The following is a 56438-nucleotide window of genomic DNA, read 5'->3' on the forward strand; positions in this document are numbered from 1 at the left end:
TATTTTAGAGAGATGGTGCTAGAGGTTCAATCCTGGGGCCTGAAGCCGTCGTGGGTGACCGGAGACAGTTGGTATTCGAGCCTAGAGAATCTGAAGTTTCTCAGAAACGAGAAAGTGGGTTTTCTATTTGGGGTAGCGAATAATCGGCTGGTCTCGGTAGAGCGTGGAACGTCAGTGCAGATAGGGACTCTAGAGATTACAGCTGATGGCTTGATGGTCTATCTCAAGGCATTTGGCTGGGTCAAAGTGTTTTGTGCGCCGTTCAAAAACGAGCAGCGATATTACATCTTGTATCGACCAGACTTAGAGGCTTTGAAACAGCTCTCACGAGAGACCTTTAAGCAAGTTCATAGTGAGCATTGGCAGATTGAATGTTTTCATAGAGTGATTAAACAGGTGTGTAATATCGAGCGCTTTTATGTGCGAGATGAACAGGCTATTCGTAATCACGTTTTTTGTGCACTACGTGCTTTTTGCAAGCTACAGACGATGTGCATCAAAGGGATCATCAACAACTGCTATGAGATATCGCGTCAGCTATTTGTGCCGGTCATTCGCCAGTTTATTCTAGAAAACGTGGAGGAAACTGCTTTCGCCTAGCATTGTCACACTGTATTTGTCAATGCGTAACTCCTATAATCGTGGCAAAAGCAGAGAGCGATCGCCGTCAGCTATACGTGGCGATGACCAAGGCGCAGGATAAGCTGCACTTGTTTGCTGGGGTGCAGACACGGATTGTAAAAGAGCTGCGCGAAAGTAAAACTTTCTCTCGCTAGAGGGTTCTCAATAGAGCGTAGACAGGCTTACTTGAGTGTTGCACTCTCGTGAGAGAAAAATCATTACATAGCATGTGAAGTGGACGGCAAGAACGGTTCAAGGCTTTCGCCAGGTGAGGTCACGATGCAACTTCCCATAGTCGCTCCAGCTCCGGTAGTCAGTGAACATGCTCAGGCTTTTCGACATCTGTTCAACGATGAACGGGCCTACCAGCACTTTCAGCATTATCTGACCGGATTAATCGTCCTGGAGAATAAAAGCCTGACGAACATCAGCCGCTGTACGATAGAAAGTGCAGATAAGAGTAACCTATCGCGCTTTCTATCGTCAGCGCCGTGGCACCCGCCGGAGGTGAACGACGGGCGGAATCAAATACATGCAGGAGCAAACGCCCCTGCATCGACTGACCGCAGCCGGGTCGAGCCTGATTTTGGATGACACGCTCTGTGAGCACGTCGGGAGTCTGTTTGAGTACGTTGACCGGCACTATAACCATGGTAACCACACCTATCTGTTAGCGCATAACCTGGTGACCAGTCACTACTTAAGCGGAGCCGTGCGCTTTCCAGTAGACTTCGAGGTCTATCGGCGCTATGAGGAAGTCCCGGAATGGGAAACGTGTGTGGCCAAACACTTTCCTGACGAGACCATCCCTAAAAAGGACAAAGCTCGCAGCGCGTTTCACAAGCGGGTCGCCCCTTTCCTGTTGCAAGACCCAGAATTTGTCAAGCAGCACAAGCTATTTTGCACCAAGATAGAGATTGCTCAACTACTCATCGACCAAGCAATTGAGCGGGGGCTAGGGTTCAGCACCGTCTTGGTGGATGGCGATCGCACTGACGGCAAAACTCAGCCATCCCCATCCACTTCATTGCATATCGCCTCCCCATCTCTGCCGACAAAGTAAAAGCCCAAATGCAAAGCCTGGTTGCGATCATCAATGACTTCGTTGAGCAGGCAGATCCCCGCCCCGGACTCCAGCTCAACGAGGTAGAACTCTCAGTAGAGATCAATGCTGAAGGCAAAGTCAGCCTGATCGGCAGCGGCGGAAAATTTGGCAGTAAAGGCGGCATTACGCTGAAATTTGTCCGCCCACCCGAATAGAGCTTACAGACATCTACCCAGACATATGGGTGCTAATATGTCACCATGCGAACAACGATTAGACTCAATGACGAGCTGCTTCAGACGGCAAAACAGCACGCGCTAGCCACACAGAGGACGCTAACGCAGCTAATTCAGGATGCGTTGGTATCGCTGCTAGAAAAAGAGCGGAGCGCGGCCTCACCTCGTACAGTAGAGCTGCCAACCTTTAAAGGTGATGGCACCTACCCAGGCATCGATATCAACAGCAACGCGAGCTTACGAGACTGTATGGAACTGTCTGAATGATGGGCGCTGATGCAGCTTTGTGATGTCAACATCTATGTCAATGCTCACCGCCAAGAAAACGCGGGGCATGACTTTTATCGTCAGTGGCTGAAGGCACAGCTAGAGGGCACCGAAACCTTTCTCTATTGCGACTGGATACTGAGCGCCTTTGTGCGAATTGTCACCCACCCGAAAATATACAAAACGCCAACGCCTCTAGCTCAAGCCTTGGTCTTTGCAGAGAGCGTGAGAAGCCAGCCCAATGCACTCGGCGTTATGCCTGGTGCAGGTCATTGGCAAATATTCATGCAACTCTGTACGGATAGTAAAGCTGCTGGCAACGCAGTCCCAGATGCTTATTTTGCGGCTCTGGCTATAGAGGCAAGTGCGGTGTGGATTACTGCTGATCAAGGCTTCAGAGTGTTTGAGCCAACCTTACAGTGGCAATGGCTGCGGCCTGCCTAAAATGACGAGTTTGTCCCGAGATTTGCTCTATTAGCCCGAATAGCTTACTCATGCGCTTGCTCTTTTTCTTGCATCCCGTCAAAATCGAAGTGTTCTGCTAGGCTGACTCTTGAACCGTGGCTAGAAACTGGGCAATTACGATTGGTATAAATGAATATCCGTATTTGTGATCGCTCCAGTACGCCACCTGCGACGCCGATGCCATGCGTCAACTTTTCTTGCAGGAACTCAGCTTCCAAAAGGTCTATCACTTCACCGATACCAGCCCGCCCATTCCGCAAGACTATGGCCCCGACCAAAATTCTCGGCCTACGTATACGACGCTGAGACGCTTTTTGAATAAGCGATTTGAGACGCCTTTTTTGGGCGATGGCGATAATCTATGGTTCTTTTTTGCAGGGCATGGCATTCGGCATGAGCAGACTGATTATTTGATGCCTGCGGATGGCGATCGCACTGACCGGCAAAACTCAGCCATCCCCATCCACTTCATTGCATATCGCCTCCCCATCTCTGCCGACAAAGTAAAAGCTCAAATGCAAAGCCTGGTTGCGATCGTCAATGACTTATTCGAGCAGGCACCCCCCCGCCCCGGCCTCCAGCTCGACGAGGTAGAACTCTCAGTAGAGATCAATGCTGAAGGCAAAGTCAGCTTGATCAGCAGCGGCGGAAAATTTGGCAGCAAAGGCGGCATTACGCTGAAATTTGTGCGTCCTTCTTGATTTTTTGCCTTCACCCTTGCCCTTTGCCTACTACCTCACCTGAAATGACTCAATAGACAAACCACGGCTGCTCTGGATAGCTCCAGACGTTCCCCTCCTAGGAACTTTGGCGATACCTTGCAACGTTTTCCCACTCTCTAGCGTTCCAGAGACAGCGTCAAAATCTCTTCTCGCCTAACCGCGTGCCATCGGCCCGAACAACAACATAGCGATAGTTGCGATCAGCTACCGGCCAGTATCGCTGCAACCGACCGTAGTCAAAATTGACAGGCACATTGACCTCAAAATATCCCCGTTCCGGCACCCAAGCGATCCACCAGTCGGTGTTCTGGTACCCCACCGACTGCCAAAATCTAAGGCGCACCGATTTCTCAGCCGCCGTCTCTATCGGAAAATTGACCTGTCGCCAGCTCGGCTGACCAGCATTGCGTAGCTCACTAGCAGGTAAGTTCTGAGGCAGATAGCGGCCCTGATTGTTGTAGTACCAGCTAAACCGAGACTGCTCAGTCAGCAGGGTATCTCGGGTGCAGCCGTCATAGGGAGCCGATAGGAGCCTGCCATCATGCCCAATCACCTGGTAAGGCGATGGGCCATCGACAGTGGCCAGTTGTTCCTCTGTAACCTCGGCCTCAAAGTCAATCTCGATCAGGTCTTTAAGCGCCTGATTTTTCTGAGGCCCGCTCAGCGTCTCAAAAGCCTCTGTCAGGAGAATGCGATCGCCTTCCATCCGATCCAAAATCTGCGCACTGCCCCAAGAATGTGTGGGCTGACTTTGCAGCCGCTGCAAGTGCTCGCTCATCACCGGCTCATACCAGGCCACACTTCCCGGTTGGCCAGCGCAGTTAGCCCAGGCGGGCGTGACCACTACCCAGCTCATCAGCCCTATGCCCCATAGCCATTGAGGCGATCGCTTACCCACTAATTTAATCCATTCGTTGAGATTGATAGCAGCTATTCTAAATTTTTCAGTTTGAATAAACCTGGGCCTGTGCCAGTTTGAGCGGGCATAAGCAGATCGCGGTGAGCATGATGAGCCTATCGAGTTTCGTCATCATCGAGCATGGGCAGGGCTGGCATATCAAATAGGGAAGCGATCGCCTCTCTTGACTGATCCAAATCATAACTGGAGAGCCGCCCGGTCTCGGCGTCGTTTACCACAAATGAATTTTGCTGCCCTTTGCCCTTTTCAGTCGCCGTCACCGTCAAAATGCCATTGAGATCAAAGTCAAAATGCACCTCAATTTGCAGCTCCCCGGCTGCTTTTGGCGGCAGCTCCTCTATTTTAAATGAGCCTAAAGGTACATTCTCGCGAGCGACCATATTTTCTCCCTGATACACCTCAATTTCCACCGCCTCCTGCTGATCGTAAGAGGTGTGGTAAACCTGCGATCGCGAGGTCGGAATCACACTATTGCGCGGAATAATCGTGCTAAACATATCAGGCGTCAGGCCAAACGCTGTCTCCATCACCGCCGCAATCCCTAGCGAATGCGGAATCACATCCACCAAAATAGAATCTACCGATTCGCCTGCCAAAACGCCTGCTTGCAGCGCGGCCCCTAACCCCACACACAGATCGGGGTTGAAACTGTTGACGGGCGTATCAGTCAGATGATTTTCGACCAGGCTCTGAATCAGCGGTATCCGGGTAGACCCCCCGACTAAAATTACCCGATCAATGTCGTCAGCATCCATTTCGGCATCGCTCAGCGCCCGATCAATGGCCTCTAACGTGCCAGTCAGCAGGGGTTTGATCAGGTGTTCAAAGTCTTCCCGGGCAATTTCAGTCTCTAAGTGAAGCGCTGTTTCTCCCTTGCTGGCCAAAAAGGGTTCGCGCACCTGGGCAAACGCATTTTCGCTCAGTGCAATTTTGGCCTGCTCAGCCGCTCGCAGCAGTCTCGCCTGAGTCACGGCATCGCCTGGCAGCTCCATATCATTTGCCTGAGCGAACTTGCTGGCCAGGTATCGCTGTAGCTGCTGGTCAAAATCATCGCCGCCTAAGCGGTTGTTACCGTGGCTCGCCAATACCTCAGTGACATCGCCTGTCATCTCTACAATTGAGACATCAAAGGTACCGCCGCCTAAGTCATAGACCAGCACGTTCTCAGTATCTTCAGAGCGATCGTCAAATACCAGAGCAGCCGCAGTCGGCTCGTTAAGAATTTGCAGCACCTCAAATCCGGCAATCTCTCCGGCTTCTTTAGTCGCCTGTCGCTGGGCATCGGTGAAGTAGGCAGGGACGGTGATGACCGCCTGAGTAATCTCTTCTTCTAGGGCTTCTTCTGCTCGCTGCTTGAGCGATCGCAACACAATTGCTGAAATCTCCTGCGGGCGATAGTCGCGTTCTCCTAGCGTCACCGAATAGTCTGTTCCCATCTGCCGCTTGATTGACTTAACGGTACGCTCAGGTGCAGCCGCATACTGTCTGAGGGCGGCCTGACCGACCAATAGCTCTCCGGTACCGCTGAGGCCAACATAAGAGGGCAACAACATCTCTCCCTCTTCATCAGGAATTACCCAGGGTTGCCCTTCATCTAGCGTGGCAATCAGTGAGTTGGTCGTACCCAGGTCAATTCCAACAACTTTGCTCATGAGTCAATCTCCTCTGCTTCTACAGTGTTTGCCGCCACAATGACCTGCGCTTCTCTCAGCATGCGATCTTTCCAGCGGTAGCCGCGTACCACTTCTTGGACAACGGTATTAGGTGGCACACTCGTCTCGGTTGTCTGTCCTAGCGCGTGCATCTGATTAGGGTCAAAGAGTTCTCCTTTAGCAGGCAGGGGTATCACCTGATGCTGGCTCAACACGCTCAGCATAGACTCACGAATCATCTCAATGCCTGCTCGGGCGCTGGAGACCACTTCGGGAAGAGACTCCGTTGCTGACGCTGTTTTTGTCGGAGCCAACCCAAACCACGATCTCAATCGTTGCCAGCCAGTGAGCGGTTCCATGTCTGGCTGAGCTTGTTGTTCGGCCTGCTGCCAATGGTCGGTAGCTCGATCTAGCGCATCGACGACGGTGAGTAAGTCGCTCAAAAGCTTTTCTTGTTGCTTGCGGATTTGGATTTTTTGGGCGGCCAGTTCTCTCGCTGAGGGTTTAGCTGAGGGTTTAGTAGGATGGTCGGAGGGTGGGCCGGGCGATCGCGCCGTATCACCAGAAATAAATTGCGTCATGTACTCTCAAATCACAACTAAAAGGTCAGCAATATCAGATCTTTTAAGGATACATCCAGTGCAGCTACAGCCTGCTGCTTGAGTTCAGCTAGCAGCGCATTATCAAGCTCGGCCTCCACCGGCTTCAATTCAAAAAAGTCGTCAGCAGCTTGAGCGGGGGGTTTACGCAGGGTTTCGTAGGCAGCTCGAATTGCCTTGAAGTCCTGCGGATGGCTGTGGGCCGGAAACACTTTGAGCTGGGTATGGTAGGCAGTTTTAATTTCAGCGGGCGTCGCGCCGGGGGCAATGCCTAGTCGATCATAGTGTTCTTGCATGAGATGACTGAGAGGATGGGTGAATAGAGAGAGAGATGAGAAAGACGGGTATTAGAAGAAACCACGCCGCTTAGAAGATTTTCGACTTCGCCGGGGCAGTGGGGGCGGTAAAAAGAAGGGGTCAAACGTATCGTCCTCCTCTTCTTCAAATCCACCGTCCATCTGAGCCATTAATTCTGGCAGCATTTGAGCCAGCACTTCAGGCGGCACCTCACCTCCAAACGCTTCACGAGCCAGTCGCTTGAGCATGTCAATCATATCGATCTGACTGGGGTCGCCCATCAGATTGATGTCAGAGCCAACCACCCGGCGAGTCATTGCCTGCGCTGCAAACCACTCTTCTTCGCGGAATGCCTGTAAGGCTTCGGCATCTTGCAAGCGACGAGCGAGTTCAAACCCGCGCTGACGTAACTTGTCGTACTGTCCAGATTTTCTAGAATAGAGCGTGGCACTGGCCAATATCAGCAGCGGATTTTGAGAGTCTTTTTTGAGCCAGGTTTCGATGAACGGTTTGAGCCCCGTGCTCTGTTCAAATCGGCGTAGCTCAAGCTGGGCGATCGCGAGCGTATGTCCGGGCTGGCTCGCACGACTCAAAATAGAGTCAACGGCTGTTTTTAGCTGAGTAGGCTGGGGCGATCGCACCGCCAAAATCATCAGCTGCGCAATATCGGCCCCCGCGACCTGCCGTTCTGCCAGCTCAATAATTTTGCTGTAATAGCTGCCCTGAAGCGCTGTCATCCCCTTTTTGTTGCGCTTAGCATGCTGCTGAACCATCAGGTAAATGGCTTTAATCATCTCAACCTGCTGAGCAGGCGTGTGAGATGCTAGCAGTTTTTCCCACTGTGGCACCGCTTTCTCTTGGTCGAGCGTAACCTTTTGACCGCTGCTAGGCTGGTCCGTCGCCGAATCTAGGAAAATTTGGCAGGCTTTTAGCGGGGGCGAGGGCTTAGTCCGGTCGCGCACAAACTGCGCCATCATCACATAGTTTTGAAAAGTCAGCGCCTCTACCCACGCCGGGATTTCAACTTCGGCATCGACCCCCACATCGCCAAAATGCTTGCCAAACTTGCGCCGGATCGCTTTAACGGTGTCCGGATCGTCTTCTAGCTCCAGTAGCGTCCGATAAACTTCTGGAAACTGACAGCCTGCTTCGAGCGCCTGCAGCAGCAGCGGCACCGCTTCCTTGGGCCTATGTCTGGCATAGGCATTCAGCCCCTTGCGGCCAATGACATCCGGGTGATTAGGGGCAAGCTGCTCGGCTATTTTTACACTGCGTAGCGCATCGCGGGAATGGCCCATCGACATTTGGCAGTCAGCAGCCCAGCAGTGCAGCTTAGCCAGTGCCGGATTTAGCCGCTCTTTTGGCCAGTCCTGAGGATTTTTCTGAGCAGTTTGCCTTAGCCAGCTCACTAGCTGAGCGACTAATCGTCCGGCTTTGCCATGCTGCCTTGTGACAGCCAGCGCCTTGTAGAGATTGAGGGCTAAATGCGAATCAAAGTCAGCTTTTTCGAGCGCCAAATCCCAGAAGGTCGCTGTGCAGCCAACCTCATCTTGCCGGAGCGCCTGAGTCCCGGCGAGCAGCATCACCGGGCGATACAGCCTGTTGAGCAGCGGGTATTCTGCCAGCATCTCACCGGTACTGTCTAAAAGCAGATGGGCTGCTTCGTGAAAATCCTCTTCGCGGATAAGGTGCAACAGCTCCAGGGCTGAAACGGCACTGACGTTTGAGACATCGGGCTCCTCTAAATCGACAAAATCGGATGGAGGGCGATCGCTATGAGCCGCTTGAGCCAGCGTCAACTGCTGCGCAGCGGGATGCTGATCGCGCCGATACCGGATCATCGTCCCGCCAAAAAAGCTGTGTTTGGTCTCGGCTGGGCCAATGCTGGGCATTTCTTTTTGTGCCGCTGCCCAGTTTCCGGCCTGCTGATAGGCGTAGGCTGGCCAAACCAAGGGGCGATCTTCTGGGCTAGCGGGCCGACCGATTTTCTTGAAGTGCGCCGCAGCGGCTTTGGGGTTGCCTGAGGTAAGCGCGATCGCCCCCCTGGCCCAGTGCAGATGAGGCGCATAAAAGCGCTTAGCCTGAGCTTTGATCAGCCCCTCAACTTCGTCAGCCTTGTCATTGAGAAACAGCAGCTTCAGGTAGCAGCCGCCCAAGTCTTTAGGCAAGGTTTTATCATCAAAAGCCGCCTGAAAGAGGTCTAGCGCGGCGATCGCCTCTTGCTGGGCCAAAAGACTTTTGGCTAACCAATAATAAGTATCGTCATAGAGATTAAAGCTCAGTGCTTGTCGCAGTGCTTTCTCCGCCTGAGGATACTGGGCACGCTCGAACTCGTACTTACCCTGTAGCAGCCAAATATCGGCTTCAGTCACCGTCGTAGACTGGTCAGGGTTACGCTTTAGACCTTGCTGTAGCTTACGCAGCGCAGTCGTATACTTCTTCTGCTCGATCAGCGCTTGAACCTGCTGCTCAAGTGCCTGACCAGAGGCCGTCATCGTCGATAGTTGTTGCCGAAGACCTTTGCGCTTAGCCAAATTCTTTCTCCCCGTGGCCTATCGTTTTGTAGGAACTTACTCCAAGAACCCATCGTCTTAGAGTAGTTGATTCTACCTAAAGTTTCGAGCCTTGTAACAACTCCTTTAAAGCAATTAGAAACCACGGCGAGATATCACCTAGCAAGCTGACGATTTTCCTTCCCGGCAGCTCGCTCCTTACTGATGATTGACCTCGATATCGCGAACCACATTCATCGCTTGCTCAACTTCACCTTGAGAGCCGCTGACAACCACACGAAAGGTGCGAGGAATGGAAGGATCTGACTTTTGCTTTTGTTCTCCAGGCTGCGCGGCATAGACCTGCTTGCCGTAGATTAAGCCTGCGATCGCACCCACAGCAGTCAGACCCACTATCAAAAGCCGGTTGAAACTGCTGTTGGCAGCCAAGCCATCGACAACGGTTGACCCAATAACAATGGCAATGACGCCCAGCGTGCCCCCATAAAAAGCACCCATCAAGAAGCCCGCTTCGCCGCCGGCAGTTGTTCCCAATGCCTCTAGCTCTGCGCCAGGGGCGACATGGTCGTCAATCGAAACTTTTTGAGTCGAGATACCTGCTGATTCAATCGCCTGCTGCATCTCTTTAGCTGACTTTCGATCATCATAAATGCCGATGACCTGACCGTTGGGGACTATTGTTTGACTGGTCATAAATAACTTCTCCTTAGCTTGAGACAGGCGAGCTAACCCGTAGTGTTTGTAATAAATAGCGTTTGTAAAGCTCTACGGATCATCGTTACTAAATTACAGCTGCTTTTTATCTATAGCTTGGTGGATTTGAGCGTCTGCCAAACGAGAGTAAGCTGACCACAAGAAACCCCCAGAAGGGTTATGGCCTTCTGGGGGTTTGTCACTTGAGAAGTTGGTTGCTAGTGCAAGGGGCTAGACAGCAGCAGCCGTCTTAACTTTGGCATCGAGCTTGCCTGCAGCGTACATATCTGCAAACACTTCTACGCCGACCTGCTTAATCTTAGAAGCATTGCCCGCTGCGCCAAACGCTTCGTAGCGATCCGTACAAACCTGCTTCATGTACTTGATAGAAGGCTTAAGGAAGTGACGGGGGTCAAAGTTCTTAGGATCGGCAGTTGCGGCTTCGCGAATGGCAGCAGTAATCGCCAAGCGGTTGTCGGTGTCGATATTCACTTTACGAACGCCGCTCTTGATCCCTTTTTGAATCTCTTCAACCGGGACGCCATAAGTCTCAGGAATCGCACCGCCGTTCGCGTTGATGATGTCGAGCCACTTCTGAGGGACAGAAGAAGATCCGTGCATCACCAGGTGAGTGTTGGGCAGGCGCTTATGAATTTCTTCAATGCGGCTAATCGCCAAAATCTCGCCAGTGGGCTTACGAGTAAACTTGTATGCGCCGTGGCTGGTGCCGATCGCTACTGCAAGCGCGTCTACTTGAGTCGCTTCGACAAACTGCACCGCCTCTTCGGGGTCAGTCAGCAGCTGGTCTTTGTCGAGCTTACCTTCAAAGCCATGGCCGTCTTCTGCCTCGCCCTGGCCAGTTTCGAGTGAGCCTAAGCAGCCGAGTTCGCCTTCTACACTGGCACCGATCGCGTGAGCTACCTTCACCACTTGACGGGTAACATCGACGTTGTATTCAAAGCTTGCGGGCGTTTTGGCATCGTCTTCTAGCGAGCCGTCCATCATCACGCTGGTAAAACCGTTGCGAATGGCTGAGTAGCAAGTAGCGGGGCTATTGCCGTGATCCTGGTGCATCACAACGGGGATGTGAGGATAGGTTTCAACTGCTGCCATCACTAAGTGACGCAGAAAGTTTTCACCTGCATATTTCCGCGCGCCGCGTGAAGCTTGTAAAATAACGGGGCTATCGGTTTCGTCCGCAGCCTGCATAATTGCCAGGATCTGCTCCAGGTTGTTTACGTTGAACGCGGGAATCCCGTAACCGACTTCAGCAGCATGATCGAGCATCAGCCGCATAGGTACAAGCGCCATTCCATATCCTCCTAATAATTTCTGCCAGATGGCAAACCTAAAAGCCGCTCTATACTTCCGAGCGTTAGGTTCTTATCCCTCAATAGTAGGTCAAAACATTGACCTACGATTAAAAACTTAAAAAATGGGTCGCCTGGGATTCGAACCCAGGACCAGTCGGTTAAAAGCCGAATGCTCTACCACTGAGCTAGCGACCCGCTGAGGGATGTGGTTATAAGCGGTGGGTTCACCGCACAGTTACTAAATGTAGCATACCGACTGAGCGCACATCCCAATATTTTTTTGAAGCGCAATATTTTTTCAGCCTGAACGAAAAAATCTACGCTTCTACAGCCTTCAGGTACTCGGCGTCGATCAAAAAGTTTCCCCGACTGAAGCGTACGCCCAGGTAGCCGCCGGGTTTGCGCGAGAGGACAACGCCCTCCTCCCCCAATTCGACGAGATCGGGGGGGCGCAGCATCGGCATGGTCTCAGCCGTTTTGAGATAGGGGGGGAGGGCGCAGATTTGGACGCGATCGCCCACTTGGAACGGAGAGTCAGGCATGGGGAAACGGGAATGGGGGTTAGGGAACTTGCCAGATGCGCTGGTGGTACTTTTCGGGGTCGGCGTAGGGGTCGGGCGCGGCTGCGTGCGCATGATCGTGGCCGTGGGCGTGTTCGTGGCCGTGGGCGTGTTCGTGACCGTGGGCATGACCGTGACCGTGCGCATGACCATGACCATGACCTTCGCCTGCTGTCGCGACTATCCGAAACTTGCACATTTCGCAGTTCATGGCGACCTGGCCTAGCTGGGTTTCGATTTCGCGATCGCGCAAAACCTTGAGCAGCTGCGGGTGAATGCCCATCTCTGGCAGGGTGACCACCTCTATATCTGGGTAGAGAGACTGCTGAGCAGCGGCGATCGCCTCGATTTTTTCCATCAGCACGCCGGTAAACATAAAGTAGGGCAGCGCGATGATGCGTTTGGGCTGGTAGAGACGCGACCGCCGGAAACCTTCTTCTAAGCGCGGATGGGTGATGCCGATAAAGCAGGTCTCTACCGTGTGATAGCCGCTGCCCTCCCAGATCATGCGAGCAAGCTTGCATAAATCGCCATTGGCATCGGGGTCGCTAGAGCCTCGGCCAATAAACAGCAGCGCCGTATCCTCACGAGCGATGCCCTGAGGATTGTGAGCGGGCTGATCGAGCAGCGCTAGACGGGCCTGCCACAGCTCAAAAATGGCTGGCGTAATGCCAAAGTGACGACCGTAGTGAAAGGTAACCTGCGGGTGGCGACGCTTAGCCCGGTCTAGCTCATTGGTCACGTCAAACTTATTGTGGCGAGCGGCAAAGAGCAAAATCGGCAGAACGGAAATATCCGTATAGCCTTGCGCTACGCACTGGTCGACGCCGTCTTGAATGCTAGGAGCGGTGAGTTCTAAAAAGCAGGGGATGACGGGGCGTGAGGGGTCTAGCTGCTTGTAGAGGCTGGCAAAATCGATCAGGTCCTGGCGGCCTTTGGGATTGCGGGTACCGTGGCCGACCATGAGTAGAGGTCTGGTGAGGGGGAGTGGTGGGAGGGTGAGTTCGTTATGAGGGGGAGTCGGGGAGGGGGAAAGGGGGAAAGGGGAAGGGGAATTGGTAGCTAGGGTGTCAGATGTTTGGATCAAAGTCATAGAGAGTACTCCTGGCCCGTGCGACGCGGGATGAGAAATGAAAAGATAGCAAAGCAGGCATTCTGACTTTTACAGCTGCGGCACAGTGCCGGATTTGCACCGGACTTTCCCTGGGTTTGCTTTCGTTTACAAGGGGGACTTTGCTATCTTATCGGGTCTGCTGCGGTTGGTTGGCGCATCTTAAAGATAATCTGGTGATTTGGGCCAGTCGCCCAAACTAAATGGCTGACTAAAATGGCTGACTGAATGGCTTTAAGAGAGCAGGTGCGGCAGGCGTTTAATACGAGTGACACCGGGCTGAGCCGGGGGGTGAATGGGGCGATCGCGCTCCTCATTCTCTTGTCGGCGACGCTTTTTGCCATACAGACCTATCCGCTGCCCGAGACTGTTTGCTTCTGGCTGCATATTGCCGATCAGGTGATTTTGGCGCTGTTCGCCGTCGAATATTTCATGCGGCTATGGTCTGCCAAGAGCCCCCTGAGATTTGTTTTCAGCCTCTATGGACTGATTGATCTGGTAGCCATTCTGCCGTTTTTTCTAGGGTTCTTAGACACGCGATTTCTCCGGCTAATCCGCTGGCTGCGAATCTTGCGGCTGGCGCGCTTCTTTGAGCAAAAAACCTGGTTTGGACGTTTGAGCGGCTACGAAGGGCTCATTTTTGGCCGGATCTTATTTACGCTGTTCTCAATTATTTTCATCTACTCTGGAGCCATCTATCAGGTAGAGCATGAGGCCAACGGTGAAAACTTTGGCACCTTGCTAGATGCGGTGTATTTTGCGGTCGTGACCATGACGACTGTCGGCTATGGCGACATCACCCCCGTATCAGAAGCCGGGCGCGGCCTGACCATCATGATGATATTGACCGGGATTGCCCTGATCCCGACGCAGGTGGGTAACTTTATCCAGCAGTTTACAAAAGTACAAAATTCTTTGCGGGTTGCCTGTACTGGCTGTGGTTTGCTCGGTCACGAGACTGACGCGCAGTTCTGCCGTCGCTGCGGTGCGGCTCTTACTGAACTCGCAGAGACTGAACCTGCAGAGGCTGAACCTGCAGATGCCGCTGTCGATTCGAAGCCACTATCATGACGGTGCGGCTCCGGGTCGCTGTTCCGTAAGTTACAATTAGTAAAGCTTTTTGTCAGGGGTGTATCGTCATATTTCCCTGTCTTTCAGTTTGCATTGCTCACTAACGCGGTGCGCCCTATTTTGTCGGCACTGACGCCACCCTTCGAGACCCCATGAGCCTTCCTATCCGCAACGTCGCTATCATCGCCCACGTAGACCACGGCAAAACTACCCTGGTTGACTCGCTACTAGAGCAATCCGGTATTTTCCGTGACAACGAAGCCGTCCCCACCTGCGTGATGGACTCTAACGACTTAGAGCGGGAGCGAGGCATTACCATTCTTTCAAAAAATACAGCGGTTCACTACAAAGACACGCTGGTCAATATTGTCGATACGCCTGGCCACGCTGACTTTGGCGGCGAAGTCGAGCGCGTACTTGGCATGGTTGATGGCTGCTTGCTAATCGTCGATGCTAACGAAGGCCCGATGCCGCAAACTCGCTTCGTACTGAAAAAGGCGTTAGAAAAAGGGCTGCGTCCCATCGTCGTCGTCAACAAAATCGACCGCCCTCGCGCCGACCCCCATGTGGCTGTAGACAAGGTGCTTGACCTCTTTATTGAGTTAGGCGCAGACGATGACCAATGCGACTTTCCCTATCTCTTTGCCTCCGGCCTGGCTGGATTTGCCAAAGAGAAGATGGAAGACGAAGACAAAGACATGCAGCCGCTGTTTGAGGCAGTTTTGCACCATGTCTCTCCGCCCATTGGTGACCCCGATAAGCCTTTGCAGCTGCAGGTGACTACGCTCGACTACTCAGACTATCTGGGCCGAATTGTCATCGGCAAAATTCACAACGGCACCATTCGTCAGGGCGAGCAGGCTGCGCTGGTCAAGGAAGACGGCTCCATCGTTAAGGGCAGAATTACCAAACTGCTCGGCTTTGAAGGGCTACAGCGGGTGGAGATCGCCGAAGCAACGGCGGGCAACCTGGTAGCTGTGGCGGGCTTTGCCGATGCCAATATTGGTGAAACTATTACCAGTGCGAGCGATCCGCAGGCACTGCCGCTAATCAAAGTCGATGAACCGACGCTGCAGATGACCTTTGCTGTGAACGATTCGCCCTTTGCCGGGCAGGAGGGCGATTTTGTCACCTCACGGCAACTGCGCGATCGCCTCATGCGCGAACTCGAAACCAACGTGGCGCTGCGCGTTGAAGAAACCGATTCGCCAGATCGCTTTGCTGTCTCTGGACGCGGCGAACTGCACTTGGGCATTTTAATCGAAACCATGCGCCGTGAAGGCTATGAGTTTCAGGTCTCTCAGCCGCAAGTGATCTACCGCGAAGTCAACAGCAAACCCTGCGAACCCTTTGAGCAGCTTGTGCTCGACGTGCCCGAAGATGCCGTCGGTGGCTGCATGGAGCGGCTAGGTCAGCGCAAAGCCGAACTGCAAGACATGATGGTCTCTGGCGACGGCAGAGCGCAGCTAGAATTTGTGGTGCCTGCTCGCGGCCTGATTGGCTTTCGCGGTGAATTCATGCGGGCCACTCGCGGCGCAGGGATTATGAACCACAGCTTTTTGGAGTATCGACCGATGTCTGGCGATATTGATACCCGGCGAAACGGGGTGCTGATTTCCTTTGAAGAAGGCGTGGCTACTTTCTACGCGCTGAAAAACGCTGAAGATCGCGGCACCTTCTTCATTGAGCCGGGTACTAAGGTATACAAGGGCATGGTCGTCGGGGAGAACAATCGCCCTCAAGACCTGGAGCTAAATATCTGTAAGGCGAAGCAGCTTACAAACCACCGTGCCGCTTCTGGTGATGAGCTAGTTCAGCTCCAGTCGCCCATGGAGATGGGATTAGAGCGGGCGCTTGAGTACATCGGCCCCGACGAGATGGTCGAGGTGACGCCTGAGTCTATCCGGCTGCGCAAGGTGGGCAAAAAAAAGCTCGCTAAGCGGTAGACGCGGTGTGATCCACAGATAAGCCTCCAAAATAAGCCCTCAGGATAAAAAAAGGATCTAGCGCAGATGTCTCTGCGCTAGATCCTTTTACCTATTTACCCAAAGTGTTGAATCCCTGATGCTTTACCCCAGGGATTCATCCTAAGGCTTCACTAAGTACTGAGAGTCTATCGGCTCCACAGCACCTGCTTGGACCAGTGCCTGATAGACCAGGGCGGATAACTCCGCTCGGGTAGTGGGCTGGTTCGGATTGAGTCGGTCGATGTTGGGATAGTTGATGACCAGATTGCCCGCAGTCGCTGCCGCCATTTTTTCGTTGGCCCAGTTTGGAATGCTATTAGCATCCGCATAGCGATCTAATGATGCCTGGACGTTAGCAGGCGCTTCTAGTCCTAGCCCGGAAACTAGCGTGGTCAGTGCCTGAGCGCGGGTGACTGGTGCATCCGGGGCAAAGGTATTGTCTGGGAATCCGGTCATGAATCCGCCTTTGACCACCTCTTCAATGGGTCCTCTCGCCCAGTAGTCGTTACCCACGTCAGAAAACGCGAGTGTTTCTTTGTTTTCGACTAAGTCAAATGCCTTAGCAACGATATTGGCTATCTGAGCGCGGGTAACGGGCTGATCGGGTCTGAACAGACCGTCCTCAAAGCCAGCAGTCAGCCCGCGGCTGCTCAGAGCATCGATGTGGGGCTTAGCCCAATAGTTGTCGGGCACATCGTTGAAATTGATAGGATTCTGTAGGCCACCAGTAACGGCGGCTGAAGGGGTCACACCGGTCGCAGTGGCGGCTGTTTGCGGTTCTTTTGCATTAGGAATGACTTCGTCAGCAGCTAAGCCCTCTGTAGCCGCTGCGCCCGTGACACCAGCAGCAGTGCCAGCCGCCGCAGTGCCAAAGATACCGCGATCGCGCCTCCTAGCGAGTGTTTCTCTCCGGGCAGTGGCGCGGGCGGCTAGCCTACGGCGGGCTGAGCGAGGAAGTTCGTCAACTTCGTTTGCTGCATTGGCTATGCCGTCAGCAGCAGCGATTTCTTCGTCGATCTCTTCCGCTGACTCAGGTGAGAGCTGAGCGCGTGGGGCAATTAGGGGAGTATCTGAACCAACCAGCGACTGACCCAACTCTATGCCACCTCGGGTCAGTCCCCAAAACAGCACACTCCCGATAGAGAGAAAAGCGATCCCGACAGCAACCATCTCATCAAAACTGAGAGGACGGTTAGGGCCAGTCGAGGGGGGCGTAGAACCTTGAGGATCGTTAGGGGGCTCAATAGGAGATTGGGTCACGGGAATGGTTGCCTCTATTAATTTAAGGATGGACGCTTTCTAAAGCTAGCGTCATACCTAGCAAACGCTTTAAATGTGTTAACTAAGCGTGTTAGTTTCCAAAAATAGAGCATTTTGGTCAAAAGATCAGCCGTCTTATGGCAGGCACTTTACCAATGTTCACCAATGCTGTCTAAAAATCTGACCTGTTAGACTGCAAGCAATTGTTTGATTGCCCTCTTAATAAACTCATGACCAATCAGTTAGCCGATAGCAGCAGCCTGTATCTGAGAAAACATGCTGAAAACCCGGTGGACTGGTGGCCCTGGTGCGACGAGGCGCTAGAGAAAGCCGTTCAAGAAGACAAACCGATTTTTCTCTCGATTGGCTACTCTAGCTGCCACTGGTGCACGGTGATGGAAGGAGAGGCTTTTTCGGATGAGGCGATTGCCACCTACCTCAACGCCAATTTTCTGCCTATCAAAGTAGATCGCGAAGAGCGCCCCGACATTGACAGCATTTACATGCAGGCGCTGCAGATGATTGCAGGACAGGGCGGCTGGCCGCTGAATATCTTTTTAACCCCATCTGACAGGGTGCCTTTTTACGGCGGCACTTATTTTCCGGTAGAAGCTCGCTACGGTCGTCCGGGCTTTTTACAGGTGCTACAAGCCCTGCGCCAGCTCTACGATACCGACACCGATAAGGTTGAGTCTGTGAAGTCGCAGATTTTAGGCGGGCTAGAACAGTCGGCGCAGCTACAGGTCGGCGCACTAGACCAAACGCTGCTGCCAGAGGGAATCATCGCCTGCGCGAGAACGCTGATGCCCTTTGATACGGGCACGCGCTTTCCGATGATTCCCTACGCTAGGCTGGTGCTCCAGGGCGTTGGCAAAGCCTCTCCTGTGGAGAATCGCTTTCTATCAGCCGCAGACTCCGACACTCCGATTGATGGGCTGCATCTGGTTCGCCAGCGGGCTTTTAACCTGGTGACCGGCGGCATTTTTGACCCTGTCGCGGGCGGCTTTCACCGCTATACCGTAGACCCTACCTGGACAGTGCCTCACTTTGAGAAAATGCTCTACGACAACGGCCAAATTGTAGAGTTTTTGGCTGAGGTATGGCAGAGCGGCGAGCAGTCTCCAGCGATCGCCCGCGCAATCGACCAGACGGTCGTTTGGCTGCAGCGAGAAATGCAAGCAGACGATGGATTCTTCTACGCCGCGCAAGATGCCGATAACTTTACTAGCGCTGAGGCCAGCGAACCTGAAGAAGGTGACTTTTACGTTTGGTCAATGGCTGAGCTGACAACGCTGCTCACTGCCGATGAACTCTCTGAACTCACTGCAGAATTTACAGTCACCGAAGCGGGCAACTTTGAGGGGCGCAATGTCTTACAGCGCAAGTCTAGCGGACAGCTCAGTCAAACGGTGGAGCAGGCGCTAGAAAAGCTGTTTCAGGTTCGCTATGGCGCGCTACCTGCTGACACACCCACGTTTAAACCCGCTGTTGATGCGCAGGCGGCTAAAACTGTCAATTGGCCCGGTCGCATTCCGCCCGTGACAGACACCAAGATGATCGTGGCCTGGAATGCGCTGATGATTTCAGGCTTAGCAAAGGCCGCCGCTGTGTTTGATCGAGCTGACTATCTGGCGATCGCCCTTCAAGCAACCCAGTACATCCAGCAGCACCAGCAGAGTGAAGGCACGTTTTACCGGCTGAACTACGACGGGCAAGCCGCCGTCCCCGCCCAGGCAGAAGACTATGCGCTGTATATCAAAGCGCTGCTCGATATACAGCAGGCTTGCCTGAGATTTGATGAATATCGGGCTCAGGCAGCAGATTGGCTGACGGCGGCGATCGCGCTTCAAACCCAGTTTGATCAGCAGCTCGGCAGCCAGCAAGGTGGCTACTTCAATGCAACCGGCAACGAGCTGATTGTGCAAGAGCGAGCCTATCAAGACAGTGCCATTCCGTCGGCTAATGGGGTAGCGATCGCCTCTCTCATGCGCCTGTTTCTCCTGACCGAAAATCAGGACTACCTCAGCCGCGCTGAAACCGCCCTACAGTCTTTTAGCACCGTCTTACAGAAAGTCCCCCGCGCCTGCCCTAGCTTGCTCAGCGCCCTAGACTGGTTCACACATCCCATGCTGATTCGGACAACGACTGACCAGATTCCTGAGCTGATGAACCAAATGCTACCTACGGCTGTGCTTCAGATTGAAGAGCTACCAGAAGGGGCGATCGCTCTTGTCTGCCATGGCCTAAGCTGCCAGGCACCCGCTACAGATATTGCTATGCTGCAAAATCAAATCAAGCAGAGTCAGGGGCTTTAACGGCAGTGCCTACAGCGTGGGAAAACGAATCTTGAGATAGTCATCTTCCATTTTTGCACCAGCGGGCTGAAGCGCAGCTAGGGCTTGAGGCAACACCAGATTACGGCGATGGTTGCCAATGCGAATATTCAGCTCGTCTGCCGTTTTGCTCAGCTCTACCTGGTCTTTAGGAATGCCAGGTAAATATACTTCCAGGCTATAGCTGCCTTCTTCCTGCACCACTCTCAGCGTCGTTTCTTTGTAGTAAACCTGGGCCGGATCTTCGTCGCCGTACAGCGTTTCTTTGAGTCTATCGAGCGCTTCTAGACCACACATTTCTTCCGAGTAAAGCGGCACTTCCTTAACCGGCAGCGGGTGAAAGTTGGCGTAGATCTGGTCTTTATATTTCGACTGCTGATCTTTCCAACGCTGAAAAAACGGATCGCTCACACTGTCTGGAATGATCCGGTTAGCCACGACCATATCGGTGGCCACATTATAAAGACTCAAGTAGGCATGGGCTCTGAGCGACTCTTTAATCACCATTTTCTCGGGGTTGGTCACCAGCCGAACTGAGGTGATTGTAGGATCAGACAGAATTTTCTCTAGCGCTTCTAGCTGCTCATAAAATTCGTAGGGCGCATCCATCACCTCTTTGGTTGGCAAAGAAAAACCCGCCACTGGCCGAAAGAAAGGCTCTACTAGCGGGCGTAGCGCGGTAGAAACCGCCTGAAAAGGCTTGTATAGTCGGCGCATATACCAACCGGCAACTTCCGGCAAGCTGAGCAGACGGAGCGCTGTGCCGGTGGGCGCAGAGTCAATGATCAAAACGTCATATTCGTTTTCGTCGTAGTGACGCTTCATCCGCACCAGGCTAAAAATTTCATCCATGCCCGGTAAAATTGCCAGCTCTTCAGCTTCAATGCCCTCTAATCCTCTGGCCTGTAATACCTGAGTGATATAGCGTTTGACCGCGCCCCAGTTGCCTTCTAGCTCGCGCAGCGCGTCGAGTTCTGCGCCCCAAAGGTTCGGTCGGATTTCTTTCGGGTCGTGGCTGAGTTCTGTATCAAAGCTATCTGCTAATGAATGCGCCGGATCGGTACTGAGCACAAGGGTTTTATGCCCCACCTCCGCACAGCGCAGGCCCGTTGCCGCCGCGACTGAGGTTTTGCCTACCCCACCTTTTCCGGTCATCAAAAGTACGCGCATAGCAAGCTGGCCTGTAATGAAATAACGTTATTTCACTGTAACCAGTTTTGCAGGGGTTCTGGAAGTTTCTCATGCTGTAGAGAGAGATATAGGTGCGATCGCAATCCCCTATTGATTTTCTCTACTGAACATTTCTACTGAACATTGAGATACTGCAAAATCCCGTTGGCAATCCCATCGGCAATTCGACCGACGGCCTGCGGATCTCTAAACCGAGCCGCATCTTCACGGCCTGTGACAAACCCAGTTTCTACTAGCACAGCTGGCATTGAAGTATTGACCAATACGTAGAATCGAGCCCGGCGCACACCGCGATCATTTAAATCAGTGCGCTGTAAAAGGCTGTTGTGAATAGTCTGCGCTAACCGCAAACCAGAGGAATGGTAGTAAGTCTCCAGCCCGTTGACTTCAGGGCGGCTCAGGCTAATCGCGTTGGCGTGAATGCTCACGAAAATATCGGCATTGGCGCGTTCGGCGATGTCTACTCGGGGCTGCAGGTCAAGCTCCCGGTCATCGGCGCGGGCCATCACAGTGTTAATTCCCCGATCATTGAGGATTTGCTGGACGCGGCGGGAGATGTCGAGGTTAATGTCTTTTTCTCTCAAACCGCCAATACCAATCGCCCCTGGGTCACGGCCACCGTGGCCGGCGTCAAGCACGACCGTTAGCTGGCCCTGGCGAGGCCGAGGGACAGAGGGAGCAGGCACTGAAGGAGCGGGTACGGCGGGAGAGGGCACAGAGGGGGCAGGAGCAGGCCGAGGAACGCTGGCAACGGGCGCTGATCCTTCGATAATTTGCGCGGGCAGTCGGGCGGCGCTGAGCCTTTGCTGTAGCTGCTCTGCCCGGTCACGCTCGCGGAATCGCCCGGCCTGAATAAACGGACGGCCATTAACCTGTGTTCGAAAAGCACCCGCTTCGATAGTATTGACGCGATCGCGCGTATCCGCCCCACTCTCAGGCACCACCACCTGATAGTACGTGTCGCTGCTAGCCGGCTGACCGGGGAGCGCCGCCCGCCGCCCTTCAATAATTTGAGACTCAATGCCCTGCCCTGAGAGTTGGGCAACTAGCTGATCGGCCCGCGTCTGCTCTTGAAAAAGGCCCGCCTGGATCACCTGCCGACCGTCAACGGTAGCATTAAAGGCATCAGGAGCGATCTGCCGAACGCGCGATCGCACAATAATCGATGAGCTAGGAACGATTACCTGATAAAAGGTCTCTCCACTAGCCGGACTGCTCGGACGGACAGGAGACGCCCCCGGCGCAGGCAGTGAGCCGCCGCTCAAGATAGGCGGCCTCACAGGTGTCGGCGCAGCCGGTGCCGGAACAGCGGGGGTAGGCGCAGCGGGTGCGGTCGGGGCCGGGGCCGCGGGTCGAGGACCACCCGCCTGGGCGATGACTGTTTCTAAGCTCTGGCTATTAGAAAGATAAACATGGCCCTGAGCACTACCATTGAGAGTTCTCCGTGATAGCTGCCAACCAGGATCTAAGGTGATTTTGACAAAGTCGTTGGCGACGCCGTTACTACGACCAATTTCTAGCGTTGGTAGGTCGCCGCCCTGACCTGGCAAGGCACCGGGCAAAGCAATCAAAACCAGACTGTCTCCCTGACGGGTCAACTGCAGTCGGTAGCGGCGGCTGAGATCTTCGTTACCAATATTGACCGAGTAGCCATTGCTGTCAGATCGCCGCCCGCAAATACCTGAAAAGTCAAAATTGAGCAGCAGCGGCTCAATCACCGTAGGACTGCCCGCCCGTTCAGCAAAGCAGGCGCGCTGGTCGGAGAGCTGCTCTAAAATCAGCAGCCGGAAGAACCGACCGTTGGACACCGGTTCTGCGATCGCCACAGCTCGCTCTGGCGCAATCGGTTGCTGGCCGTAGTTTTGGGCTAAAGCACTAGTAGAAGCGATCGCACTGCCGACTAAAGTAGCAGCAGTCAGCGCAGTAAGTGTGGTGAGGCGACGAATTGCAGATTTCATGTCTTCAGCAGTGAGCAGTGCAGCGAACAGTGATCAGATTCCCGGTGTTACTCTTATTCGCCAACAGGACTATAGCAGGTAGGTTGGGCTTCTAAAGCACTGACCCTATTGAGTGGGTTTTCTTTCTCAGCAGGTTGAGTTTATGTGACTACTTTTGATTTGTCACATCCGCTCATAATCAGCCCTTGAGCGATTTATTAAGTTCACAGACAGCGCTCATCTCTGTTTCATGTGACCAACTTATTTTGTTCATACAGCTTCTAAAAGTTACCCATAGGTCTCATCAAAATGAATATCGCCCGGAGATTTATGGTCTCATTTCGTCAGCCTTTAGCCGCCTTAGCCGCAGGCACCGTGATCGCCATTGGTCTGGCAGCCTGCTCCCCCACTGAAACGGCTCTCCCTGAAACTGCACTCCCTGAACCGGCAGCAGCCCCCACCGGCACTGAACCAGCCGCCCAGCCGCCTGCCGTCACCGCCGCTGCTAGCCCTGAGACTGCGGTGACTAAAACCTACTTAAAAGACGGCGTGGCCATCTCAGGGGCCGATCCGGTTGCCTACTTTAGCGAAGCCGCCTTTGTCCCTGGCAGCGCCGACTATACCTATGAATGGCAGGGCGCAACCTGGCAGTTTGCCAGCGCTGAAAACCGCGATCGCTTTGCCAGCAACCCAGAGCAATATGCCCCCGAATACGGTGGGTTCTGCGCCTGGGCCGTCGCCGCCAAAAACGCTCTGGTGCCCACCGACCCCAACACCTGGAGCATCGTTGATGGCAAGCTATATCTCAATGCCAATCAGCAGGTTCAAAACCGCTGGCAAGCCGATGAGCCCGGCTTTATTGCCCAAGCCGACAGCAGCTGGCCAACCCTGGCCCAGCCGTAGCCATGAGCCAAACCGGTTGTTTTACTCAGGCTGCGCAAGACCCGCAGCAAAAAACCGCAGCACTAGCTAGACTTTAGACAGAGCAACGATTGGCGTGAATTACAGCGCTGACCGGTACTCTGCGCAGTAAACGACGCATAGTTGGGCGGCATAGCAAGCATGGGAAGACGGCTGTTGACGAGAGTTTTGGTAGGGCTGAGCATTTTCTTCATCAGCTGGGGGACGGTAGGCTGCGCTCAAGTCAATGCCCCCGAGCAACCGGCTAATTCTGACCAGGTTGGTATGGCTGTCTCTATGAGTGATGGCAGCAAGAGTGATGGCAGCAAGAGTGATGGCAGCAAGAGTGATGGCAGCAAGAGTGATGGCAGCAATGCTGATTTGGCGACGGCCACCTTTGCAGGCGGCTGCTTTTGGTGCATGGAGCCGCCTTACGATCAGCTACCAGGCGTTGTCTCTACAACGTCAGGATACACAGGCGGTACCGTTGAAGACCCGACTTATACAGAGGTCTCTGCGGGTGGTACAGGCCATGTAGAGGCGATGCAGGTACGCTATGATCCTAGCCAGGTGAGCTACGAAACCCTGTTAGAGACGTTTTGGCACAACATAGACCCGCTGGACGAGCAGGGGCAGTTTTGCGATAAGGGGAGCCAGTACCGCTCAGTCGTTTTTTACGAAAACCCCAACCAGCAATCGCTAGCACAGGCCTCCAAGCAAGCTGTAGCCAGTCGATTTGATCAGCCCATAGCCACAGAAATTTTGCCTGCAGACGATTTTTATCCCGCCGAAGATTACCACCAGAACTATTACGAAACTCGCCCTATACGATACAAGGTGTATCGGTTTGGCTGTGGGCGAGATCAGCGCCTGTCCGAAATATGGGGAGCGGATGCCCCTGATCATGAGTAGTTTTTGTCAACTTCACACTGTCTGGCGCTAGCTTCATCACTTAATGTCGGCATTGTAAAACCGGGCGCTGCTCCATACTCAAAAGCTGATTTCTATTGGATATTGGAGATTCGTTTCTAGCCTGTTTACCATGGGCTTCCGTTTCTGACAGGGGTTTTAGTAGATAGAGCGTGATGGATAGACGATATCGCCAGTCGAACGCACTGTAACGCTGTCTAGGCAGTATGCTCATGCTGTATTCACTTTGCCTGCACTCACTTTACCTGTACTCATTTTGAGGGTGGCCTGACGAGGCTGCACTGCTTAAAACTTTAAGAACTTAGTTCAAGAATCCCTACGCTCAGGGTTGAAAGCTTGTATGGATATGACTTTGGCTTGGCTGCGAAAAAAACGGGTTTGGGTAGGGCTGGCGATCGCCAGCTGCTTAGCCGTTGTGATCAGCCAGATGCCCTTAGTGACCTGGCTCACTGACGCCCATCAATGGCTGGCAGGGTGGGGAGTTTGGACCATTCCGATGTTCATGGCCATCTATATCGTTGCGGCTATTTTTGGCTTGCCCAACATCGTTTTAATCCTGGCAGCGGGCACCCTATTTGGCCTGACAGAAGGCGTCGTCAGCGCTTCTATCGCCGACACCCTGAGCATTGCCGCCTGCTTTGTGATTGGGCAAACAGTGGCTCGCCGCTGGATTATTAAAGTCGTACGAGAGAACAGCCGGTTTCACAGGTTAGACCGGGCGTTTGCCCAGCAAGGCTGGAAGATAGTACTGCTCAGCCGCCTATCGCCTTTGCTCCCTTCCAATATCCTTAACTATGGCTTTAGCCTGACTCAAATTAATTTTTGGGAGTATCTGTTTTTCTCCTGGCTGGGAATGCTGCCGGTCATTTTTACCTATGTCTATGTCGGCACCTTTAGCGCCAACATACTCACGCTAAACGGGCAGCCCGAAAACATGGTTTTTCAGGCATTAGGTCTGGTTGCAACGCTAGGGGTGATGATCTACACCACCCGGCTGACGACTTCAGCGCTCCGTCACCAGGAAACTCATGAGGCTGAGCACCGTCACCGCCACCGTCACCGGTAGCTGAACCCCTCAGGCCCGATAGAGCCACTAGCTCAGCCCAGGCCCGAGTTGACTAGCCCGAGTTGGGGTTGCAACCGCTATTCAGCTGGGCCTAAAGCTTCTGGCTTGTGAGCGGCTTCGCTGCCTGTGCTTTCGCTTTCTATCAGATATTGCGGATCAGACTCGGTGGCTTTGGCCGTATATCCTTTAATATCGGTCGTTTCAGTGAGTTTTTCTTTGATGGTGCCGGTTGTTTTGCCCTGGCTAGTGTTCCACTGAACGCGATCGCCTGACTCAAAGCTATCGGCACCGCTCTCTGCAGACGAGGACGCACGACCGCTCGAATCAGCCTGAGAACTGGACTGAGCGCTGGCCTTGGATAGCGCATCCGGGCGATGACCGGTCACGTTGCCAGTATTGTCATTCTCAACGAGATAGCGCGGATCGCCCTTGGAAGCAGAGACGGTATTGCCATCTACCTGCTTATCTTTAGTCAGGTGCTCCTGCACCGTGCCGGTCGCTGTGCCCTGCCCAGAAGGCCACTCTACCCGGTCACCTTTTTTGAACGCTGGCTTTGCCATTAGATGATTTCTCAAGAAGTTACTAATTTGGCCTGTGGAGTGTACTCAACCCACATAGCTACCTAGCCAGGGTAGAGAGCTTACCGCCTGTATAACCTCTGTCCATTCTCAGGTTTGTCAATCTCGGCCAGCAAAATATATAAAAAGACAGATAGCGTTACCTCTGCAGTAGCGCGACCATTTTCATATATTTAATAAATATTAACTATAGAAAAATCCGCAGCAAAGTAGCTCTGCAAAACTCTCTTTGAAGAAGTCACCTATAGATGGGCGCAGCTTCGCTCCTATAGATATTTGAGCCTAGATATTTGAGCCGGATACTCTTATAGTACAAACGAACCATTTTTGATCTGTTTCTCGCAGTTCTGACGATGCTGACCGAGGTGCTTATGAACACTCAACTGATGCCAGGAACGTTTGTCCGCCTGAAAGGTCAGCCCAGTGATTTGCCAGACTTCATCTTGGAGCGCTATCTGGGGAAATTTTGCTGGATTCGACAGCAGGCTTGGGGAAAATGCGTTCAGTGGAAAGTCGAAGCGACACGGATTGAAACTGAGCCAGCGGTCGGCGGTGCTGAGCAGGTCTATGCGCCGGTCAGCCGATTGCCGCTGCATTTATCGTCTTTGCATTAAGATCGTAGCTAGTTGCTAGTGAGCGATCGCCCGCTGTTTTGCCTTTTGCAGAGCAGCTGTTGTCCACACAAAAATTTACACCCAAAACTATGACTGCCCTCCAAGTCTCCGCCCGCGAACTGGTTCAGGCCGCCTACGAAAATCGCTACACCTGGGATTCCTCTTTTCCGGGTTACACCACTGATGTGACGCTGAAGCAGGGCGACCAGGTGAGTCAGGGCAAGGCCCGGGTGAACCCTGACCTGTCAGCCGAGGTGTTTGACGTGGCCGATGAAGCGGCGGCAAAGATCATCAAAAGCCAGCTGTGGGAAGTAGCCATTCACCGGGTGAGCCGCCCGTTTGAAAAAACCCACGGAGAAAACACCTTTACCATTGAGGGCAAAGAAGCGGACGGCGCTGTCAAAATTGCGGTCGGCGGTAAGGCTAAAAACGATGCCTACAAGGTAAAAGATAACGAATTCACGATGGTTCATCGCCACATTCATGGCGTCGTCGTGACCATTCACACCTTTAGCAGTTACGACACCGGCAATGGATACCTGTCTCGCACTTACGATTCGGTATACCACGACCCCAAGACCGGCGAAGTGCAGCAGGGTCGTAGCGAGTTTACTGATGACTACACCGAAGTTGGCGGCTACACCATTCTGGCCAAGCGAACCGTGAAGTCAGCCGATAGCCCGGATATGGAAATCGCGTTTTCTAATATTGAGCTGCTGTAGGCTAGGGTTAACCCAGTAGCCAGGGAAAGTTAGCTTGAATGACCGCGCCTCCCCCTATCTCCATGCCCGACTCTATGCTTAAAACGGCTGATCGTAAGCGCGGCGATCGCTCTTGGCTGCTATGGCCGGTGGTGCCGATTTATCCCTACGGCCAGCGGCGCACGCTTCGCCGGGAGATTATTCCCGGTAAGCTCTGGCTCTTTGAGCAGGTGCAGGGGATTTTTTATGTGGTGGTGCCGATTCGGATGACGGTGATCAAGCTGGCTGAAGGCGGGCTGCTAGTTTTCTCGCCGGTAGCACCAACGCGCGAATGTCTGCGGCTAGTCAGAGATCTGGAGGTCGATCACGGTGAAGTGAAGTATGTGATTTTGCCGACGGTCACTGGCGTAGAGCATAAGTACTTTGCGGGGCCGTTTGCTCAGAGGTTTAAGCGATCGCAGGTCTTTGTCGCGCCCAACCAGTGGAGCTTTCCGATTGATTTGCCCATGAGCTGGCTGGGCTTTCCGGCTAAGCGCACCCATACGCTACCGGCTGACCCGCGTCAGACGCCCTTTTACGACGAATTTGACTACGCGACGGTGGGGCCCATTGAGCTGAGCGTTAAGCCCTACACCGAGGTCGCTTTTTTTCATCGGGAGACGCGATCGCTGCTGGCAGTTGATACAGTTCTTTCCATTCCGGTAGATCCGCCGGAAGTCGTCGCCCAAGACCCTTATCCGCTAATGTTTCACGCTCGCAACAGCGCTCAAGACCCCCTGGAAGACAATCCGGCCAATCGACGCAAGGGCTGGGCACGGATCGCGCTCTTTACCTTCTACTTTCAGCCTGAGACGCTGAATGTGCATCCGCTTAAAAGCATTTTGCAAAATGCCGTTAGCTCGCCTAACCGGTCTAAGAAAAACTACTTTGGTCTGTACCCCTTTCAGTGGCAGCAGGGCTGGCGTAAGTCATTTGCAATGCTGCGCCAGGACGGACAGCTGCTGGTCGCCCCCATTTTACAAACCCTGATCTTCAACCGGGGGCCGGAGGCAGTGCTGGCCTGGGTAGACCGGATTACCCAATGGGACTTTCAGCAGATTGTGCCCTGTCACTTCAGTGCGCCGATTGCAGCAACCCCGGCCGATTTTCGTCGCGCTTTTGACTTTTTACAGCAGCCCGATCCTCAGAGCTGGTCGGGCTTTAAACACAATTTGCCGAAGGGCGACCTGAGTACGCTGGGCCAGATTGACCGGCAGCTGCGGGGCAGCGTGCCTGCTTCACCAGAAGACAAGTCAGAAAACGGATAGAAAGACAGACAACATAGAGGCATGCATCGGTGCCACCAGCCGCTAGGACTCGGAAGCCACTGCTAGCGGCTGAGCCTCTTTTAAGATGACGGCTTCGTAGGGAATGACGCCTACTTGCTCACTGCCAAGGCAGCGAGCTGCTGCCTTGGAGAGATCGAGAGAGCGATCGCCTATATAAGGCCCACGGTCATTCACCCTTACAATCACCGTCTGATCGTTGAGCAGATTGCGTACCTGGAGACGAGTGCCAAAGGGCAGAGACTTGTGCGCTACGGTGAGATCGTTTTGGTTAAAGGTTTCGCCGTTGGCAGTCGTGCGACCGTGAAAATAAGGGCCGTACCAGGAGGCCTCTCCAGAGAGTGACGCTTCTGAAGCCTGCAGCCCTTTTAAAGATAGTTGGGCCTCAGCCGGGCTCAGCGGTTCTGCGGCTAGCGCCACTCGTAAGTTGTTAGCCCAAGAAATGGCTGTCCACTCGGGGCCGTAGCCGATTGATTCGGTCATAGACGGATTGACCGCAAACAGCTCGCGGTCATTAGCGCTAATCATCACGCTAGGAGACTCCAAGTTGTTGGCGTCGGATGCAGTCGGAGCCGGAGCGATCGCCTCCGGCTCAAACGAGCCTTGCCGCAGCAACCGTTTTAGCTGCTCGGCCAGCAGATAAGCGCGGCCTTCACCGGCGACATAGCCCAAAGTCTGCTCGCGCAAGCTGATCTGGTAGAGCGGGCCTGCTGCTGGTTCACCCTGACCGTAAGCCAAACACTTTTCCCTAAAGGCTTCTGCCCAGTCTGCATTTTCAGCGGCTACCTGCTCAGGCGTGAGGTCAACCCGCTTGACTGTGATTTCAGCTGCCATCGTCGTAGAGCTTTGCCCGCTGTCACGAGGCGATCGCTCAATGAGCACTGCCGCCCTGTTCTGGTTATGCCCAGCACTATCGATCTGGGTTGCTCGTAAGGTTCGCGCCACAAAATCAAAAGAGTTAGTCAACCAGAGCCATGCCCAGAAGCTAGCAGGCGTAGAGATTTGGGCTGAATTGAAGGAGGTGGCCGTCGGGTCTAGCGAACTACTTTGAAGCGTGTGAGCGCCGGACTGAGTACCGTAAACTGCTTGCCAAACGCTGACCGGACTTAATAAGGCGGGTATAAAAGGAGGCTGGGCTGGCTCAGTTGCGCTGGTCACAATGGCAGGAATATTGTCCTGAGAGGGCGGTAAAACTGGGGCATCCATACACTTCTGACTGTTTTCTAACGGTTTTTTCTGGCTGCGGCTCAGAGTGCATCTTGCATCTCGAATTAAAGGCATTAGCAGCGCTAGCCAAGCGTAAGACCCGTAGGCTAGCCGAACGCTCTGCACCAGGTATAATTTTTCCGGATCTTTTTGTATCAGAATCTACAATTATACAGACTTGATCCCGCCTTTTAATTTTTCCAACTGCCGCGCTGCCGGTAAAAGCGCGTCAGGTTAAGGTTTCATGAAGAGGTCAGAACAACCAGAAATCAACCAGTTGAGCGATTTAGGAAGAGAAAGTTTGGCCCTGTCGTCAGCTCACTTTTGAAAAGCTAATCTAAAAATCGGTCAAAGCCATTGACAAAATAGCCCTATCTATGAAAACTATTCCACTTCATGAAAGGCCGCAAAATCGATCTGGCGATCGCCCGTCTCCGTGACATGAATAATATCTTTTAGCTGCCGGTGCCACAAAATATCGCCCGTGTAGTAAGTGTGACGGGTGTGGATAGCCTGGGCCACCGTTTGGTCAACGCCGCTAAAAGAGACTAGCAGGGCGGCGTGGGTACGGACTAAATCGGCGTGAGAGAGATCATAGAGCGGACTTGATGGATCAATCGGATGGAGGGCAGTCCAGGTGAGAGAAAAGCTGGGGTTGCGATCGCGCAGTAGGCTTAGATCGTAATAGCGGCGCATCATTTTACCCTCGCTGACTTCATCGAGCGTGAGGTACACCCGCATCTGCGCTTCTAAAATCTGGTTACGGCGCTCATTGGCGGCCCTGAACATCAGCGTCGGTGTGCCTTGAAAAGGCGTGACCACCGCTACCTGGCTAAAGAGCACCTGGGCTGTGGGCCGAGAGAACCGGGCGTAAGCGAGCCCTGTGAGCACGGCGATTCCCAGGAGCGAAACGATCGCCTCTAGCGTGACTAACAAATGGCCATAGGTATTGCCCGGCGACATCACCCCATAGCCAATCGAGGCCGAAGTCTGCACACTAAAGAAAAACGCATCGCTAAATGAACCCGGCTCAGCGTTGATAATAGTATCAGGGCCACCTAGCAAAAACAGCAGCGCGCAAAAGGCATTGGCGATCGCATACAGACCAATGGTAATCGCGAAAAAGCCTTGCCACGGCACCGTCAGCATCAGGTAATAGGGTGATCGCCAGTAGGAATACCAAGCCCCCAACCCGAGGATCTGAAAGCGGCCCTGATCTACGCGAATGCGAACCTGGGATAGATAGCGTGATCGTTTAGCTGCCTGCCCTTTGCCCATTTTTGTCTCACCCATCGGTTCATGCTTAAGGTGCAAGTATTGGCTTAAATACGACGGCCAATACTGTGAAGGATACCGGCAGAAGATACGCTACAGGAAATATAGCGTTGGTCACTTGGCTTGAATACAGCAACGCAGACAAAACCTTTGCATAACAACAGGCCAAGTGACTCGCGTTACCCGAATGCATCCGGGCAACGCTATATTCAAATCGACCAGACGCCAGGGCGACCGTGCAACGCTCAGAGATAACCCAGCGGCTCAACCGCCATTTGCAAGCTTTAACTGGCCCCCGAGATCCCTATCTCGCCTCGGGCAGATATCAGCTAGCGCAGCAGTATATTCGCTCAGCGCTAAGTGAGTGGGGGCAGGTTAAGGCGCAACGCTTTTTGGTGCGAGGGCGCGAACATATCAACTGGAGCCTCGATCTAGCGGGCGATCAGTCTCAGCTTGCGCCAATTTTGGTAGGAGCCCATTACGATACGGTACCGGGTTCTCCGGGCGCTGATGACAACGCCAGCGGGGTAGCGGTGATGCTGGTGCTAGCCGAGCTGCTAGCAGATAAAGCCTCTACCAATCGTCCGCATCGGCCCATCCACCTGGTGGCCTTTGACTTAGAAGAGTACGGTCTGGTAGGCAGCACCACCTGCGCTCAGACCTGGCGTCAAGCGCAGCGCCCGATTCATCTGATGCTGTCTTTAGAAATGCTCGGCTATTTTTCAGCTGCCCCTCACTCTCAGCAATATCCGCTCGACTTGCTTCGGCGCATTTACCCCAATACGGGTGATTTCATTGCCCTCATTGGCAATGGCCCAACGATTCCTAAAATGATGAGTATGAAGCGCTGTTTGCAGCGGGCAGGTGCGCCCTGCCAGTGGTTACCGGTAGTCAACCGGGGCAGGCAAATTCCCGATACCCGACGCAGCGACCACGCTCCTTTTTGGGATGCAGACTACCCGGCAGTGCTCGTAACTGACACCGCCCATCTGAGAAATCCGCACTATCACACCGCTTCAGATCGTATAGAGACCCTAAATATAGAAGCGATGGCAAAAATCACTCAGGGGTTGGCCGCCAGCCTGTGCCGAATGTAGCGCGGCATCTACGGGTACTGAATAGGAAATCGCTTGCCTACAATAGAAGCGTGTTTCGAGCGGATTCTCAGCAGCTATGCAGCCTATCATCAAGCTACTAAGCGGCGTCGCCGTCGGGCTATCGATTAGCTGTGCGGCCTGGTGGCTGGATGGCTCAGTCAACCGGGGGAACCTGGCGCTGCCCGCGTCTTTACAGTCTGCCTGGGATAGAACTGCATCGAGAGCGCTGGAGCTACCGGCTCCGATTGCGCAGATTACGCTGCCCGCGTCAGCCAATACTTATTTTGGCGCAGTGGCCGGGGGGGGTGCGCCTAGCTACAACGAAATTGCGCTTGAGAAGAACCTGCGCTATTTTCAGCGATCGCTCACTCATCTCGGATTCGATCCGGCTACCGCTCACCTATTTTTTGCTAACGGCAACGACGGTCAGGCCACGGTCCGCTATCTTGATGAAAATGACCAGCAGCAATTCAAACCGCCCGATATTCCCGGCCTGAATGGGGCCGCTACCTGGTCAAATACGCGTGGCTGGTTTGAGGCCATTGCCCAAGCTGAACCCTGCCCAGCTTTCTTTTACTTCACCGGTCACGGCGCTCACAACGCTGAGAATGAAGACAACAACTGGTTGATCCTATGGGGTGAGCGATTGGTCTCTGTAAAAGCTATGGCTGGCTGGCTAGATGCCCTGCCTGCTGAGCAGCCCTTCGTAACGATGATGGCTCAGTGCTATGCAGGGTCGTTTGCCAATTTGATCTACGAGAACGGTGACCCGGCGCAGCCAGTCGCTTTGCAGACTCGCTGCGGATTTTTTGCGACAGTGGCCTCGCGGCCTTCGGTAGGCTGCACGCCTGCGGTGAATGAAGCTGACTACAAAGACTATAGCTCTAGCTTTTTTGCGGGGCTAAGCGGGCGCGATCGCACCGGCACCCCCGTTTCTTCGGCTGACTATAACGCGGATGGCCAAGTCTCTTACGCCGAAGCCCATGCCTTTGCCAAAGTCGATGAAGAAACCACTGACTGGCCGATTTCTACCGTCGAAGCCTGGCTGCAGCGACAGCTTTCAGACAGCGAAATGGCAGAAATTCTGGCAAAGCCGATAGAGGGTTGGATAGCGATCGCCCGCCCAGAGCAGCAGTATGTTCTCCGCGCCCTGGCCACCAAGCTCAGCTTTGACCTGGCCCGCTCTTACCAGCTGAACCGGGCCAGCGCGCCGCTACCAACTCCCGACACCGTCGAGCAAGCCTACCACCAGCGGCTGCAAATGGAGCTGGCTAATATTGCCGCTGAGCAGAAAATTCGGCAGGCGCAGCGACTGACGGGAGAGTCGGCACAGGTAGCCATCTTAGAAAGACTGCTCAAATGCGAAGCGGGCTTCTGGCAATAGCTGCGGCTTGCCCGCAGTCGTCACAGCGTTTCTAAAAAGCTCAGCAGGTCAGCCATATCCTTCTTATTAGGCTGAAACTGAGGCATCGGGGGCGTTTGACCGCTCGTTACCTGGTGGATCAGCGCCGCCCGCGATTTACGCTCAGGCACGTTGTGCAAATCCGGGCCCACTTCACCCGCTGCTTCGAGGCCGTGGCAGGTGGCGCAGTTAAGCTGAAAAATTTCGCGCCCCCGCTCCACATCGCCAGTCAGCTGCAGCACGCCCTGCACGTAGGGATCGCTTGCCTGTAGGGCATGAACGCCCCATAAGGCGATCCCCAGCCCCAGCACTAAGCTCACTATAGTTATTACGGCCTGCCGGGCCAGGGAGCCGTTTCTCTGGCCAGTCTGAAACTCCGTAGATTTCTCTGCGGGCTGGTCTTGCATCATTTGCTTCTGAACGCTCTCTGTTGCCACACCCAGCATCTCGTAACAACTCTTTAACTACACATAGCTTAAGATTTTTTCAGAGAATAAGACAAGTTTCAATACAGACCTAAACAATATTGCCTGCTTATATCTGCCGCCTCTGTAGCTATCTAAGACGGTTAGAGTTCAAGCATATCAGTCATTATATGCCCTTTGCCGCGCCCTTTCAGGCAGGGCAATCTCTGTCACCACCTGTAGGTTATTCCTTTGGCGAGCCTGCCCATCGCTGAAAATTAGACGCGGTTAGTGAACTTGAGTGTATTTCTTCGTTTAGGATCTCGATCCACATTAAGATTGAATAAGTGGACCGTAGAATAAGACATCCGGCGACTCGCTAATAGCTGGCTAGAAGGCCGCCTTTAGGGGGCTCACTGGTGGCTTAGTCCAAATTATTTGTACCGACAAGAGAGGAAAATCACTGTGGTAGAGCCTTTACTATCTGGCATCGTTTTAGGTCTGATCCCCGTTACCCTGATTGGCCTGTTCGTGGCAGCCTACATGCAGTATCGCCGGGGCGATCAGCTCGGTGGTTGAGTCCGGCATTTTAGACCGGTAGCGAGACCTGCTCTCAGTTTTTAGATCTTTCAGATCTCAATTCTGTAAATTGGCTGAGCCCATTCATGGCTAGCCGCGCGGTACCGTAGGCGGCTTCTGTGTGAGGAGCGATCACTGCTACGTCTATCGTTCGGCCTGTCTTGGCGCTCAGCCATCGCTGGCGCAGTCGCTGCCAGGTCAAATTTTGGGCACCGCCACCTGCGGTATAGACCCGTTGTAAAGGCGGGCCACCCAAGCTACTCAGTTTTTGGTAACCTTCGGCTTCAATCCGTGCCATGGCATTGAGCAGCCCATAGAGAAATTCCCGATCTTGCGGCGGGCGAGGAGTCAGCTGCGGCGGATAGTCCGGGTCGTTAATCGGAAACCGTTCACCCGGCGCAGCCAGCGGATAGTAATGCAGCGGGCAGGGCTGAGAGAGGTCTATCTGGGCGCTGAGTTCTGTTAGCTGCTCAGCGCTAAAAAACTGCTGGAGAACCGCCCCACCTGTATTAGATGCGCCGCCCACGAGCCACAGGTCGCCTAGCCGATGGCTGTAAATGCCAAAAGCCTGATTGTTAATCGGTTGGCGGCTAAGTAGCTTGAGTACTAGCGTGGAGCCTAAAGACGTAACAGCTTCGCCAGGATCACAGGCTCCACTCGCTAGAAAAGCGGCGATGCTGTCGGTGGTGCCAGCGCAGACTTGACAGGTCGGAGAGAGCGAAAACTGCTTGGCAACGGCAGGAAGGATTGGGGCGATCGCTTCTCCTGGCACGCGCACTATCGGCAACCACGGGGCCACCGGCAAGCTTAGCAGCCAGTCTGGATAGGCGAGCGCGCCGACATCGTAGCCCAGCTTGAGCGCGTTGTGATAGTCGCTGGCGGGAGACTGGCCGTGCAGCAGTGCGGCTAGCCAATCGGCCTGATGTGCTAGATGAGTGGCTTGCGATCGCACTGCCGAATCTAAAGTCTGGTACCACCCCATTGCCTTGGTCAAGCTAGAGGTGGCGCTCAGTACCGGACTCTCTGGGGGCGCTGCTGCCTTCACCGCAGGCAGCGCAGAGCGAGCGCTATCGTCGCCATACAGCAGAGGAGCCACCAGCGGCTGGCCGTTTTGATCACACAGCAGTACGGTGGCTGAGGTGCCGTTGATCGCAATCCGCTCTATTTGAGAACGCAGAGGTGGGGCGATCGCTTCAATCAATCTCCACAGCGTCTGCTGCCAGGCCACCGGACTAGTCGCCTCTCCGCTAGCAAACCGATGGCGAGAGTGTGCAACTACCGCACTCCCCGAGTCGAGAACGACTGAACGCGCGCCAGAAGTCCCAAAGTCAATACCGAGGGCGAGCATAAGCCAGCAGTGAAGGAACACTAAAGAAATACTAGAAAACAAAAAAGGCTCCGTCTAGCGGAGCCTCGATTGCGGCGGTTCAGCGGTGGTTCAATCAGGCGCGCAGGGCAGGCAAAGCCTATATGCTGACTTCACTGACTTCGCGCGAGATAAAGTCAAAGGGCTGATCGATGAAGGCAGTCTCTGTAATGCCTGCTTCAGCAGCTTTGTCTTTGACCATTTCTTTCATGATCTGAATGCCTTTGACCGTGGGCGCGATCGGTACACCCAGAGAGTTATAGGTCTCGCGTAAGCCCTGAAGGACGCGCTCCATCAGCACATCGTTATTCCCGGCGACTAGCGCGTAGGTGCTGTAGCGCAAATAGTAGTCCATATCTCGCAGGCAGGCAGCGTAGCGCCGGGTCGTGTAGGCGTTGCCACCCGGACGCAGCAGCTCGGGCACTTCTTCAAACAGGCGCTTGCCCGCCTCTCTCGAAATCTCAGCGGCGTTAGCACTAATGATTGCCGCCACTTTGACGCGATCTGCGCCAGTGGTGAAATACGACTGCAAAGATTCCATGGCAGCACGATCCAGGTAGCGACCTGTGGTGTCGTAATTGCTAATTAAACTGGTGACCGTATCTCGCATGAAGTTCTCCCAACGTTGGGCGACCAAGTGAGCGCCCGTAAGGTTGTCTGTTTGAGGATTTTCTGTCCTAAGGATTTTCTGTCCTAAGGATTTTCTGTCCTAAGGATTTTCTGTCCTAAGGATTTTCTGCCCTAAGGTATATGCCTTGCTCAAGGGCTTAGAACGAATCTAAAACCTTGGAAAGCACAGGCGTCAAAGGGTTTGACTCCCTAGACTTATTACCCCCAAGTCTACCATGCGGGACAAATCCTCTCATCTCCGCCCCGATTACATAAGTGTTATCGAAGGAAAAGTTTACAATTCACACTCATTCGTACCCATTTGCAACGTTGGGTTGCACCCACAATCCGATCTGTAAAGGCGATCTAACAAAACTTGTTAAACGTTCGGTATATAACGATACAAAATCTGTCAGGCGCTATCCATAGGATCAATACACCTCTATGGCCTCCGAAACACTTAGGAATTGAAGAATTATGACCGGAAACGAATCGCGCGTTCAAGCAATTTACGAGATTACCAACCGGGAACCCATCGCTGTCAAAGAGCCTGAGAAGCTAGAAGACCTCTGGGCCTCAAACGTCTTCAGCCTAAATAAGATGCAGGCGAGCCTTCCTAAGCAAGTTTTCAAGTCAGTTAAGAAGACGATTCAATCGGGTGAAAAACTAGACCCTTCAGTGGCAGATGCGGTCGCTGGCGCTATGCGCGACTGGGCAATTTCTAAAGGCGCTATGTACTATGCCCATGTTTTTTATCCGCTCACTGGCCTCACCGCCGAAAAGCACGACGGCTTTATTTCACCCCAGGGCAATGGGGATGTCATTTCAGAATTTTCGGGCAAGCTGCTGATTCAAGGAGAGCCTGACGGTTCGTCTTTTCCCAATGGCGGCATCCGCGATACGTTTGAAGCTAGAGGCTACACCGGTTGGGATGTGACTAGCCCGGCCTACATTCTAGAGACTGAGCAGGGCGCGACGCTATGCATTCCTACGGTCTTTATCTCCTGGACAGGCGAAGCGCTCGATAAGAAGACGCCGCTGCTGCGCTCGATTTCTGTCGTTGACAAAGCCTCTAAGCGCTTGCTGAAGCTGCTAGGCTCCAACAACATTGCAACTGTTAGCTCTAGCTGCGGCGCTGAGCAAGAGTATTTCTTGATTGATGCTAACTTTGCCAATACTCGGCCCGATATTTTGCTAGCGGGTCGGACACTGTTTGGTAAGCCGCCTGCGAAGGGTCAGCAGTTTGATGACCATTACTTTGGTGCGATTCCAGCTCGGGTGCAGGCATACATGCACGATGTCGAAGAAAAGCTCTACAAGCTAGGCATTCCGGCTAAGACTCGTCACAACGAGGTGGCTCCTGGACAGTTTGAGATTGCCCCGGTTTTTGAATCTGCCAACGTTGCCAGCGACCATCAGCAGATGATCATGACGACGCTGCGCGATACGGCCAAGCAACATGGCTTTGTTTGCCTGCTGCACGAAAAACCCTTTGCTGGGATCAATGGCTCTGGTAAGCATGTCAACTGGTCAATTGGTAACTCCACTCAGGGCAATCTGCTAGACCCCGGTGATACGCCCGAGGAGAACCTGCAGTTTTTAGCCTTTTGCGGCGCGGTGATTCGTGGCGTTCATATGTATGGTCCGCTGATGCGGGCGGTGATTGCCACAGCGAGTAACGATCACCGGTTGGGAGCAAATGAAGCGCCCCCGGCGATTATGTCTGTGTATTTGGGCAGCCAGCTAGAAGAAATCTTTAATCAGATTAAAGACGGTGACCTGAAGGGCTCTAGCCATAAGGGTGTGATGCAGTTGGGCGTGGATGTGCTGCCGCCTCTGACTAAGGATGCGGGCGATCGCAACCGCACTTCCCCATTCGCCTTTACCGGCAACCGCTTTGAGTTCCGCGCTGTAGGCTCTAGCCAGTCAGTCTCTGGCCCGTTAATTGCGCTGAACACCATGATGGCTGATTCGCTTGGCTGGATTTCCGATCAGCTAGAGGCCAAGTTGGGCGATCGCAAAGCAGGCCCCGAAGAAGTCGGTCAGCTGATTCAGCCGATTCTCCAAGACATCATGAGCAAGCACGGCTCGGCTGTATTTGGTGGCAATGGCTACTCTGAAGAATGGCACACCGAGGCAGTTGAGCAGCGCGGGTTACTCAATATTCCGACGACGGCTGATGCCCTCCCCTTCCTGAAAGATCCGATCATCAAAACGCTGTTTGAAAGTACGGGTGTGCTCTCGCCTACTGAGCTAGAAAGCCGCTTTGAAGTATACGCCGAGCAGTACATTCTGTTCATTGATGTGGAAGCGAAGCTGGTGACTGATATGGCTAAGACCTTGATTTACCCGGCGGTGATGCGCCATCTGAGTGAGTCGGCTGGGGCGATCGCCAACCTTAGCGAAATCGGCATCAGCGTTGATAAATCCAGCGTCGAAAAGGTAGCAGGCCTGGCTAAAACTCTCTTAGAGGGAGCCAATGAGCTAGAGACCGCCGTGCAAAAGCACGACTTTGACTCAGTCGAAGACCATATGCAGTACTGTGCAACGACCCTGCGCAGCATGATGGACAGCGTGCGCGAAGCTGTCGACACCCTAGAAGGCGAAGTGGCTGACGATCTCTGGCCTTTGCCTACCTACGAAGAGATGCTCTTCATCAAGTAGGTCAAATCCTCTAAATTCTGAAGCTGCTGGCCTCTGAAAAGCGGTCAGTCGGTTTTACACAAAAGAAGTCGCCTGTTAGCAGGGGGCTTCTTTTGTTTTTTGCTCTAGTCGCTTGGCAGCTTTTACACAGCTTTCTATCTATCGGCTCCCACAACTTTCGTAACACTCTTTTACAATAGAGAAACAATTTCCTCATAACTAAGCTGCGCTCAGACTCGATACCTCTTATGCCAGACACTCTCACACCAGACACTCTCACACCAGACACTCTCACACCAGATACCCTCACAAAGATCGCCTACCAGACATTTCAGCAGGGCAAGCAGGTTTTTGGCTTTGCCCACAAGACCCTCAGTACCCGCATCTTGAACACGATGTCACCCAAAGAGCGGGAAGAGCCTAACCCGCTCACGCCAGAGATGATTCAGAGCATTCAGGCTCGCATCAACGACCTGCTCGAAGTCGATTGGCAGGACGCTGAAAATGGCGTATATCCCAAGTGGTCCCTGTTTGAAAATCGCTGGAATGACTTTTTTCGCTACTACCCCGAAATGTGCCTCGACCTGCTCGGCATCTGGGAGCGGGCTAACGGTAAGCGCTACCAGGAATTCAGCGATGGCATCAATACAGAGGGCTATCCGGCCTACTACGTTCAAAACTTTCACCACCAAACTGACGGCTACTTTAGCGACACCTCTGCCAATCTTTACGACTTACAGGTAGAGGTGCTCTTTAACGGTACTGCCGACCCCATGCGTCGCCGCATTTTAGCGCCGCTGAAGCAGCATTTGAGTACAGTGCCCGCTGAGAATACACCTCAGCCGCTAAAGGTATTGGATATTGCCTGTGGCACTGGCAACAGTCTGAAGCTGATCAATCAGTCTATGCCTGAAGCTGCTCTCTACGGCGTCGATCTTTCCCCGGCGTATCTGCGCAAGGCGAATGAGAACCTGACTGACGTAAAAGGCACTCCCGCCCAGCTGATTCAAGCAAATGGCGAGCAGTTGCCCTTTGTAGACGAGTTTTTTGAAGCGACGACCAGCACGTTTCTCTTTCACGAGCTGCCAGCGGAGGCGCGTCAAAACGTCATTAACGAAGCTTACCGAGTGACCAAGCCCGGCGGCATCTTTGTCATTTGCGACTCAATTCAAAAACTGGATACGCCTGAGCTTGAACCGATGATGGAAAACTTCCCGGCGATCTTCCACGAGCCCTACTACCGGAACTACATTTCTGATGACATGGTGAACCGACTGGAAACAGCTGGCTTTACCGATGTCAAAACCCATAACCACTTTATGAGTAAGTATTGGGTGGCCTATAAGCCCGCCGCTTGAGCAGACTTGATTTGGTCGAATAGCTGACGGACTTTTTGTAAGTCTTTATCTCCCGGTGACCTCTCTACCCCGCTAGAGAGGTCGATGCCGTTTGGAGAGAGCTGAGCAAGAGCGCTGAGCACATTGTCTGGTGTGAGCCCACCTGCCAGGAACCAGGGGCGATTTGGGGCGAATGTCTGCAAGGTCGGCCAGTCTAGCGTTCTACCGGTGCCGCCTAGCTGGTCAGGATGGTAAGCATCTAGCAAAAGCGCATCTACGTCAGGTTCGTAGCTGAGCGCAGTATCTAAATCGGCAGCAGCGCGAATTCGCAGCGCTTTGACCAATTTAATATGGGGTAAGCCAGCGGCTATGAGGGCATCACGCAGCAGCTGACAGGCGGCTGGCGTTTCGTCGCCATGCAGTTGGACGGTGCTCAGCCCCGCAGTCTTAACAGCGGCGACGATGTCTGATAGCGGCGCATTGGCAAATACCCCGAAGTGCTGAACTTTGGGCAGGGCGGTAGTAATAGGCGCAATTTTTTCCGGGGGGATATAGCGGGGCGATCGCGCCACACAAACATAGCCTAGTGCTGTCGCGCCTAAGCGAGCTATAGCCTGCCCCTGCTCCACCTGAGTAATCCCACAAATCTTCACCTGGAGCATGTCATTCCTTTTGATCTACCTCGCTTCAGATTGCCGAATCCATCAGCATAGCCGGTTATCCACAAAGGCCGCAGCCTCTGGCCAATCCATAGAGTCGGTACAATACAGATAACTCTTTAATATCGGGCTTTAGTTGGGCTTTAACAGGCGCTGACTCGCCCTTTTTGACCTGTATCGAAGGATATCGCTTATGCAATCTGGTTGGCGAGTGGGCTCTCTTTTTAACATCCCGCTATTTATTGACAATTCCTGGTTTTTCGTGGTGCTGCTGATCACCTTTTTACAGGGCAGCGACCCCGAATGGAAAACCCTGGTTGGGCCACTTGGCGCTTATGGTGCGGGGCTGCTCCTAGCCCTTTTACTCTTTGCCTCGGTGCTGGCACATGAGCTAGGTCATAGCCTGGTAGCGCGCTCTCAGGGCATTACTGTCAAATCTATTAAGCTATTTTTGTTTGGCGGGGTCGCTTCGATTGAGCGCGAGTCAAAAACGCCGGGCGAGGCTTTTCAGGTGGCGATCGCTGGGCCTGCGGTCAGCTTAGCGCTATTTTTCGCTCTGAGCCTGGTTGGCAATATCTCAGTGCTGCCGGTGATTGCCAGCCGAATTGCCATTAGCGTGGCGCAAACTAACTTAGTGCTGGCGCTGTTTAATCTGATTCCGGGCCTCCCGCTAGACGGTGGCCAAATCTTTAAAGCAGCCGTATGGAAAGCCAGTAACAACCGGGCCAAAGGCGTCCGCTGGGCCGCTAAGTCTGGGCAGGTAGTGGGTTGGCTGGCAATTTCTCTGAGCCTGCTGGCTTTCTTCTTCTCTGGCAATCTCAGTTTGCTATGGCCTGCGCTCATCGGCCTTTTCATCTTGCGCAATGCCGGAGCCTACACCCGCATGAACGATTTGCAAGAAGGGCTAACCAAGCTTAAGGTCAGCGATGCCACTGTTCGGGACTTTCGCGTGCTCGATGCCGACATGTCTTTGCGGGAGTTTGCCGATGAATGTCTGCTGCAAGATAAGCAGGCCACTCCGCTGTACTTTGCCGCTTCTGACGGGCGCTATCGCGGCTTGGTCTCGCTCGAAGACTTGCGGCAGGTGGAGCGCAGTCAGTGGGAAACTCGTAGTTTGCACAGCATTGCCCGCCCGCTGCTAGAGATTCCACATGTGGGCGAAGAAACGGCACTGGTCGATGCGATCAGGCTGATGGAGCAGCAGAAAATAGACCGGCTGACCGTCTTGACGCCTGCTGATGCTGTCGCAGGTACGCTAGATCGCGGCGAGATCGTGCGAGCGCTGGCAAAGCAGCTGAAATTCCCTATCTCTGAAGCGATTATCCAGAAGATCAAGCAAGAAGGCACTTACCCAGCCGGGCTGCAGCTAGGGGCGGTCGCTCAGTCTATTGAACAGGCTTAGAATGAGGAAACGCTGACTCAAGCGTAGGACGGAGGAATCTGGATGACGGTCACTACCCAAAAACTCACTTTTGAGGAATACCTTGCCTACGAGGATGGTACTGATACTCGCTATGAGCTGGTTGATGGAAAACTGAAAGCGATGAGCGTAGGGACGGGTATACATGCGCTCATTATTAATTTTTTAGCTGAGCAGTTTAAGTTAGTGCTTGCCGAATGGGATGAACCACACAAGGCGATGTCGGGTGCCATTGGCGTGCGATCGCCCCGGAGCGGGCGTCAAAACACATCGCGCATTCCGGGTATCACAGTCCTGCCACTCGCTCAGGCTAAATCAATGATCGGCAGAGAAGCCGTTATTGACTTCAACGAGCCACCGCCGCTACTAGTCGTTGAAGTGGTCAGCCCCTCTACCAAAACTGAGGACTATTGGGCAAAACGCCCAGAATACGACATTCTAGAGATCCCAGAGTATTGGATTGTCGATCCGTTGAGTGAGCAAATCACGATTTTCGTTGCAGAAGACAGCCTGTATACCCCTCACGAATTTCGCGGCGAAGAGAAAATTCAGTCGCCGACATTCCGCAGCCTCAGTCTGACAGCCGCTCAAGTTTTGGCGGGTGGCCTGTAGACGCGCAGTGTATCTCTATGGCAGTGAGCGGCTGCACGGCGAAAGCAACACCCAATATCTCTTGAGCCGCCTGTGCCAAAACAGTCACAATCTCATTCATCCCCTCTGCTGTGAGGACTGATTTTAGTATATTTGGCGGCACAATCTTTTCATCAAATACTCGCTCAAATAGCTCGCTGTCTGGGCGAAGTCGCATAGAGCCATGTTGCAGGACGCAGCCGTCACGGTAAACCTGAGCGCTGCCAATCAGCTTGTAGCCATCGTGCATGACCAAATCAGCGGCGGTTGCAGTGCCAAAGCAGTTGGGCTTGTGAATATAGCCCCGCCCGGCTGCGCCAAAGGTCAGCTCTACGCCTAATCTCTGCCATCCCTCAATTAAAAACTGGCAGAGCTGCCGGTAGATTTCTCTACGCGATCCGCTCAAGCCTGAGGTAATCAGCGCATAGGTAAGGTCGCCCTGATGCAGCACGGCGCGGCCCCCGGTAGGTCTGCGCACGAGGTCAAGCGGTTGGCCCTGCCACTGCAAAGTATTCCAGAAGTCGGGAAACTGACGCTGGTGATAGCCGAGAGAGATAGTGGGCGATCGCCACGTATAAAACCGCAAACACGATGGCTGCAACCCCTTCACATGCTGATCGAGCAGCCAGCTATCGATCGCCATGTGCTCAGCACCTGTGCCCTCATACACCGGCAGCAATCGCCAGGGGTCAGGCATCGTTAGGCAGGGGTCTGGTTGGGCGTTTTAGGAGCGATCGCACCAGCCAAACAAAGAGAATCGCCTCTAGCACACCTGACGCTATTGAATAAAGAGGGTAGTAGCTAGGGCTGACCTGAGGCAGAATCACTACTGGGAATACGACGCTCGCTACAACGTATATTCCATAGAAAATTGGCGCTAGCTTGTGAGTGCGGACATATGCCCAGACCAAAAAGCCCACCTTTGCAAAAAGACAGGCAGCACCCAAAACCAGCGCAGCATAGGCAGTTATAAAATCCATAGAGTGGCTGAGTATTAAGAGCGGTTAGGTTGCCGGATAGTCCTTCAGCAGCACCTCGTCATTTTCATCGGCAATTGAAGCCACGATTGTCATCAGCCGGGAAATTTCGCTGGCGTTGATATCTTTAAGCGTGCGTGAGGCAAACACCACTACGTTTTGATCAAGTAGGCCAAAGCAGGCTTCAAAGGTGCCGCCACAGTTTAGCTCTAGCAAGCGGCGCATCATATCGGCTTCGTTTTGTACCGGCAGCTTGTGTACTGGCGACCAGGTTGTCAGCGTATCATCATCCGTTTCGCCCGTCAGCTGCACAAATACATCCACCGTGCCGTATTTAAACTTCCACAGGTAGCCATCTTCTGAATGGTTAACCATCGCGGTACCTTCTTGCTCCAGGCTGGAAATGACCGTTTCGATCACTTCTACATGGCCAGCAGTCATTGACGTTTCGCTATCTCCATCTGAAAAAGCCGAAAAAGCTGGAGCGGTCGGTGCGTCAGTTGTCATAGCGGTCATTCACATAAAAAATAAACAGAATACCCCCAACTCTATCGCTGGTTTTCGCAAAAGAAAAGCACCCAGCGAAGCAGTCGCACTACACTACGCACCGCCCGTTTAGCAGTCGGCAAATTAGTAGCTGGCAACTTAGTAGTTGGCGAACCCCGGCTGATGGCGAATCAGACTTAAGAATTCTTCTCGGGTTTTGGCATCTTCATCAAACACGCCTACCATAGCACTGGTCACCGTCCAAGAACCCGGCTTTTGCACGCCGCGCATGGCCATACACATATGACTGGCTTCCATCACCACGGCCACACCTAAAGGGTCTAGTATTTCCTGAACCGCTTCTGCAATCTGGCGGTTGAGCCGCTCCTGCACCTGCAAACGGCGGGCATACATCTCAACAATCCGCGCTAGCTTACTCAGGCCCACCACCCGCTGATTAGGAATGTACGCCACATGAGCGCGGCCCATAAACGGCAGCATATGATGCTCGCACAGGCTAAAAAAGTTGATATCGCGCACCAGCACCATCTCATTATGCCCCTCGTCAAAAATGGCATCATTGACAATGGTTTCTAAAGACTGAGAATAGCCCTGAGTTAAGAAACGCATAGCTTCAGCTACTCGGTAAGGCGTTTTGAGCAAGCCCTCACGCTCTGGATCTTCACCGATGGAGAGCAGCATGGTACGCACCGCCTCCATCATCGGGCTGCTCTCCTGGATAGGGTCTGGTGTAGTGGGAGGCGGCTGGCCGTGTTTGGTTTGACGGTCGGGGCGTACCTGGCCTTTGGGTTTGCTGCTGCCAAGCGCGCCATTGCTCAAATCTTGGCCATTGGCGGCGGGTACCCCGTCAGAGATTGTCATTGGTGCTTCCTAAAGATCAAAAATAGCGCGTAGCCTCTTGGAGAGCTTTGCCCTAGCCTCGCTCAGGCTGGCGGCGGACAAAGAGCGGGCAAAGGCTAGTTTAAAGACGTGGGCTATGAGGCTAGCTGTTGAATACGCCAATTTGCCGAAACTTGTCATAGCGCAGAGCGCGTCTTTGCTCAGAGGGCATCTCTAGCAGCGCATTTAAGTTCTGCGAGAGCGCCTGCTGTAGGGTATTGGCCGCCTCAATCGGAGCCGCATGAGCCCCGCCAATCGGTTCGGGCAGCAGCTGGTCTAAGATGCCTAGCTTTTTCAAATCCCAAGCGGTGACCTTCAGCGCTTCTGCCGCTTGAGGCGCACGGGCAGCATCTTTCCACAAAATAGAGGCGCAGGCTTCGGGGCTAGCTACGTAGTAAACCGAATGCTCAAACATCATCAGCCGGTCGCCGACGCCAATGCCTAAAGCCCCGCCCGAGCCGCCTTCGCCAATCACTGTGCAGATAATTGGCACGTCTAGACTAAACATTTCTCGGAGGTTGTAGGCGATCGCCTCTCCCTGACCCATTTGTTCAGCTTCAAATCCGGGCCAGGCTCCGGGCGTATCAATAAAAGTCATAATCGGCATGTCAAACCGATTGGCATGTTCCATCAGTCGCATGGCCTTGCGATAGCCGCCGGGCACGGGCATGCCAAAGTTACGGGCGACGTTATCTTTGGTGTCCCTACCTTTTTGGTGACCTAACATCATCACCGGTCTGCCTTCAAAGCGAGCAATGCCGCCGACCAGCGCCAGATCGTCTTTGCCGGAGCGGCGATCGCCATGCAGCTCTACCCACTCATCGCTGATCGCCTGAATGTAGTCCAGCGTGCTGGGCCGACGTGGATGACGGGCCACCTGAATCCGCTGCGAAGGCGATAGGCTAGTAAAAATTTCCTGCCGCAGCTGCTGAGCCCGAGACTCTAGCTGATAGATCTGGTCAGAAACATCTACATCGTTATCTTCAGCCAGTTCGCGAATTTGGACGATGCGCGACTCTAGCTCGGCCAGCGGCTTCTCAAAATCCAGCAGAATTGGCCTACGTTCGGTCGTTGCCATGAGGGGAGCAAACTCAGTGATAATGAAACTAGGTTACCGCAATTGTTGGCCCCAAAGATTGATCAGGGAGCGGCCAGAAATTCGCCAGGAATTTGCGAAAGACTGGCCAGCACTTAACAGCAGTAGTCTCTAGGGCGGCCTTTACCTATGTCAGCAGCGGCCTGAACCCGTGTCGCCGCGAGGCTTCGCCAATCAAGTCCATCTTTTCCAGGGTGATCTGGTTGCGGCCCCAGGAGAAGTTTGTATGCAGCTTCTCAAACTCCAGCAGCATCGACTCGGCAAAGCAGGCAAAGAGCTGACGCCCCGGCACATCCATATTCACAATATTCATGATGTGCCAGTCGATGTCTAGAACATGCTCGACGATGCCCCCTTTGAGCACATGAATGCCCGGGTGCTTAAAGGTCACGTCTATATTCTTAGGATAGCCGCCGTCTACCATCAGGCAGGGCTGCTTGAGCGTCGTCAGGTCAACCTCCATGCCTTTGGGCATACTGGCCACCCACACGACGACATCAGCTTGAGGCAGCGCCTCATCTAGCGGCACAACCCGGCCAAACTTAAGCTCTGCCTGGAGATTGTTCAGACGCTCCTGATTGCGGGCGACCAGCAATAGCTCTTTGACCCCGGTGCGGGCGGTTAACCAGCGGCAGACGGCACTGCCAATGTCACCTGTGGCTCCGCAAACCGCTACGGTTGCGTTGGCTAGATCAATGCCGTGACCGGGCGCAGCTTCTTCTACCTGCTTGCAGATCACGTAGGCGGTGTGGGTGTTGCCAGTGGTGAATTTTTTGAAGTCTAGATCTAAGTTGCGCACGCGCTTCATCTGATCGAGCTTGAAGTTCTCAAAAATGATCGATGAGAACCCGCCTAGCGCTGTGATGTTGATGCCGTTCTTTTGAGCATGAGCCATGGCATTGAGAATTTTGCGCGTAGCGGCCTTGATGCGACGGTTGGCCAGCATCTCTGGCAAAAAGCACGACTCGACGTATTTTCCTTCAATGGTTTGGCCAGTGGCGCTCGTCACTTTGAAATGATCGACGATCTGTGGCGGGGCGCTGCACCAAAAGTCTAAGTCTTGTTCTGCGTATTCGGGATACCCCAAACTTTGAGCAACGGACTTGGCGTGTTCTAGGCTGGTGAGATGACCAATTAAACCAAACATTCGGGGTTACTAACGACTTAGCGATGAAGGGAACTAGATAAAAAATTGATGATAGAGAAGATCGTAGGCGATCGCCCAACAAATCCGGGATCGACGATCACAAGGCAAGTTTTACGAAGCGTTGTGGGTTGCCCCGTCGGCGCGATGCCGTTCAAATAAGTGTAATTGGCTGTTAACTGGCTTTGTCTAAGATACTCGACGCTGCTCCTACCGGGTTAGCAGGAGCAGTCGTCAGTTCGCGCCAGTTAGCAGGGTTTGCTAGAAATCGCTTAAAAGCGACCTCCAGATGGGGCAGCGCCATCACTGCACGGTGAGCGCTAGGCGGTAGCCAGGCCCTGAGCTGAGAGCTTCATGACTTCACGGCTAGTAAACCCAATATTGGCCAGGGCTTCGCCGTAGGTGATCATAAAGTCTTCGACGAGGGCGTCTTTTTCCATACCGAGGACGGCGGCGTCGGCTTCTACTTCGTTGAGCATCTTCCAAACCAGGGGCAGGTTGGCTCTGTTAGCAGCTTCTAGCCCGGCTTTAGCGGTTTCAAAGTTGGCTTTGAGCCATTCTTCGCCGAAGTTGAGGTGCAAGTACTCGTCTTTGACGACGTTTTCGGTGATTTTGCGGGCGAAGTCGTCAGCGACGGGGATATAGATGTTGTAGGCCGCGATCGCAAACGTCTCAATAATCAGAGACTGAATCAGTAGACAGGTGATGATGTCGCCTGCAGCCAATGCCGTTTGAAAATTATCGTGCAGCGGTGCGAAAAACGTCTTGGCAAAAGGCATGTCGGCAATGACGTTCAGGTTTTTGCCGCAGGCCTGAAACCCTTTCATATGGCGGTTTTCCATCCGAGCCAGCTTAATTAGCTCATCCTTGTGGCCGCTGAGGTGCTCTGCTAACTTTATGTAGTTGTCGTTAGCTTCCATCTCACCTTCAATCACAATCGCATTGATACGACTGTAGGCGTCTTTGTAGGTTTCACTCTGGAAGTCCATCACTGGGCTGGCTTCAAGGGTTGGCATAACTGTACTGTTCCTAGGTTACGGTAAACTAGCTTGGCTATTAGCAGTCTTGACGACAGCCGGGAGGCGATCGCTCCAGATGCTTAATAGTTCTTACCAATTTTTCTTTCTTATAGCGTATCAGAATCATCCTGAGAAAGGTGCAGGCGTGCCAGTAAATCAATCGGTAAGCGTCGTCAACAATAAATAGCTAATCCCGTCTACTTGCGCTGTAGAAAGGCTCGGGTGATCGCGCAGAATATAGTTGATTCGTCAAAATCTTCCTATCGGCACATTCGTCTAAGGTTTCGTCTAAGATTCTTGGCTGGCGGATTCATCTTGCGGTTTATCGAGCATTCCATCGGGCAGCATCTGCAGCCGTATTTGCCGGGCGATCGCACTGTCAGTCGCCCCGAGCTGCACCTCTATGCGCTCACTGCACAGGGGGCCAAGCGCCGCCAGCAAAGCGCGCAGGTGAGGCGTACTCTCCCCACTGTCTACATATACCCGGTCAGAGAGCTTATTCATTCGCTTCCAGGCAGTATAGAGCTTGACAGCAGCCTGCTCCAGCTGAGCGGCCTGATTGACCAGATCGGCGGCTGAATTGAGGCAGCCCGTACGCAGGGCTTCGTCTAGCGCCAGCTCCAAATTGATTTTTTCAGGGTCGAGAGCCTGCACCTGCCCGGCGGCAGCGATGTAGCGCGAGAGGTATTTGGCCTCAGCGGTAACCTGCTTGAGCGTGTCGATGTCTGGATTTTCATCAACCTCGTTGCGCAGCGTCTGCTGATGAGTGGCGGGGAGCTTTTCCATCTCCCGTACCAGCGGCGTCAGGTAGCGGGTTGGAATGCTGTTATCAGCGGCTTTCTCCCGAACTGACTGAGGAATCAGGTCAGAATTCATCGCCGTCCAATCGTCGGATAGGTTTCTGACCTCTTTGCGGGTAATCTGATCGCCCCGGCGAGCGGCGTCGCTAATGATCTGCTTCACCTCGGGCGAGGCTTGAGCAGTCTCCATAAAGGCGCGCTTGCTGAAGCGGTTAACGTCTTTAGTTTCGATCAGGCCATCTTCAAACATTTGATCGGCGCTGTTAGCCAGATCCATCAGCACGTAAGCCTGGCTCTTACTCACGTCTTTATCTTTGAGCCAGTTGAGAAAGCCCGCGCCGCTGCGACTGCCTTTGCCTTTACCATTGTCGTCGGCGTTGCCATTCGTCTGATTAGCCGCACTGCCGCGCTTTTCGCGATCGCGCACCACCCGCAAAATCCGCCCGCGCCAGATATCAGTTTGCAAATCAAAGCGATCGCACACCTGCCAGGCCACCTCTATCTGCTGATGAAATTCATAGTCAGAGAGGCTGCTTTCAACTTCGGGCACCGAGACCTCTAGCTCGACCGTTTGGTCTGACCCAGAAATATCCGCAGTGAACTGCTTAGCTGTCATCTAAAACCTGGCGACAAGGGGCCGAATTATTATGCCACAGCCCCTTTCCCCTTTCCCCTTCCCTTGCCTGCCGCTCAAGACGACCCAGCCAGCATAAACAGACGAGTTAACACCCACACCGACAGCGTCGCCGCTCCCAAAATCAGCGCCAGCAGCCCCACCACTATCACAATCGCAAATAGCCGGTCAGCAGCGCGGCTCGGCGTCGGGTCAGCAAGGTGCTTTTCTAGCAGCGCCACATTTTGGCTATTGGCCTTCCAGGTAACATCAAAAAAATCGCCAATGATCGGAATCGTGCCCGTCAGGGTGTCGAGCAAAATATTAAACCCCATCCGCCCTAGCGTCGCGGCGGGCAGGCCCATTTTGGCCGCTTCAAACACAATGTATACGCTCATCAACCCGGTGACGATATCGCCGCCGCCTGGCAAGATGCCCAAAATCGGGTCAAGGCCAATGCGAAAGTCAGATCCGGGAATAGCGATCGCATTGTCTAGCAAATGGCTAATTTGTCGCAGGCGTTTGAGCGAAGCCGAGGGCATAGGCGAAGAAACACGAGGCACTGCTGAAGGGCGAGGCATAGGGCGTCAGGGCTAACTACAAAGATCTTAAACGATGGTCGGTCGCTGTTTTGATACGCTGTTTGATAAGGGGCCAACTGTATTCTTTGCCACCTTTTTGTGGGGCCTTTGAATCTATACCTTTAGAAACGTCATGGTAGAACCGACCACGCAGACCTGTCCGATTTGTAGCGTAAAAATTATCACAGGGGCCGCTGGGGGCGATCGCGTAATCTTTTCCGCTGGGCCTCAGGGCAGCCGGTCTAAGCTCTGGGCCAGAGTCTGTCAGTTCAACCAAAAGCCAGGATGCATCAACGAGCAGAGTAAAAGCGCAGCGATCAGTGCTGACGACTATTACAAGCCCGATATGCCTAGTAGTGACGCCTGATTGTGAGGTAGGGCATAATACGGACGACATCGGCACGTTTGCATGACGCTATTGGTAACCGTCTACATCTGCAACTTTTTTTCGTCTCACCTTATCTAAATACCGATTCTATGAAACCCGTTAGATTTTTATCACTCCTGGTTCCCGCTACGTTGCTCACCCTGGGCCTGAGTGCTGGCAATGCCGCTGCTCAGCTCTACAACCCGATGCCATTAGGGTCTGACGAGGTCAATGACTCGCTCTCCGCAGAAGATATCCCCACTGGCTTCGGCGGCTTTGCCAAAGACTACGTCGTCAATCTCGAAGCGGGCGACCAGATCACTATCGATGCCATCTCTAACGAATTTGACACCCTGGTGACGCTGATGGATGCCAACGGCGTCACCGTCAGCGAAAATGACGACGGCCCTGACGGCAGCACCAACTCTCTGCTGTTTGCCCGCATCAGCGAATCTGGCAAATACACCGTGCGCGTTCGGTCTTACGCTGGCGAAGGCGCGGGTCCCTTTTCCCTCAAGCTAGCTCGCCTGCGCCCCATCTAAGTGCTTTGGGTCGAGACCCGCCGCTGTTGCCGAGGGTGTCGCATCGGATTTGGCGCTAAGGCACCGCCGAATTCACCCTCGAAAAAAGTTTCTTGCAGGCGTCCCCCTATTTTGCTACTTTGGTTAAGCGCAAAAAGCGCACCAACCGCTGCCTACTAGAGAATTAACCGTCTGCTTGCTTGAGCAGGATGAAAATTTCAGGGGTAGTTTTTGATTAGGTAAGCCGGGATAGCTCAGCTGGTAGAGCAGTGGACTGAAAATCCTCGTGTCGGCGGTTCAAGTCCGCCTCCTGGCATTTGTATAGCAAAAAAAAGCGTATAGCTCAAAGAGAAGACCCTGGACCGATAAGGTTTAGGGCTTTGTTTTAGCGTCAACCTGCTGAGCTACAGTCAAGTCGGCATATGAGACAAAATTTTGCGGAAGCGATCAAGTACTGACGCAGAGCATACGAGTTGGATATGAGAAGCTGCAAACCCAGGAAGAATTGATTTGGTATGCCGAGTGGATGGCGCACACCGATGAAGCCGCTTTCAACGAGGTGATTGTCAATGCCTTAGGGACGATTGAAGCCGCCGCTCAAAGCGAGGTATTGTGGGCACCAGATGTTTTTTACACCCCCGAGTCGGTGACCACGGATGGCTGGCGACCCGTCCAAAATGCTTGGCAAACCCTCGTTGCAGGGATTGATTTAATCGAATGCAATCTGCACGGTCGTAAACGGGTCACGGCCACCCTCAAAGACTTCGCCCAAGCGCAATTTTTAGATGAAAAACTGCTCTCCTTTGGTCAGTTTCGCAAGCCTGACAGCATTGACCCGATGCTCAATGCTTGGGCTATCGTCAACAACCTCAGAGCCTTTCTGCCGGATGCGAAGAAAGCAGGCCAGTCGTTAGCCCAATTCTTTGGCGCTCAGTTGCATGGCTTGCCTTGGATGGAAGCGCTCAATCTCTCTACCGTTGGCGCTTTAGACAGACTCCTACAACCTGAAAAATCGTAGGCACCAATTCTAGATCTATCTGGCCTTGAAAGTTGCTGTAACCCCTTAGTTTCGTTTTGCCGAAGCCTTTTATTCAAAGATAGCGGCCTTAGTGGTGCAGAAAACGGCATCTGATCCGTTTAAGCAGTAGTGCCTAGCGAGCAGTCATGCTCTGGCCTTACTGACCTTTGGGCGTGACTAAAAACACATCAGTCGGCGCGTTAACAGAATTGGGAAAGGTCTGATTTTCTAAAACGTTAAACTGTTGATAAATGCTGTCGTGAATTTTTTTTCTGCCGGTAGGTGAGGACTCTAATACGACCAGCCAATAGCGAGAAGAATCCGGTGGCAGCTGCTGAAACATATCTTGAATGAAAGAGTCTCTAGATTGAGCCGCTTCGGGCTGAGGCAGGGGCTCTCGCTGGAGGTCATAGAAGTCAGCGCTGCCCTGGTAATAGCGGGGAACTGTCAGCTGCGGCTCCCACTGCCAGCCGTAAAACCCGATGGCATCTCCGGGTTGCTCGTTGCTGCGAATAAACTCGGCAACGCCGCGCCAGTCATCGTGATAGAGGGTGGTGTAGTAGTGATACAAGCCGCCGCTGACAGCGACTGCGTAGGCGATCGCTACCGCAAAAGCGATCGCCCGATAGCGCCGCCAAATCTCTATCATCCCCACCGACAGCAAAATAAAAATATAGGGAACGGCTAGCATCAAATAGCGCGCTCGCCAAATGGAGGCGGATGCCAGAGAGACAAAGATGATCGCTGCGGTGGGTAAAAAAGCCCAAGCGGCTATCCACCATAGTTCGGGCCGGTGCCGTCGTAGCGCAGGGGGTGTTCGCACGAGCTGAAAGACACCGAGCCCTAAAACGGCTGCGACGACACCAGTAAACCCTGTATAGAAAAGTGTAACTACTCGGTCCCATTCCCAATTTGAGAGATTCAGCGTCGCGCCTCGTAACGTCATAAGATCGCTTATGGGCCAGAAAACCGTTATCCCCGACAGCATCGCCAGCGCTTCAACTAAATCAAGATCGGGCTGATAGATAACCCACCCGCCCATAAATCGGGGCGCTGCCTCGCTGAGCACTTGGGCAAACGGAATCCACAGAACCCCGACCAGCGCTAGCCCGATCCCGAAGGCAACCATGACTTTACGGTTGCGGCGAAATCTCCAGAACAGCAGCAGGATATCGGGTAGCAGCAGCAGCACGTTTAAGGGCGTGCTCATCACCGCTAGTAGCCGGGTGACCAGCCAGCCGATGACGCTAAGCGGGCGAACGCTTCTAGGATTTTGCAAGACCTGAGCCAAAATCAGCGTTCCCCACAGTCCTAAAAAGGTGCTGAGAGCGTACATGCGGATCTCTTGGGCATAGCCGACAAAGAGAGGCGATAACGTCATCAGCAATGCCGCCATCAGCCCGATTGCCGCCGATGAGAGCAGACGACGACTCAGCTGGTAGACCAGGACAATGCTACCCAGACTGAAGGGAATCGAGAGCGATCGCAGCCAGGCATCGCTGCTGCCAAACTGCATCCAAACGTGCAGCAGGGCGTAATACAGGGGGCGCGTCCCGAGATCTAAACTTTCAGCATCGAGAATACTGAAGTGCTCATCGATCCAGATGCTTTCTGTGCCTAGCTGATAAAAGCGTAGTGCCGTTGCCACCAGCATCATAACCGTCAGCAAAACTCGCTGCTGCCGGGGTGAAATGGGGTGCCGTTCGGCTTTGTCCACCTGCAGTTGTTTTGCCGTCATAATTGTGTGACCCCATTATCCTAATTCACTTGTCGAACAAACTAGATCTTCTATATCAGTAGCCGCAGTTGGGAGATCCAGGCTAAGCACTTCGCAGCCTGAGGCGGTGAGCAAAATGTCGTCTTCTATACGGATGCCGCGCACATCAGCAAACTGCTCCAGACGCTCCCAGTTGACCATGTGGGCGTAGCGATCGCGATTTTGTGGATCGTTTAAGATAGCGGGCACCTGATAAAAGCCCGGCTCAATGGTGACTGCCATGCCTGCTGCTAGCGGTCGGTTGAGCCGGAGAAAGGCCAGGCCAAAGCGATCACTCCGCTGCCGCCCCTCAGCGTAGCCTGCTAAGTCACCCAAATCCTCCATATCGTGTACGTCTAGCCCCATTAGATGCCCCACGCCATGCGGGAAAAACAGCGCATGAGCATCTTCAGCCACTAGGTCTTCGGGCTGGCCGCTGAGAATGCCTAAATCGACCAGCCCAGCGGCAATCGTCAGGCAGGCAAGCTGGTGAATATCGGCGTATTCTGCGCCGGGCTGAGCGGCTTCAATGCAGCGGTCATGGGCAGCCAGCACAATGTCGTACAGGTCGCGCTGCGTGGCAGAAAAAGTACCGCTAACTGGCCAGGTGCGTGTAATATCTGAGGCCCAGCCATCGGCTGTCTCTGCGCCCACGTCGGCCAGTAGTAAATCGCCCGGTGAGAGCAGATTGTGATAGTGGTGATTGTGCAGCACTTCTCCGGCAACGGTGACAATGCTGCCGTACGCGCAAGCCATGTCGTGACTGATGATCACAGCTTCCATCGCGGCCCGCACCTGGGCTTCAGTCTTGGCTGCGGGGGTGTTGGCTATGCCTGCTTTGTGCGCGGCGACGGTGACGGCGATCGCCTGACGGATAGCCGCGATCGCCCCTTCGTCTTGAATCATGCGCAGCTGCACGATTGCCTTTTGTAAAACCTGGTTGCTCTGGGGCTGGTGGCGAGGTAGCACAATGCCTCGCTGCAACATGGCCTGCTCTAGCATCTGGATGGTCTCGTCTTTTTCGCCTAAGGTCGCAGTCCCTACGGCCAAATCAGCCAGATCGCTCAGGGGCCGGGCCTCGGTCGCACCCATTTGCTGGGCAATGTCGGCGCGGCTAGGGCTAGGGCCGTGCCAGAGAGCGTCGTCTAAAGTGGCGTCGTCCATAAATAAGATCAGCTGCTCGCCCTCAATGCGAATGGCCGCGTTTTCGAGGGGGAGGCCCGCAAAGTAAAGGAAATGGCTGCTGGCTCTGTACGGATAGAGGTTGGCAGCAAAGTTGCGCGGCTTGGCCATGCCTGACCATAGCAGCACCGGGAAGCTGATAGTTTCAGCTAGGCGCTGACGGCGCGATCGCAATACATTGGCCAGTGCGGGTGCTGACGACAGGTTGCGGGTCGTCGGATAGGTAGGGGCAGTTTGCATAAGACTATTCGTCAAGAGGGGGTGAGTGGGGCCTACTCAAATGGGCTTTAAGCCTGGCTTCAATATATAGCGTTGGTCACTTGGCTTGAATACAGCAACGCAGGCAAAACCTCTGCATAACAACAGGCCAGGTGACTCGCGTTACCCGAATGCATCCGGGTAACGCTATATTGACTCGGCACGAACAAAGAAAGATAAGATCTAGCTTGAGGCACCAGGTCGCTT

56 protein-coding genes, 2 tRNA genes, 1 pseudogene and 1 riboswitch are annotated in these 56438 nt (G+C 53.6%); of the genes and pseudogenes, 28 read left to right on the plus strand and 31 right to left on the minus strand.

The window, feature by feature from the left end; genetic code table 11:
• The 8 genes and pseudogenes from CKL79_RS10940 to CKL79_RS10965 form a co-directional block, all read left to right on the plus strand.
• A partial coding sequence (locus CKL79_RS10940; protein ID WP_141242174.1) for a transposase occupies positions 1-600 on the plus strand: 600 nt, incomplete at its 5' end.
• 41 nt (positions 601-641) lie between these two features.
• Positions 642-776 carry a hypothetical protein gene (locus tag CKL79_RS24185; RefSeq protein ID WP_276299937.1) on the plus strand — a complete coding sequence of 45 codons (135 nt, stop codon included), beginning with the start codon at positions 642-644 and terminating at the stop codon, positions 774-776.
• Between the two features lie 124 nt (positions 777-900).
• Entirely contained in the window at positions 901-1215 is a 315-nt protein-coding gene (locus tag CKL79_RS22875) for a hypothetical protein (protein ID WP_141242191.1), read from the plus strand.
• Entirely contained in the window at positions 1154-1684 is a 531-nt protein-coding gene (locus CKL79_RS10945) for a hypothetical protein (protein WP_121969625.1), read from the plus strand. Before CKL79_RS22875 ends, CKL79_RS10945 begins: the two co-directional genes overlap by 62 nt.
• A gap of 8 nt (positions 1685-1692) precedes the next feature.
• The gene (locus tag CKL79_RS10950) at positions 1693-1881 is read left to right on the plus strand and encodes a hypothetical protein (RefSeq protein ID WP_121969626.1); all 189 of its coding nucleotides are present in this window, start codon (positions 1693-1695) and stop codon (positions 1879-1881) included.
• A 45-nt stretch (positions 1882-1926) separates the two neighbouring features.
• The gene (locus tag CKL79_RS10955) at positions 1927-2169 is read left to right on the plus strand and encodes a DUF2191 domain-containing protein (protein WP_121969627.1); all 243 of its coding nucleotides are present in this window, start codon (positions 1927-1929) and stop codon (positions 2167-2169) included.
• Between the two features lie 9 nt (positions 2170-2178).
• The gene (locus tag CKL79_RS10960; protein ID WP_121969628.1) at positions 2179-2613 is read left to right on the plus strand and encodes a TA system VapC family ribonuclease toxin; all 435 of its coding nucleotides are present in this window, start codon (positions 2179-2181) and stop codon (positions 2611-2613) included.
• Positions 2614-2798: 185 nt separating this feature from the next.
• Positions 2799-3335: pseudogene (locus tag CKL79_RS10965) on the plus strand (hypothetical protein); the annotation flags it as partial.
• A gap of 157 nt (positions 3336-3492) precedes the next feature.
• On the opposite strand, the gene CKL79_RS10970 reads toward CKL79_RS10965, so the two are convergent.
• The 10 genes from CKL79_RS10970 to CKL79_RS11015 form a co-directional block, all read right to left on the minus strand.
• Complete coding sequence (locus CKL79_RS10970) at positions 3493-4254, minus strand: phosphoribosylaminoimidazolesuccinocarboxamide synthase (protein WP_141242192.1); 762 nt, start codon at positions 4252-4254, stop codon at positions 3493-3495.
• Positions 4255-4370: 116 nt separating this feature from the next.
• On the minus strand, positions 4371-5927 hold the full coding sequence (locus CKL79_RS10975) for an Hsp70 family protein (RefSeq protein WP_121969631.1): 1557 nt from the start codon (positions 5925-5927) through the stop codon (positions 4371-4373).
• Positions 5924-6508: a nucleotide exchange factor GrpE gene (locus CKL79_RS10980; RefSeq protein WP_121969632.1), complete on the minus strand. Its 585-nt coding sequence runs from the start codon at positions 6506-6508 to the stop codon at positions 5924-5926. The genes CKL79_RS10975 and CKL79_RS10980 overlap by 4 nt, the downstream gene beginning before the upstream one ends.
• 17 nt (positions 6509-6525) lie before the next feature.
• Entirely contained in the window at positions 6526-6822 is a 297-nt protein-coding gene (locus CKL79_RS10985; RefSeq protein WP_121969633.1) for a DnaJ domain-containing protein, read from the minus strand.
• 51 nt (positions 6823-6873) lie between these two features.
• Positions 6874-9357 carry a hypothetical protein gene (locus CKL79_RS10990; RefSeq protein WP_240518800.1) on the minus strand — a complete coding sequence of 828 codons (2484 nt, stop codon included), beginning with the start codon at positions 9355-9357 and terminating at the stop codon, positions 6874-6876.
• Positions 9358-9534: 177 nt separating this feature from the next.
• Positions 9535-10029, minus strand: coding sequence for a hypothetical protein (locus tag CKL79_RS10995; protein WP_121969634.1), 495 nt, complete (start codon positions 10027-10029; stop codon positions 9535-9537).
• Between the two features lie 231 nt (positions 10030-10260).
• Entirely contained in the window at positions 10261-11340 is a 1080-nt protein-coding gene (gene fba / locus CKL79_RS11000; RefSeq protein WP_121969635.1) for a class II fructose-bisphosphate aldolase, read from the minus strand.
• Positions 11341-11465: 125 nt separating this feature from the next.
• Positions 11466-11537, minus strand: a tRNA-Lys gene (locus CKL79_RS11005).
• 122 nt (positions 11538-11659) lie between these two features.
• The gene (gene sipA, locus CKL79_RS11010) at positions 11660-11884 is read right to left on the minus strand and encodes a regulatory protein SipA (protein ID WP_121969636.1); all 225 of its coding nucleotides are present in this window, start codon (positions 11882-11884) and stop codon (positions 11660-11662) included.
• 19 nt (positions 11885-11903) lie between these two features.
• Entirely contained in the window at positions 11904-12995 is a 1092-nt protein-coding gene (locus CKL79_RS11015; RefSeq protein ID WP_121969637.1) for a sirohydrochlorin chelatase, read from the minus strand.
• A gap of 34 nt (positions 12996-13029) precedes the next feature.
• Positions 13030-13153, minus strand: a riboswitch (cobalamin riboswitch).
• Between the two features lie 88 nt (positions 13154-13241).
• Here CKL79_RS11015 and CKL79_RS11020 point away from each other — a divergent pair.
• Positions 13242-14084, plus strand: a complete 843-nt coding sequence (locus CKL79_RS11020; RefSeq protein ID WP_121969638.1) for an ion transporter — start codon at positions 13242-13244, stop codon at positions 14082-14084.
• Positions 14085-14236: 152 nt separating this feature from the next.
• Positions 14237-16030 carry a translational GTPase TypA gene (gene typA / locus CKL79_RS11025; protein ID WP_121969639.1) on the plus strand — a complete coding sequence of 598 codons (1794 nt, stop codon included), beginning with the start codon at positions 14237-14239 and terminating at the stop codon, positions 16028-16030.
• Between the two features lie 141 nt (positions 16031-16171).
• On the opposite strand, the gene CKL79_RS11030 is transcribed toward typA, so the two are convergent.
• Positions 16172-17311 (minus strand): S-layer homology domain-containing protein, encoded by a 1140-nt coding sequence (locus CKL79_RS11030; protein ID WP_141242193.1) that lies wholly within the window; start codon positions 17309-17311, stop codon positions 16172-16174.
• A gap of 230 nt (positions 17312-17541) precedes the next feature.
• Here CKL79_RS11030 and CKL79_RS11035 point away from each other — a divergent pair, with 230 nt between their 5' ends.
• Complete coding sequence (locus tag CKL79_RS11035) at positions 17542-19626, plus strand: thioredoxin domain-containing protein (RefSeq protein ID WP_121969641.1); 2085 nt, start codon at positions 17542-17544, stop codon at positions 19624-19626.
• A 9-nt stretch (positions 19627-19635) separates the two neighbouring features.
• Here CKL79_RS11035 and CKL79_RS11040 read toward each other — a convergent pair whose 3' ends face one another.
• The gene (locus CKL79_RS11040) at positions 19636-20814 is read right to left on the minus strand and encodes a TRC40/GET3/ArsA family transport-energizing ATPase (RefSeq protein WP_121969642.1); all 1179 of its coding nucleotides are present in this window, start codon (positions 20812-20814) and stop codon (positions 19636-19638) included.
• 134 nt (positions 20815-20948) lie between these two features.
• Entirely contained in the window at positions 20949-22793 is a 1845-nt protein-coding gene (locus tag CKL79_RS11045; protein WP_121969643.1) for an N-acetylmuramoyl-L-alanine amidase, read from the minus strand.
• A 309-nt stretch (positions 22794-23102) separates the two neighbouring features.
• On the opposite strand from CKL79_RS11045, the gene CKL79_RS11050 reads away from it, so the two are divergent.
• From CKL79_RS11050 to CKL79_RS11060, 3 genes are all read left to right on the plus strand, one after another.
• Positions 23103-23675: a YHS domain-containing (seleno)protein gene (locus tag CKL79_RS11050; protein ID WP_121969644.1), complete on the plus strand. Its 573-nt coding sequence runs from the start codon at positions 23103-23105 to the stop codon at positions 23673-23675.
• A 174-nt stretch (positions 23676-23849) separates the two neighbouring features.
• Entirely contained in the window at positions 23850-24584 is a 735-nt protein-coding gene (gene msrA / locus CKL79_RS11055) for a peptide-methionine (S)-S-oxide reductase MsrA (protein WP_240518801.1), read from the plus strand.
• A 358-nt stretch (positions 24585-24942) separates the two neighbouring features.
• A complete protein-coding gene (locus tag CKL79_RS11060; protein WP_205879058.1) occupies positions 24943-25668 on the plus strand; it encodes a VTT domain-containing protein in 726 nt (241 codons plus the stop codon).
• A 77-nt stretch (positions 25669-25745) separates the two neighbouring features.
• Here the strand turns inward: CKL79_RS11060 and CKL79_RS23475 are convergent, their stop codons facing one another.
• Entirely contained in the window at positions 25746-26228 is a 483-nt protein-coding gene (locus tag CKL79_RS23475) for a DUF2945 domain-containing protein (protein ID WP_205879059.1), read from the minus strand.
• A gap of 389 nt (positions 26229-26617) precedes the next feature.
• Here CKL79_RS23475 and CKL79_RS11070 point away from each other — a divergent pair, with 389 nt between their 5' ends.
• The 3 genes from CKL79_RS11070 (at position 26618) to CKL79_RS11080 (ending at position 28868) form a co-directional block, all read left to right on the plus strand.
• Positions 26618-26860 carry a hypothetical protein gene (locus tag CKL79_RS11070; RefSeq protein WP_170944035.1) on the plus strand — a complete coding sequence of 81 codons (243 nt, stop codon included), beginning with the start codon at positions 26618-26620 and terminating at the stop codon, positions 26858-26860.
• A gap of 89 nt (positions 26861-26949) precedes the next feature.
• Complete coding sequence (locus tag CKL79_RS11075) at positions 26950-27582, plus strand: DUF3386 domain-containing protein (RefSeq protein ID WP_121969646.1); 633 nt, start codon at positions 26950-26952, stop codon at positions 27580-27582.
• A 74-nt stretch (positions 27583-27656) separates the two neighbouring features.
• Positions 27657-28868, plus strand: a complete 1212-nt coding sequence (locus CKL79_RS11080) for a DUF4336 domain-containing protein (RefSeq protein WP_121969689.1) — start codon at positions 27657-27659, stop codon at positions 28866-28868.
• A gap of 42 nt (positions 28869-28910) precedes the next feature.
• Here the strand turns inward: CKL79_RS11080 and CKL79_RS11085 are convergent, their stop codons facing one another.
• Together CKL79_RS11085 and CKL79_RS11090 are read right to left on the minus strand one after the other, a co-directional pair.
• Positions 28911-30092 (minus strand): septal ring lytic transglycosylase RlpA family protein, encoded by a 1182-nt coding sequence (locus CKL79_RS11085; protein WP_240518803.1) that lies wholly within the window; start codon positions 30090-30092, stop codon positions 28911-28913.
• A 384-nt stretch (positions 30093-30476) separates the two neighbouring features.
• A complete protein-coding gene (locus CKL79_RS11090; RefSeq protein WP_240518804.1) occupies positions 30477-31385 on the minus strand; it encodes an ion channel in 909 nt (302 codons plus the stop codon).
• Between the two features lie 218 nt (positions 31386-31603).
• Between CKL79_RS11090 and CKL79_RS11095 the strand changes: the two genes are divergently transcribed.
• Both CKL79_RS11095 and CKL79_RS11100 read left to right on the plus strand, forming a co-directional pair.
• Positions 31604-32464, plus strand: coding sequence for a M28 family peptidase (locus tag CKL79_RS11095; RefSeq protein ID WP_121969647.1), 861 nt, complete (start codon positions 31604-31606; stop codon positions 32462-32464).
• Between the two features lie 76 nt (positions 32465-32540).
• Positions 32541-33848 carry a Caspase domain-containing protein gene (locus CKL79_RS11100; protein ID WP_121969648.1) on the plus strand — a complete coding sequence of 436 codons (1308 nt, stop codon included), beginning with the start codon at positions 32541-32543 and terminating at the stop codon, positions 33846-33848.
• 20 nt (positions 33849-33868) lie between these two features.
• On the opposite strand, the gene CKL79_RS11105 is transcribed toward CKL79_RS11100, so the two are convergent.
• Positions 33869-34276 carry a cytochrome c gene (locus CKL79_RS11105; protein ID WP_205879060.1) on the minus strand — a complete coding sequence of 136 codons (408 nt, stop codon included), beginning with the start codon at positions 34274-34276 and terminating at the stop codon, positions 33869-33871.
• A gap of 459 nt (positions 34277-34735) precedes the next feature.
• Between CKL79_RS11105 and petG the strand changes: the two genes are divergently transcribed.
• On the plus strand, positions 34736-34849 hold the full coding sequence (petG, locus tag CKL79_RS11110) for a cytochrome b6-f complex subunit V (protein WP_121969693.1): 114 nt from the start codon (positions 34736-34738) through the stop codon (positions 34847-34849).
• 34 nt (positions 34850-34883) lie between these two features.
• On the opposite strand, the gene CKL79_RS11115 is transcribed toward petG, so the two are convergent.
• A complete protein-coding gene (locus CKL79_RS11115) occupies positions 34884-36197 on the minus strand; it encodes an FGGY-family carbohydrate kinase (RefSeq protein WP_121969649.1) in 1314 nt (437 codons plus the stop codon).
• Positions 36198-36315: 118 nt separating this feature from the next.
• Positions 36316-36825 carry an allophycocyanin subunit beta gene (gene apcB / locus CKL79_RS11120; RefSeq protein ID WP_121969650.1) on the minus strand — a complete coding sequence of 170 codons (510 nt, stop codon included), beginning with the start codon at positions 36823-36825 and terminating at the stop codon, positions 36316-36318.
• A 476-nt stretch (positions 36826-37301) separates the two neighbouring features.
• On the opposite strand from apcB, the gene CKL79_RS11125 reads away from it, so the two are divergent.
• Positions 37302-39488, plus strand: a complete 2187-nt coding sequence (locus CKL79_RS11125; RefSeq protein ID WP_121969651.1) for a glutamine synthetase III — start codon at positions 37302-37304, stop codon at positions 39486-39488.
• A 227-nt stretch (positions 39489-39715) separates the two neighbouring features.
• Complete coding sequence (locus CKL79_RS11130; RefSeq protein ID WP_121969652.1) at positions 39716-40825, plus strand: class I SAM-dependent methyltransferase; 1110 nt, start codon at positions 39716-39718, stop codon at positions 40823-40825.
• On the opposite strand, the gene CKL79_RS11135 is transcribed toward CKL79_RS11130, so the two are convergent.
• Positions 40807-41466, minus strand: coding sequence for a phosphoribosylanthranilate isomerase (locus tag CKL79_RS11135; RefSeq protein ID WP_121969653.1), 660 nt, complete (start codon positions 41464-41466; stop codon positions 40807-40809). The genes CKL79_RS11130 and CKL79_RS11135 overlap by 19 nt on opposite strands.
• Before the next feature lie 190 nt (positions 41467-41656).
• On the opposite strand from CKL79_RS11135, the gene CKL79_RS11140 reads away from it, so the two are divergent.
• Positions 41657-42865: a site-2 protease family protein gene (locus CKL79_RS11140; RefSeq protein ID WP_121969654.1), complete on the plus strand. Its 1209-nt coding sequence runs from the start codon at positions 41657-41659 to the stop codon at positions 42863-42865.
• 42 nt (positions 42866-42907) lie between these two features.
• Positions 42908-43495, plus strand: a complete 588-nt coding sequence (locus CKL79_RS11145; RefSeq protein WP_121969655.1) for a Uma2 family endonuclease — start codon at positions 42908-42910, stop codon at positions 43493-43495.
• Here the strand turns inward: CKL79_RS11145 and CKL79_RS11150 are convergent.
• The 9 genes from CKL79_RS11150 to CKL79_RS11190 all read right to left on the minus strand — a co-directional run bounded on the left by CKL79_RS11150 (position 43455) and on the right by CKL79_RS11190 (position 51090).
• Positions 43455-44210, minus strand: coding sequence for a lipoate--protein ligase family protein (locus CKL79_RS11150; protein ID WP_121969656.1), 756 nt, complete (start codon positions 44208-44210; stop codon positions 43455-43457). The genes CKL79_RS11145 and CKL79_RS11150 overlap by 41 nt on opposite strands.
• Positions 44203-44493, minus strand: a complete 291-nt coding sequence (locus CKL79_RS11155; RefSeq protein ID WP_121969657.1) for a hypothetical protein — start codon at positions 44491-44493, stop codon at positions 44203-44205. The genes CKL79_RS11150 and CKL79_RS11155 overlap by 8 nt, the downstream gene beginning before the upstream one ends.
• A 24-nt stretch (positions 44494-44517) precedes the next feature.
• Entirely contained in the window at positions 44518-44997 is a 480-nt protein-coding gene (locus CKL79_RS11160) for a YbjN domain-containing protein (protein WP_121969694.1), read from the minus strand.
• Positions 44998-45135: 138 nt separating this feature from the next.
• Positions 45136-45858, minus strand: coding sequence for a GTP cyclohydrolase I FolE (folE, locus tag CKL79_RS11165; RefSeq protein WP_121969658.1), 723 nt, complete (start codon positions 45856-45858; stop codon positions 45136-45138).
• A gap of 121 nt (positions 45859-45979) precedes the next feature.
• Positions 45980-46954: an acetyl-CoA carboxylase carboxyltransferase subunit alpha gene (locus CKL79_RS11170; RefSeq protein WP_121969659.1), complete on the minus strand. Its 975-nt coding sequence runs from the start codon at positions 46952-46954 to the stop codon at positions 45980-45982.
• Positions 46955-47099: 145 nt separating this feature from the next.
• A complete protein-coding gene (locus CKL79_RS11175; RefSeq protein ID WP_121969660.1) occupies positions 47100-48119 on the minus strand; it encodes a long-chain acyl-[acyl-carrier-protein] reductase in 1020 nt (339 codons plus the stop codon).
• Positions 48120-48436: 317 nt separating this feature from the next.
• Positions 48437-49132, minus strand: coding sequence for an aldehyde oxygenase (deformylating) (locus CKL79_RS11180; RefSeq protein ID WP_121969661.1), 696 nt, complete (start codon positions 49130-49132; stop codon positions 48437-48439).
• A gap of 291 nt (positions 49133-49423) precedes the next feature.
• On the minus strand, positions 49424-50551 hold the full coding sequence (locus CKL79_RS11185; protein WP_121969662.1) for a hypothetical protein: 1128 nt from the start codon (positions 50549-50551) through the stop codon (positions 49424-49426).
• A 74-nt stretch (positions 50552-50625) separates the two neighbouring features.
• The gene (locus tag CKL79_RS11190; protein ID WP_240518805.1) at positions 50626-51090 is read right to left on the minus strand and encodes a DUF4112 domain-containing protein; all 465 of its coding nucleotides are present in this window, start codon (positions 51088-51090) and stop codon (positions 50626-50628) included.
• A gap of 172 nt (positions 51091-51262) precedes the next feature.
• On the opposite strand from CKL79_RS11190, the gene CKL79_RS11195 reads away from it, so the two are divergent.
• From CKL79_RS11195 to CKL79_RS11210, 4 genes are all read left to right on the plus strand, one after another.
• Positions 51263-51496, plus strand: a complete 234-nt coding sequence (locus CKL79_RS11195) for a hypothetical protein (protein ID WP_121969664.1) — start codon at positions 51263-51265, stop codon at positions 51494-51496.
• A gap of 110 nt (positions 51497-51606) precedes the next feature.
• On the plus strand, positions 51607-52038 hold the full coding sequence (locus CKL79_RS11200; protein WP_121969665.1) for a PPC domain-containing protein: 432 nt from the start codon (positions 51607-51609) through the stop codon (positions 52036-52038).
• Positions 52039-52260: 222 nt separating this feature from the next.
• A tRNA-Phe gene (locus CKL79_RS11205) sits at positions 52261-52333 on the plus strand.
• Between the two features lie 210 nt (positions 52334-52543).
• Positions 52544-53035 carry a hypothetical protein gene (locus CKL79_RS11210; RefSeq protein WP_121969666.1) on the plus strand — a complete coding sequence of 164 codons (492 nt, stop codon included), beginning with the start codon at positions 52544-52546 and terminating at the stop codon, positions 53033-53035.
• A 157-nt stretch (positions 53036-53192) separates the two neighbouring features.
• On the opposite strand, the gene CKL79_RS11215 is transcribed toward CKL79_RS11210, so the two are convergent.
• Both CKL79_RS11215 and CKL79_RS11220 read right to left on the minus strand, forming a co-directional pair.
• Complete coding sequence (locus CKL79_RS11215; protein ID WP_121969667.1) at positions 53193-54773, minus strand: glycosyltransferase family 39 protein; 1581 nt, start codon at positions 54771-54773, stop codon at positions 53193-53195.
• A gap of 15 nt (positions 54774-54788) precedes the next feature.
• Entirely contained in the window at positions 54789-56213 is a 1425-nt protein-coding gene (locus CKL79_RS11220) for an aminopeptidase P family protein (protein ID WP_121969668.1), read from the minus strand.
• Between the last annotated feature and the right edge of the window lie 225 nt (positions 56214-56438).

The sequence above is a fragment of the Leptolyngbya sp. BC1307 genome (genome assembly GCF_002286735.1).
In the GTDB taxonomy this organism is placed as follows: domain Bacteria; phylum Cyanobacteriota; class Cyanobacteriia; order Phormidesmidales; family Phormidesmidaceae; genus Phormidesmis.

Bases quoted from the DNA above. Each gene is read 5' to 3' on its own strand.
- CKL79_RS22875 (WP_141242191.1), top strand. From the start codon at position 901: ATGCAACTTCCCATAGTCGCTCCAGCTCCGGTAGTCAGTGAACATGCT.
- CKL79_RS10945 (WP_121969625.1), top strand. From the start codon at position 1,154: ATGCAGGAGCAAACGCCCCTGCATCGACTGACCGCAGCCGGGTCGAGC.
- CKL79_RS10950 (WP_121969626.1), top strand. From the start codon at position 1,693: ATGCAAAGCCTGGTTGCGATCATCAATGACTTCGTTGAGCAGGCAGAT.
- CKL79_RS10955 (WP_121969627.1), top strand. From the start codon at position 1,927: ATGCGAACAACGATTAGACTCAATGACGAGCTGCTTCAGACGGCAAAA.
- CKL79_RS10960 (WP_121969628.1), top strand. From the start codon at position 2,179: ATGCAGCTTTGTGATGTCAACATCTATGTCAATGCTCACCGCCAAGAA.
- CKL79_RS10975 (WP_121969631.1), bottom strand. From the start codon at position 5,927: ATGAGCAAAGTTGTTGGAATTGACCTGGGTACGACCAACTCACTGATT.
- CKL79_RS10980 (WP_121969632.1), bottom strand. From the start codon at position 6,508: ATGACGCAATTTATTTCTGGTGATACGGCGCGATCGCCCGGCCCACCC.
- CKL79_RS10985 (WP_121969633.1), bottom strand. From the start codon at position 6,822: ATGCAAGAACACTATGATCGACTAGGCATTGCCCCCGGCGCGACGCCC.
- CKL79_RS10995 (WP_121969634.1), bottom strand. From the start codon at position 10,029: ATGACCAGTCAAACAATAGTCCCCAACGGTCAGGTCATCGGCATTTAT.
- fba (WP_121969635.1), bottom strand. From the start codon at position 11,340: ATGGCGCTTGTACCTATGCGGCTGATGCTCGATCATGCTGCTGAAGTC.
- sipA (WP_121969636.1), bottom strand. From the start codon at position 11,884: ATGCCTGACTCTCCGTTCCAAGTGGGCGATCGCGTCCAAATCTGCGCC.
- CKL79_RS11015 (WP_121969637.1), bottom strand. From the start codon at position 12,995: ATGACTTTGATCCAAACATCTGACACCCTAGCTACCAATTCCCCTTCC.
- CKL79_RS11020 (WP_121969638.1), top strand. From the start codon at position 13,242: ATGGCTTTAAGAGAGCAGGTGCGGCAGGCGTTTAATACGAGTGACACC.
- typA (WP_121969639.1), top strand. From the start codon at position 14,237: ATGAGCCTTCCTATCCGCAACGTCGCTATCATCGCCCACGTAGACCAC.
- CKL79_RS11035 (WP_121969641.1), top strand. From the start codon at position 17,542: ATGACCAATCAGTTAGCCGATAGCAGCAGCCTGTATCTGAGAAAACAT.
- CKL79_RS11040 (WP_121969642.1), bottom strand. From the start codon at position 20,814: ATGCGCGTACTTTTGATGACCGGAAAAGGTGGGGTAGGCAAAACCTCA.
- CKL79_RS11045 (WP_121969643.1), bottom strand. From the start codon at position 22,793: ATGAAATCTGCAATTCGTCGCCTCACCACACTTACTGCGCTGACTGCT.
- CKL79_RS11050 (WP_121969644.1), top strand. From the start codon at position 23,103: ATGGTCTCATTTCGTCAGCCTTTAGCCGCCTTAGCCGCAGGCACCGTG.
- CKL79_RS11060 (WP_205879058.1), top strand. From the start codon at position 24,943: ATGGATATGACTTTGGCTTGGCTGCGAAAAAAACGGGTTTGGGTAGGG.
- CKL79_RS23475 (WP_205879059.1), bottom strand. From the start codon at position 26,228: ATGGCAAAGCCAGCGTTCAAAAAAGGTGACCGGGTAGAGTGGCCTTCT.
- CKL79_RS11070 (WP_170944035.1), top strand. From the start codon at position 26,618: ATGAACACTCAACTGATGCCAGGAACGTTTGTCCGCCTGAAAGGTCAG.
- CKL79_RS11075 (WP_121969646.1), top strand. From the start codon at position 26,950: ATGACTGCCCTCCAAGTCTCCGCCCGCGAACTGGTTCAGGCCGCCTAC.
- CKL79_RS11080 (WP_121969689.1), top strand. From the start codon at position 27,657: ATGCTTAAAACGGCTGATCGTAAGCGCGGCGATCGCTCTTGGCTGCTA.
- CKL79_RS11085 (WP_240518803.1), bottom strand. From the start codon at position 30,092: ATGGATGCCCCAGTTTTACCGCCCTCTCAGGACAATATTCCTGCCATT.
- CKL79_RS11090 (WP_240518804.1), bottom strand. From the start codon at position 31,385: ATGGGTGAGACAAAAATGGGCAAAGGGCAGGCAGCTAAACGATCACGC.
- CKL79_RS11100 (WP_121969648.1), top strand. From the start codon at position 32,541: ATGCAGCCTATCATCAAGCTACTAAGCGGCGTCGCCGTCGGGCTATCG.
- CKL79_RS11105 (WP_205879060.1), bottom strand. From the start codon at position 34,276: ATGATGCAAGACCAGCCCGCAGAGAAATCTACGGAGTTTCAGACTGGC.
- CKL79_RS11115 (WP_121969649.1), bottom strand. From the start codon at position 36,197: ATGCTCGCCCTCGGTATTGACTTTGGGACTTCTGGCGCGCGTTCAGTC.
- apcB (WP_121969650.1), bottom strand. From the start codon at position 36,825: ATGCGAGATACGGTCACCAGTTTAATTAGCAATTACGACACCACAGGT.
- CKL79_RS11125 (WP_121969651.1), top strand. From the start codon at position 37,302: ATGACCGGAAACGAATCGCGCGTTCAAGCAATTTACGAGATTACCAAC.
- CKL79_RS11130 (WP_121969652.1), top strand. From the start codon at position 39,716: ATGCCAGACACTCTCACACCAGACACTCTCACACCAGACACTCTCACA.
- CKL79_RS11135 (WP_121969653.1), bottom strand. From the start codon at position 41,466: ATGCTCCAGGTGAAGATTTGTGGGATTACTCAGGTGGAGCAGGGGCAG.
- CKL79_RS11140 (WP_121969654.1), top strand. From the start codon at position 41,657: ATGCAATCTGGTTGGCGAGTGGGCTCTCTTTTTAACATCCCGCTATTT.
- CKL79_RS11145 (WP_121969655.1), top strand. From the start codon at position 42,908: ATGACGGTCACTACCCAAAAACTCACTTTTGAGGAATACCTTGCCTAC.
- CKL79_RS11150 (WP_121969656.1), bottom strand. From the start codon at position 44,210: ATGCCTGACCCCTGGCGATTGCTGCCGGTGTATGAGGGCACAGGTGCT.
- CKL79_RS11155 (WP_121969657.1), bottom strand. From the start codon at position 44,493: ATGGATTTTATAACTGCCTATGCTGCGCTGGTTTTGGGTGCTGCCTGT.
- CKL79_RS11160 (WP_121969694.1), bottom strand. From the start codon at position 44,997: ATGACAACTGACGCACCGACCGCTCCAGCTTTTTCGGCTTTTTCAGAT.
- folE (WP_121969658.1), bottom strand. From the start codon at position 45,858: ATGACAATCTCTGACGGGGTACCCGCCGCCAATGGCCAAGATTTGAGC.
- CKL79_RS11170 (WP_121969659.1), bottom strand. From the start codon at position 46,954: ATGGCAACGACCGAACGTAGGCCAATTCTGCTGGATTTTGAGAAGCCG.
- CKL79_RS11175 (WP_121969660.1), bottom strand. From the start codon at position 48,119: ATGTTTGGTTTAATTGGTCATCTCACCAGCCTAGAACACGCCAAGTCC.
- CKL79_RS11180 (WP_121969661.1), bottom strand. From the start codon at position 49,132: ATGCCAACCCTTGAAGCCAGCCCAGTGATGGACTTCCAGAGTGAAACC.
- CKL79_RS11185 (WP_121969662.1), bottom strand. From the start codon at position 50,551: ATGACAGCTAAGCAGTTCACTGCGGATATTTCTGGGTCAGACCAAACG.
- CKL79_RS11190 (WP_240518805.1), bottom strand. From the start codon at position 51,090: ATGCCCTCGGCTTCGCTCAAACGCCTGCGACAAATTAGCCATTTGCTA.
- CKL79_RS11195 (WP_121969664.1), top strand. From the start codon at position 51,263: ATGGTAGAACCGACCACGCAGACCTGTCCGATTTGTAGCGTAAAAATT.
- CKL79_RS11200 (WP_121969665.1), top strand. From the start codon at position 51,607: ATGAAACCCGTTAGATTTTTATCACTCCTGGTTCCCGCTACGTTGCTC.
- CKL79_RS11210 (WP_121969666.1), top strand. From the start codon at position 52,544: ATGGCGCACACCGATGAAGCCGCTTTCAACGAGGTGATTGTCAATGCC.
- CKL79_RS11215 (WP_121969667.1), bottom strand. From the start codon at position 54,773: ATGACGGCAAAACAACTGCAGGTGGACAAAGCCGAACGGCACCCCATT.
- CKL79_RS11220 (WP_121969668.1), bottom strand. From the start codon at position 56,213: ATGCAAACTGCCCCTACCTATCCGACGACCCGCAACCTGTCGTCAGCA.